The organism is Clostridium sp. 2218st1_F5_2218SCRN_220325, assembly GCF_039062665.1.
In the GTDB taxonomy this organism is placed as follows: Bacteria; Bacillota; Clostridia; order Peptostreptococcales; family Peptostreptococcaceae; genus Intestinibacter.
This window is the reverse complement of sequence record NZ_JBCLNH010000008.1, coordinates 1-57671: the sequence shown is the minus strand read 5'-3', so window position 1 is coordinate 57671 and position 57671 is coordinate 1. Positions and strand designations below refer to the sequence as shown.

General features: G+C 27.3%; 57 protein-coding genes (1 of these 57 running past the window's edge). 54 read left to right on the top strand and 3 right to left on the bottom strand.

The window, feature by feature from the left end; all coding sequences use genetic code 11:
• Together ABCM86_RS06540 and ABCM86_RS06535 are read left to right on the top strand one after the other, a co-directional pair.
• On the top strand, window positions 1–638 hold the end of the coding sequence (locus ABCM86_RS06540; protein WP_343003714.1) for an ABC transporter ATP-binding protein. 787 nt of this gene lie to the left of the window's left edge; only the last 638 of its 1425 coding nucleotides appear in the window; its start codon lies off the left edge, out of view; its stop codon occupies window positions 636–638.
• A 4-nt stretch (window positions 639–642) separates the two neighbouring features.
• A complete protein-coding gene (locus tag ABCM86_RS06535) occupies window positions 643–1431 on the top strand; it encodes an ABC transporter permease (protein ID WP_295733070.1) in 789 nt (262 codons plus the stop codon).
• 59 nt (window positions 1432–1490) lie between these two features.
• Here ABCM86_RS06535 and ylbJ read toward each other — a convergent pair whose 3' ends face one another.
• Window positions 1491–2654: a sporulation integral membrane protein YlbJ gene (gene ylbJ, locus ABCM86_RS06530; RefSeq protein WP_195930959.1), complete on the bottom strand. Its 1164-nt coding sequence runs from the start codon at window positions 2652–2654 to the stop codon at window positions 1491–1493.
• Between the two features lie 159 nt (window positions 2655–2813).
• Here ylbJ and ABCM86_RS06525 point away from each other — a divergent pair, with 159 nt between their 5' ends.
• The 7 genes from ABCM86_RS06525 to ABCM86_RS06495 all read left to right on the top strand — a co-directional run bounded on the left by ABCM86_RS06525 (window position 2814) and on the right by ABCM86_RS06495 (window position 11450).
• Window positions 2814–3521: a FadR/GntR family transcriptional regulator gene (locus ABCM86_RS06525; protein ID WP_295733068.1), complete on the top strand. Its 708-nt coding sequence runs from the start codon at window positions 2814–2816 to the stop codon at window positions 3519–3521.
• Between the two features lie 216 nt (window positions 3522–3737).
• Window positions 3738–5270, top strand: coding sequence for an L-lactate permease (locus ABCM86_RS06520; protein ID WP_195930957.1), 1533 nt, complete (start codon window positions 3738–3740; stop codon window positions 5268–5270).
• 93 nt (window positions 5271–5363) lie between these two features.
• The gene (gene larA / locus ABCM86_RS06515) at window positions 5364–6638 is read left to right on the top strand and encodes a nickel-dependent lactate racemase (RefSeq protein WP_195930956.1); all 1275 of its coding nucleotides are present in this window, start codon (window positions 5364–5366) and stop codon (window positions 6636–6638) included.
• Window positions 6639–6653: 15 nt separating this feature from the next.
• Window positions 6654–7442, top strand: coding sequence for an electron transfer flavoprotein subunit beta/FixA family protein (locus ABCM86_RS06510; RefSeq protein ID WP_295572477.1), 789 nt, complete (start codon window positions 6654–6656; stop codon window positions 7440–7442).
• Window positions 7443–7459: 17 nt separating this feature from the next.
• Window positions 7460–8680, top strand: coding sequence for an FAD-binding protein (locus tag ABCM86_RS06505; RefSeq protein ID WP_343003713.1), 1221 nt, complete (start codon window positions 7460–7462; stop codon window positions 8678–8680).
• Between the two features lie 12 nt (window positions 8681–8692).
• The gene (locus ABCM86_RS06500) at window positions 8693–10090 is read left to right on the top strand and encodes an FAD-linked oxidase C-terminal domain-containing protein (protein WP_295675330.1); all 1398 of its coding nucleotides are present in this window, start codon (window positions 8693–8695) and stop codon (window positions 10088–10090) included.
• A 460-nt stretch (window positions 10091–10550) separates the two neighbouring features.
• Window positions 10551–11450 carry a CAP domain-containing protein gene (locus tag ABCM86_RS06495; protein ID WP_343003712.1) on the top strand — a complete coding sequence of 300 codons (900 nt, stop codon included), beginning with the start codon at window positions 10551–10553 and terminating at the stop codon, window positions 11448–11450.
• Between the two features lie 385 nt (window positions 11451–11835).
• Here ABCM86_RS06495 and ABCM86_RS06490 read toward each other — a convergent pair whose 3' ends face one another.
• Window positions 11836–13089: a nucleotidyltransferase gene (locus ABCM86_RS06490; RefSeq protein WP_295572491.1), complete on the bottom strand. Its 1254-nt coding sequence runs from the start codon at window positions 13087–13089 to the stop codon at window positions 11836–11838.
• A gap of 440 nt (window positions 13090–13529) precedes the next feature.
• On the opposite strand from ABCM86_RS06490, the gene ABCM86_RS06485 reads away from it, so the two are divergent.
• From ABCM86_RS06485 to ABCM86_RS06280, 42 genes are all read left to right on the top strand, one after another.
• Complete coding sequence (locus ABCM86_RS06485; RefSeq protein WP_295733062.1) at window positions 13530–14726, top strand: acetate kinase; 1197 nt, start codon at window positions 13530–13532, stop codon at window positions 14724–14726.
• Between the two features lie 194 nt (window positions 14727–14920).
• Window positions 14921–15451, top strand: coding sequence for a DUF177 domain-containing protein (locus ABCM86_RS06480; protein WP_343003711.1), 531 nt, complete (start codon window positions 14921–14923; stop codon window positions 15449–15451).
• Window positions 15452–15464: 13 nt separating this feature from the next.
• Window positions 15465–15641, top strand: a complete 177-nt coding sequence (rpmF, locus tag ABCM86_RS06475) for a 50S ribosomal protein L32 (RefSeq protein WP_007287361.1) — start codon at window positions 15465–15467, stop codon at window positions 15639–15641.
• Between the two features lie 223 nt (window positions 15642–15864).
• Window positions 15865–16890 (top strand): phosphate acyltransferase PlsX, encoded by a 1026-nt coding sequence (gene plsX, locus ABCM86_RS06470; protein ID WP_295733060.1) that lies wholly within the window; start codon window positions 15865–15867, stop codon window positions 16888–16890.
• A 130-nt stretch (window positions 16891–17020) separates the two neighbouring features.
• Entirely contained in the window at window positions 17021–17986 is a 966-nt protein-coding gene (gene spoIIIAA / locus ABCM86_RS06465; RefSeq protein WP_343003710.1) for a stage III sporulation protein AA, read from the top strand.
• Complete coding sequence (locus ABCM86_RS06460) at window positions 17976–18497, top strand: stage III sporulation protein AB (RefSeq protein ID WP_243269585.1); 522 nt, start codon at window positions 17976–17978, stop codon at window positions 18495–18497. Before spoIIIAA ends, ABCM86_RS06460 begins: the two co-directional genes overlap by 11 nt.
• Window positions 18498–18508: 11 nt before the next feature.
• Window positions 18509–18706, top strand: a complete 198-nt coding sequence (gene spoIIIAC, locus ABCM86_RS06455) for a stage III sporulation protein AC (protein WP_195930813.1) — start codon at window positions 18509–18511, stop codon at window positions 18704–18706.
• Window positions 18707–18747: 41 nt separating this feature from the next.
• Window positions 18748–19134, top strand: a complete 387-nt coding sequence (gene spoIIIAD, locus ABCM86_RS06450; RefSeq protein ID WP_195930814.1) for a stage III sporulation protein AD — start codon at window positions 18748–18750, stop codon at window positions 19132–19134.
• Between the two features lie 10 nt (window positions 19135–19144).
• Window positions 19145–20341, top strand: coding sequence for a stage III sporulation protein AE (spoIIIAE, locus tag ABCM86_RS06445; RefSeq protein WP_343003709.1), 1197 nt, complete (start codon window positions 19145–19147; stop codon window positions 20339–20341).
• Between the two features lie 47 nt (window positions 20342–20388).
• The gene (locus tag ABCM86_RS06440) at window positions 20389–20958 is read left to right on the top strand and encodes a stage III sporulation protein AF (protein WP_295572511.1); all 570 of its coding nucleotides are present in this window, start codon (window positions 20389–20391) and stop codon (window positions 20956–20958) included.
• Between the two features lie 14 nt (window positions 20959–20972).
• Window positions 20973–21545 (top strand): hypothetical protein, encoded by a 573-nt coding sequence (locus ABCM86_RS06435; RefSeq protein ID WP_343003708.1) that lies wholly within the window; start codon window positions 20973–20975, stop codon window positions 21543–21545.
• Window positions 21546–21576: 31 nt separating this feature from the next.
• Window positions 21577–22278, top strand: coding sequence for a SpoIIIAH-like family protein (locus ABCM86_RS06430; RefSeq protein WP_195930818.1), 702 nt, complete (start codon window positions 21577–21579; stop codon window positions 22276–22278).
• A gap of 127 nt (window positions 22279–22405) precedes the next feature.
• Window positions 22406–22891, top strand: a complete 486-nt coding sequence (locus ABCM86_RS06425; RefSeq protein WP_195930819.1) for an Asp23/Gls24 family envelope stress response protein — start codon at window positions 22406–22408, stop codon at window positions 22889–22891.
• A 78-nt stretch (window positions 22892–22969) separates the two neighbouring features.
• On the top strand, window positions 22970–23479 hold the full coding sequence (gene nusB / locus ABCM86_RS06420; RefSeq protein WP_195930820.1) for a transcription antitermination factor NusB: 510 nt from the start codon (window positions 22970–22972) through the stop codon (window positions 23477–23479).
• Window positions 23460–24440 carry a hypothetical protein gene (locus ABCM86_RS06415; protein WP_343003707.1) on the top strand — a complete coding sequence of 327 codons (981 nt, stop codon included), beginning with the start codon at window positions 23460–23462 and terminating at the stop codon, window positions 24438–24440. Before nusB ends, ABCM86_RS06415 begins: the two co-directional genes overlap by 20 nt.
• Window positions 24441–24442: 2 nt before the next feature.
• The gene (xseA, locus tag ABCM86_RS06410) at window positions 24443–25648 is read left to right on the top strand and encodes an exodeoxyribonuclease VII large subunit (protein WP_343003706.1); all 1206 of its coding nucleotides are present in this window, start codon (window positions 24443–24445) and stop codon (window positions 25646–25648) included.
• 2 nt (window positions 25649–25650) lie between these two features.
• On the top strand, window positions 25651–25866 hold the full coding sequence (gene xseB, locus ABCM86_RS06405) for an exodeoxyribonuclease VII small subunit (protein ID WP_195930823.1): 216 nt from the start codon (window positions 25651–25653) through the stop codon (window positions 25864–25866).
• 2 nt (window positions 25867–25868) lie between these two features.
• A complete protein-coding gene (locus tag ABCM86_RS06400) occupies window positions 25869–26756 on the top strand; it encodes a polyprenyl synthetase family protein (protein WP_195930824.1) in 888 nt (295 codons plus the stop codon).
• A gap of 24 nt (window positions 26757–26780) precedes the next feature.
• Window positions 26781–27209 (top strand): divergent PAP2 family protein, encoded by a 429-nt coding sequence (locus ABCM86_RS06395; protein ID WP_195930825.1) that lies wholly within the window; start codon window positions 26781–26783, stop codon window positions 27207–27209.
• A 186-nt stretch (window positions 27210–27395) separates the two neighbouring features.
• Window positions 27396–28208 carry a TlyA family RNA methyltransferase gene (locus ABCM86_RS06390; protein ID WP_295572529.1) on the top strand — a complete coding sequence of 271 codons (813 nt, stop codon included), beginning with the start codon at window positions 27396–27398 and terminating at the stop codon, window positions 28206–28208.
• Window positions 28209–28240: 32 nt separating this feature from the next.
• Complete coding sequence (gene recN, locus ABCM86_RS06385) at window positions 28241–29917, top strand: DNA repair protein RecN (RefSeq protein WP_343003705.1); 1677 nt, start codon at window positions 28241–28243, stop codon at window positions 29915–29917.
• 143 nt (window positions 29918–30060) lie between these two features.
• Window positions 30061–31011 (top strand): SpoIVB peptidase S55 domain-containing protein, encoded by a 951-nt coding sequence (locus ABCM86_RS06380; protein WP_343003704.1) that lies wholly within the window; start codon window positions 30061–30063, stop codon window positions 31009–31011.
• 208 nt (window positions 31012–31219) lie between these two features.
• Window positions 31220–32041, top strand: a complete 822-nt coding sequence (gene spo0A, locus ABCM86_RS06375; RefSeq protein WP_343003703.1) for a sporulation transcription factor Spo0A — start codon at window positions 31220–31222, stop codon at window positions 32039–32041.
• A gap of 418 nt (window positions 32042–32459) precedes the next feature.
• Window positions 32460–33575, top strand: a complete 1116-nt coding sequence (steA, locus tag ABCM86_RS06370) for a putative cytokinetic ring protein SteA (RefSeq protein ID WP_195930383.1) — start codon at window positions 32460–32462, stop codon at window positions 33573–33575.
• 16 nt (window positions 33576–33591) lie between these two features.
• Window positions 33592–34467, top strand: coding sequence for a copper transporter (locus ABCM86_RS06365; protein WP_343003702.1), 876 nt, complete (start codon window positions 33592–33594; stop codon window positions 34465–34467).
• A gap of 33 nt (window positions 34468–34500) precedes the next feature.
• Entirely contained in the window at window positions 34501–35190 is a 690-nt protein-coding gene (locus ABCM86_RS06360; protein ID WP_195930387.1) for a glycosyltransferase family 2 protein, read from the top strand.
• 4 nt (window positions 35191–35194) lie between these two features.
• Window positions 35195–36061, top strand: a complete 867-nt coding sequence (locus ABCM86_RS06355; RefSeq protein WP_343003701.1) for a hypothetical protein — start codon at window positions 35195–35197, stop codon at window positions 36059–36061.
• Between the two features lie 4 nt (window positions 36062–36065).
• Complete coding sequence (locus ABCM86_RS06350) at window positions 36066–37142, top strand: DUF3866 family protein (RefSeq protein ID WP_343003700.1); 1077 nt, start codon at window positions 36066–36068, stop codon at window positions 37140–37142.
• On the top strand, window positions 37135–37665 hold the full coding sequence (locus tag ABCM86_RS06345; protein WP_295733255.1) for an NUDIX hydrolase: 531 nt from the start codon (window positions 37135–37137) through the stop codon (window positions 37663–37665). The genes ABCM86_RS06350 and ABCM86_RS06345 overlap by 8 nt, the downstream gene beginning before the upstream one ends.
• A 67-nt stretch (window positions 37666–37732) precedes the next feature.
• The gene (locus ABCM86_RS06340; RefSeq protein ID WP_343003699.1) at window positions 37733–38326 is read left to right on the top strand and encodes a hypothetical protein; all 594 of its coding nucleotides are present in this window, start codon (window positions 37733–37735) and stop codon (window positions 38324–38326) included.
• An 11-nt stretch (window positions 38327–38337) separates the two neighbouring features.
• Entirely contained in the window at window positions 38338–39231 is an 894-nt protein-coding gene (locus ABCM86_RS06335) for a tyrosine-type recombinase/integrase (protein ID WP_295778350.1), read from the top strand.
• A 304-nt stretch (window positions 39232–39535) separates the two neighbouring features.
• Complete coding sequence (gene mltG, locus ABCM86_RS06330) at window positions 39536–40606, top strand: endolytic transglycosylase MltG (protein ID WP_195930408.1); 1071 nt, start codon at window positions 39536–39538, stop codon at window positions 40604–40606.
• An 81-nt stretch (window positions 40607–40687) separates the two neighbouring features.
• Window positions 40688–41359, top strand: a complete 672-nt coding sequence (locus tag ABCM86_RS06325; RefSeq protein WP_195930410.1) for an O-methyltransferase — start codon at window positions 40688–40690, stop codon at window positions 41357–41359.
• The gene (locus ABCM86_RS06320) at window positions 41352–42278 is read left to right on the top strand and encodes a peptidase U32 family protein (protein ID WP_195930412.1); all 927 of its coding nucleotides are present in this window, start codon (window positions 41352–41354) and stop codon (window positions 42276–42278) included. Before ABCM86_RS06325 ends, ABCM86_RS06320 begins: the two co-directional genes overlap by 8 nt.
• A gap of 110 nt (window positions 42279–42388) precedes the next feature.
• Window positions 42389–44047 carry a penicillin-binding protein 2 gene (locus ABCM86_RS06315; protein ID WP_343003698.1) on the top strand — a complete coding sequence of 553 codons (1659 nt, stop codon included), beginning with the start codon at window positions 42389–42391 and terminating at the stop codon, window positions 44045–44047.
• Between the two features lie 144 nt (window positions 44048–44191).
• Window positions 44192–44842: an RNA polymerase sporulation sigma factor SigK gene (gene sigK / locus ABCM86_RS06310; protein ID WP_195930416.1), complete on the top strand. Its 651-nt coding sequence runs from the start codon at window positions 44192–44194 to the stop codon at window positions 44840–44842.
• A 201-nt stretch (window positions 44843–45043) separates the two neighbouring features.
• Complete coding sequence (locus ABCM86_RS06305; protein WP_343003697.1) at window positions 45044–47380, top strand: sensor histidine kinase; 2337 nt, start codon at window positions 45044–45046, stop codon at window positions 47378–47380.
• Window positions 47381–47428: 48 nt separating this feature from the next.
• Window positions 47429–49675: a hypothetical protein gene (locus tag ABCM86_RS06300; protein WP_295572557.1), complete on the top strand. Its 2247-nt coding sequence runs from the start codon at window positions 47429–47431 to the stop codon at window positions 49673–49675.
• Window positions 49676–49776: 101 nt separating this feature from the next.
• On the top strand, window positions 49777–50124 hold the full coding sequence (locus tag ABCM86_RS06295) for a hypothetical protein (RefSeq protein WP_343003696.1): 348 nt from the start codon (window positions 49777–49779) through the stop codon (window positions 50122–50124).
• Window positions 50108–50848, top strand: a complete 741-nt coding sequence (locus ABCM86_RS06290; RefSeq protein ID WP_195930848.1) for a hypothetical protein — start codon at window positions 50108–50110, stop codon at window positions 50846–50848. Before ABCM86_RS06295 ends, ABCM86_RS06290 begins: the two co-directional genes overlap by 17 nt.
• Before the next feature lie 19 nt (window positions 50849–50867).
• Window positions 50868–51287, top strand: a complete 420-nt coding sequence (locus tag ABCM86_RS06285; protein ID WP_195930847.1) for a hypothetical protein — start codon at window positions 50868–50870, stop codon at window positions 51285–51287.
• The gene (locus ABCM86_RS06280; RefSeq protein WP_195930846.1) at window positions 51284–51847 is read left to right on the top strand and encodes a hypothetical protein; all 564 of its coding nucleotides are present in this window, start codon (window positions 51284–51286) and stop codon (window positions 51845–51847) included. The genes ABCM86_RS06285 and ABCM86_RS06280 overlap by 4 nt, the downstream gene beginning before the upstream one ends.
• A gap of 506 nt (window positions 51848–52353) precedes the next feature.
• Here ABCM86_RS06280 and ABCM86_RS06275 read toward each other — a convergent pair.
• Window positions 52354–53241 carry a LysR family transcriptional regulator gene (locus tag ABCM86_RS06275; RefSeq protein WP_195930845.1) on the bottom strand — a complete coding sequence of 296 codons (888 nt, stop codon included), beginning with the start codon at window positions 53239–53241 and terminating at the stop codon, window positions 52354–52356.
• A 308-nt stretch (window positions 53242–53549) separates the two neighbouring features.
• Between ABCM86_RS06275 and ABCM86_RS06270 the strand changes: the two genes are divergently transcribed.
• The 3 genes from ABCM86_RS06270 (at window position 53550) to aroE (ending at window position 57469) form a co-directional block, all read left to right on the top strand.
• Window positions 53550–54389, top strand: a complete 840-nt coding sequence (locus ABCM86_RS06270) for a sugar phosphate isomerase/epimerase family protein (protein ID WP_295572562.1) — start codon at window positions 53550–53552, stop codon at window positions 54387–54389.
• Between the two features lie 140 nt (window positions 54390–54529).
• Window positions 54530–56455: an FAD-dependent oxidoreductase gene (locus tag ABCM86_RS06265; RefSeq protein WP_343003695.1), complete on the top strand. Its 1926-nt coding sequence runs from the start codon at window positions 54530–54532 to the stop codon at window positions 56453–56455.
• 138 nt (window positions 56456–56593) lie between these two features.
• Window positions 56594–57469, top strand: coding sequence for a shikimate dehydrogenase (aroE, locus tag ABCM86_RS06260; RefSeq protein WP_343003730.1), 876 nt, complete (start codon window positions 56594–56596; stop codon window positions 57467–57469).
• Window positions 57470–57671 lie beyond the last annotated feature (202 nt).

Genomic DNA, 57671 nt, shown 5'->3' with positions numbered 1-57671 from the left:
CAGGAAAGAGTACATTGTTTGATGCTATATTAAAAAGATTAAAACTAGATTCTGGAGAGATAATTATAGACGGAAATGAGTTGGGACATGTTCCCCAATTTTCTGTCTTAAGAAAAGGCAATACTGTGCAAGAAGTTATGGAGTTTTACGCTAGTAAAAAATTAAAGGGATATACAAAACAGCAGAAAATGCAGAAGATAGATAGTTTATTAGAAAAATTAAATTTATCTTTATTTAAACAATCACTGGTTGGAAGGTTGAGTGGTGGCCAATCTAGAAGATTAGATATAGCAGTACAGCTTTTAAATGAACCAAAAGTAATTTTAATGGACGAACCTGATTCTGGATTAGATGTAAAAAGTTGTAGAGAGCTTTATGAAATATTATCTAGATTAGTATCTGAAAAAAACAGCACCATTTTAGTTATAACTCATAATACACATATGGCATGTAAGTATCCTTATATAGACGATCTTTTATTTATGGCATCTCAAGGTAGAATATGTTTTTATGGAGAAAAAGATAAGGCATTGGAATATTTTAATATAAGTGATTTAGACGATATATATAATGCTGTTGAAAACAATCAGGATTACTTTGTACAAAAATACAACAATTTATTAAATAGGAGAGTTTAGGGGTATGGGAGTTATAATAAAAAACTATATAAAGAACCTAAAAAATGAAAAATCACATTATATATTTATTGGATTTCCTCTTATTATATCTATCTGCGTAGGTCTTACATTAAGAGGTAAGATGTTTGAGGATTATAGAGACACAAGGTCGAGATTATTTGCTATAGTATGTGTTGCAATATGGATTGGGCTTTTTAACTCAGTACTTGAAATATGTAAAGAAAGAGAAAGTATAAAAATGGATTTAGATAGTGGATTTAAATCTATAGAATTATTTTTTGCTAGATTTTTAGTACAAGCAGTAGTATGTTTATTTCAATCTATAATAATATTTGTAATATGTGCATTATTTGCAGAATTTCCATCAGAAGGTGCTGTAATAGGCTCTTCTTATATAGAATATATATTATCTATTTTTTTAATAACATTTAGTGCAGATGTGATGGGATTGTTGATTTCGTCATTATGTCCAAGTAACGATATAGCAAATAGAAGTTTACCATTTATACTTATGGTACAATTTATATTTTCAGGACAATTATTTGAACTCGGGGACACTTTAGATAAAATATCTAAATTTACTATAAGTAAATGGGGCATGGATTTATTAGGCTCAATAGGCAATATAACTGATTTAACAATAACAATACCAGTAGAAGATAGTATTTACGATACTTTTAAATTTAGTGCAGAACATGTAATTAACTTATGGGCAATATTAATTTTATTTATACTTATCTTTTCTATATTATCAATATTATTTATATATAGAATAAAATTTGAAAAAAAATAAAATATTATAATAAAAGTAAAAGAAACTATGAAATGATGATTTTTCATAGTTTCTTTTATTTAAGACGATAAATCTTTAAGACGGGCAAATAAATATATCAATAATATAGCTATGAGAAATGGTGTAAAATTATCAATATAAAGATCATAATATGTATAACTATTATTGTTTGTAAAGAAAGTAGGAACTAATGAGGATTTGTTTAAAATTAAAAATACATATGTAAAAATACCAGCAAAAAGTCCATGTAAGAACTTAGCGAATATGTACAAATTGACTTTTATATCAGTTTTGGCTATGAAGCTAGAGCATTGAGCCAAAATAGATAAACCACTAAAAGCAACTAAAAAGCTGCAAAGTGGAACTAAAAGAGTAAAAGATATATTACTTATTTGACTTAAATTATTACATCCTATAGTCATTTCAAATAACCCGCTTAGAAAAGCTGAAACTATATCAGGAGTAATATTAAATGGTGATAATATAATACAGACAAAGTATGCTATAAAATCTATTACTTTAAAAAATTTTAGGACTTCGAAAAACACAGAAAACATAATTACAAATCCACCTATAGCAAGCAATGTATTCACACCATCGACAACAGCTTTGCCAAATAATACAAAAAATCCATCGGATTTTGTATCATCATATATTATATTATTTATATCTTTTAAAATAGTATTTTTTGTTTTATCTCTTTTTTCTTTACCGTAATTTCTAAATATTATTCCTACAGCCAAAGAAGCTAGATAGTGGCATAAAAGCATTATATAACCTAAATGAGGATTTTTTAACATACCTGTTCCGACACTACCAATAATAAATAGAGGACCAGATGTAGAGCAAAATGATACTAATCTCTGTCCTTCATATTTAGAAATTTTATTTTGTTGCCTAAGTTCACTTGCAAATTTTGAACCCACAGGATATCCAGATACCATCGAAATTGCAAAAATTAACCCAGAGCGACCGCTTACATTAAATATTTTTTGAGTTAGGGGATTAATTAAGATTCCAAGTATATCGACGATTTTCAAGGATACAATTAAGTTAGCACCAATTATAAATGGCAATAACGAAGGCATTAATATATTTAACCAAATAGAAATACCCCCTGTAGCTGCTTTTATAGCTGATTTAGGAGCTAATACTATACCTAAAATAATAAGACAAATTACCAGTTTTGGTGCAAAAAAAGTTATTAGTTTTTTTAATTTCATATCTTCACCTTACTTTTGGGATTTTCTTATTAATAATGATATTTTTTAAATTTTAAAAATATGAATATCCACATCATTTTATTTATGCACAACAAATAATTTGCCATATTTATGTAAAAAAATTATAATTATACTATATGAATAGAGAGGGTATGAACAATGTTTAGTAATATTTCGAATAAGAAGGTTTATGAGCAAGTAATAGAACAAATCCAAGATAATATAATGGATGGAACTTTTAAAAAAGGGGATAAACTTCCTTCAGAGAGAGATCTTTCTGAAACTATGGGGGTGAGTAGAACATCTATAAGAGAGGCTCTTAGAGTTCTAGAAACTATGGGTGTAGTTGAAAGTAGACAAGGAGAAGGCAATTTTATATGTTCTAATATAGAAAAATCATTATTGCAACCTCTTTCAATGATGTTTAAATTAAATGAAGGTAGCTGGAGTGATATTTTCGAACTGAGAAATGTTTTGGAAATAGAATGTGCTAGATTATCGGCATTAAGAGCTACAGAGTTAGATTGTAGAGAACTTTTAGATATAGTTCAAAAGATGGAGGCAGAAACTTTAAATAAAAATAAAACAGAGGTTTTAGTTGAACTAGACAAAAACTTTCACAACTTATTATCGAGCATAAGTAAAAATTATTTAATTGAAAGTCTATTTATAACAACATCAAATTTATTTGAAAAATTTATAGAGGATGCTAGATATAAAATAATTTCATATGATGTAAGTAAGGGTAGTGCAAATTTATTAAATCAGCATAAACGAATTTGTGAAGCTATTATCAAAAAAGACGAACACATGGCATCGGAGGCTATGAGGGAACATATGGAATATGTAATAAAAAACACATTGTAATAGTATAAAAGCCTTATTTATAAATAAAAGTAATAAATCTTATGAATTGGTAGTATAATTTATTTTTTATTTTCAAAAAAATTTTTATATTTTAAATGGTGTTAATAAATAAACAATTATTGATTTATAAAAAAGATTATACTACCATTTAAGTGTAAGTGGTAATACCACATACCACCACTGGCATGACCAGTTAAAATAAGGGGGAAAAATTTAATGAATAATGATTACATGTTGTTTGCAATCGCAATGATTCCGGTTTTATGGCTTATTATATCTTTAGGAGTATTAAAGATGCCAGCTCACAAAACTTGTTCTTTCACAGTAATATTGACATTAATAATTGCAATGATATGCTGGAGGATGAAGTTTATTGATGGAATCACAGCTACAGTAGAAGGGATGGCAATAGCACTTTGGCCAATACTTTTAGTAATAGTAGCAGCATTATTTACTTACAATTTGGCAGTTGAAACAAAAACAATGGACGTAATAAAGACAATGCTTTCGAGTATAACAACTGATAAAAGAATCCAAGTTTTAATATTAGCATGGGGATTTGGAGGATTTTTGGAAGCTGTTGCAGGATACGGAACAGCAGTTGCTATACCAGCAAGTATATTAGCATCATTAGGATTTAACCCAATTTTTGCAGCGGTGATATGTTTATTGGCCAATACAGTTCCAACAGCATTTGGAGCACTTGGAATACCAGTAACTACACTAGCAACAGTGACAGGACTTGAAGTAGTTCATCTAAGTTATGTTACATCAATTCAATTAGCAGGATTTATAATATTAATTCCGTTTTTGCTTGTAATACTTACAGAAAAGAGTATTAAAGCATTAAAGGGAGTAGTCGGAATAACATTAATCTCAGGGATAACGTTTGCTGTACCGCAGATAATAATAGCAAAATATTTAGGTGCAGATTTACCAGCATTAGTAGCAAGTATATGTTCAATGGCATGTACAATTATATGTGCAAAATTAATGAATAAAGAAAAAGTACAAACAAAACAAGAAGATAAAATAGAATTAAAACAAGGTATATTAGCATGGTTACCATATATACTTCTTTGTGTGTTAATACTTTTAGCAAGTCCTTTAGTTCCAAGTATAAATGCATTTTTAGCAAAAGCAAGTAGTAATATACATATTTATACTGGAGATTCAACTTCAACAACAGCATTTTCATGGATAAATACTCCAGGTATGATGATATTAATAGCCACATTTATAGCAGGCTTAATTCAAAAATTAAAATTTACATATATGTTAGACGTATTAAAAAGAACTATTATACAGCTTAAAACTTCATTTATAACAATAATGTCAATAGTTGCAATATCAAAGATAATGTCACATAGTGGGATGACAAGTTCAATATCTTTTGGTCTATGTGCAATAACAGGTAGTTTCTATCCATTAATATCACCACTATTAGGGGCAATAGGAACATTTGTTACAGGCAGTGATACATCAGCTAATATATTATTTGGTGCATTGCAAACAGAAGCGGCTAAATCATTATCAATTGATCCTTATTGGATAGCAGCTGCTAATACGGCTGGAGCTACTGCAGGAAAGATGATTTCGCCACAAAGTATCGCAATAGCTACTTCAGCTACTGGCCTTATAGGCAGTGAAGGGAAGATACTTTCAACAACAGTTAAATATTGTTTAGGATATGTCGTAATACTAGGACTTATTGTTTACTTCGGTGGAGGGATATTGACATTATTTTAGTAAAGATCTTAAAAATAGTATAAAACTCACTTGAAAATAAATTTAATTTGTTTTAAATAAATATAAAAATATATAAATTTAGGGGGAAGGAAAATGGCAAAGATACATGTACCTTATTCAAAAGACGGCATGGATTTAAATATAGAAGATAAAAATCTTTTAAAAGTTTTGACATCAAAGGCACACGACTTTAAGCCAGAAAAAAGTGAATCTCAATTAGTAGAAGATTCTATGGATAATCCAATTGGCTCTAAAAAATTAGAAGAATTAGCAATTGGAAAAAAGAACATTGTAATAATTACAAGTGACCATACTAGACCTGTTCCAAGTAAAGTTACAATGCCTATAATTCTTAGAAGAATAAGAAGTGTAAATAAAGAAGCTAAAATAAAAATATTAATAGCTAATGGATTTCACAGACCTACAACAAAAGAAGAGTTGATATTTAAAATGGGTGAAGAAATAGTTGAAAATGAAGAAATAGTGATGCATATATCAACTGATGATTCACAAATGGTAAAAGCAGGTGTATTGCCATCTGGGGGAGATTTTTATCTAAATAAAGTAGCATTTGAGGCTGATTTATTAATAGCAGAGGGATTTATAGAACCACATTTCTTTGCAGGATTTTCTGGAGGAAGAAAGAGCATACTTCCTGGAATAGCATCAGCAAAGACTATAATGTATAACCACTGTAGTGAGTTTATAGACAGCAAAAATGCTAGAACAGGAATACTTACAGATAATCCAATACATAAAGATATGGTATATGCAGCAAAAAAAGCAAATCTAGCATTTATAGTAAATGTTGTTATAGATCAAGATAAAAAAGTAATAGCATCTTTTGCAGGTGATGTTGAAGAAGCTCATAAAGTAGGGTGCGATTTTGTAACAGAATTATCAAAAATAGATGCAACTCCTGCTGATATAGCAATAAGTACAAATGGTGGATATCCACTGGATCAAAATATATATCAAGCTGTCAAGGGGATGACAGCAGCAGAAGCTACATGTAAAGAAGGTGGAGTAATTATAATGATTGCCGCTTGTAATGATGGTCATGGAGGTCAATCTTTTTATGATAATATTGCAAATGCATCTTCGCCAACTGAAATACTTAATAGAGTAAGAAGCGTAGATAAGGGTGAGACAGTACCTGACCAGTGGGAATTTCAAATACTAGCGAGAATTCTAGAAAAATATACAGTAATCATGGTTACAGATATGTGTGACCCACAAATGATAAAAAATATGCATATGAAACACGCGTATAACTTCGATGAAGCATTAAAAATGGCATATGAAATAAAAGGCAATGATGCAAAAGTAGTCGTAATACCAGATGGTGTTTCTGTAATAGTTAAATAAATGGAGGGGTAGAATATGGAAATAGTAGTATGTGTTAAACAAGTTCCTGGAACATCAGAAGTTGAAGTAGATCCAGTTACAGGAGTATTAAAAAGAGATGGTGTAGATTCAAAAATGAATCCATATGATTTATTTGCTCTTGAAACAGCACTAAGAATAAAAAAAGAAAACAATGCAACTCTTAAAACAATAACAATGGGACCACCACAAGCAAAAAAAGTAATAAGTGAAAGTTTTTCAATGGGTGTTGATGATGGAGCTATAGTAAGTGATAGAAAATTTGGTGGTGCTGACGTTTTAGCAACAGCTTATACTTTGGCACAAGGTATACACAAAATAGGAAATCCAGACTTAATAATATGTGGTAAACAAACAACTGACGGTGATACTGCTCAAGTTGGACCAGAAATAGCTGAATTTTTAAATATACCACATGTTACAAATGTAACTAAAATAATTGAGATAGGGGAAAAATCAATAGTAGTTGAAACTGATCTTCCAACAACTTTAGAAGTATGTGAAATAAGTTATCCATGTTTAATAACAGTTGAAAAAGATATATTCCAACCAAGACTTCCATCTTTTAAATTAAAAATGGCAACTAAAGATAAGGAAATACCGATGATAACATTAAAAGATATGGATGATACTGATGAAAAACACTATGGACTTAATGGTTCAGCAACACAAGTAATAAGAATCTTCCCACCAGAACCAAATACTGATAAAGATATAGTTCGTGGGGATTGTGAAGAACTTACTGAAACATTATTTAATAAAATAGTAGATTTAAAAATACTTTAGTTTGAGGGGGATATAAAATGGCAAAGATAGTAATCAATCAAGATAAAATAGATAATATAGAAGAAGTCTTACAAATATGTCCATTTGATGCAATGGAAGAAGTAGACGGAAAAATAGAAATAAATGCGGCATGTAAAATGTGTAAAATGTGTGTCAAAAAAGGACCAAAAGGGGCATTTATATTTGAAGAAGATGAAGTAGTTTTAATAAATAAAGATGAGTGGAGAGGTATAACAGTTTATGTTGATCATAATGATGGAGAAATACATCCAGTCACTTATGAATTAATAGGAAAAGCGCGCGAACTTACAGCAAAAATAAACCATCCAGTAAACTGCGTATTTGTAGGAAATAATATAAAAGATAAATGCGGACAATTACTTGATTATGGAGTAGATGAAGTATTTGTATACGATTCTAAAGAATACGATAAATTTAGAATAGAACCTTACAGTGCAGCATTAGAAGATTATATAAATAACAACAAACCTTCTATAATGTTAGTTGGAGGTACTACATTAGGTAGATCACTTGCACCAAGACTTGCAGCTCGTTTTAGAACAGGACTTACAGCAGACTGCACAATACTTGATATACAAGAAAATACAGATTTAGACCAAATAAGACCAGCATTTGGCGGTAATATAATGGCTCATATAAACACTCCAAACAGTAGACCACAATTTGCAACAGTTAGATATAAAATATTTAATATACCAGAAAAAGTAGAAGAACCTACAGGAAAAATTACTTTATGTTCAGTAGAAAAAGAAAAATTAACTTCTAATATAAAAGTGCTTGAAACTAAAATAAAAAATAAAGTAGTTGGAATAGAAGAAGCAGAAGTAATAGTTGTAGCATCAAGAGCATTTAAAAAAGAAGAAGATTTAAAGATGCTAAATGAATTAGCAGATGTACTTGGAGCACAAATCGCAGGAACTAGACCGACTATAGAATGTGGATGGGTAGACCCTAAGAAACAAATAGGTCTTAGTGGTAGAACAGTAAAACCAAAATTAATAATAACTTGTGGTGTATCAGGAGCAGTACAATTTGTAGCAGGTATGAAAGGCTCTGATTATATAATAGCTATAAACCAAGATGAAAAAGCACCTATATTTGACGTTGCACACTTAGGTATTATAGGGGATATATATGAAATAATACCTAAGCTTACTGAAAAAATAAAAGCAATGAAAAATGAAAATAAACAAAAAGTAGCACAAATGGCAGAATAGGGGGGAATTAAAATGTACAAAAAAATAGATCAAAATGATATAGATTTTTTACTAACTATTTTAGATAAAGAAGACGTAGTAGTAGGAAGTGATATAAACGAAGACTATGCTCATGATGAATTAGCAGGTGAAATAAAATATCCTGAAGTATTAGTATTTGTTCATACTACAGAACAAGTTTCAAAGATAATGAAATATGCTTATGAAAATAATATACCAGTAACACCTAGAGGACAAGGTACTGGGCTTTCTGGAGCGTCTGTTGCCCTTTATGGAGGTATAATGCTATGTCTTACTAAAATGGATAAAATATTAGAATTAGACGAAGAAAACTTAACATTGACAGTTGAACCAGGTGTATTATTGATGACAATAGCACAATATGTAGAAGATCATGATTTATTTTACCCACCAGACCCAGGTGAAAAAAGTGCTGCTATAGGTGGTAATATAAATACTAATGCAGGTGGTATGAGAGCTGTAAAATACGGTGTTACAAGAGATTATGTAAGAGGTCTTGAATGTGTACTTCCAAATGGAGAAGTAATAAATGTTGGTGGAAAAGTTGTTAAAAACTCTTCTGGATATTCAATAAAAGACTTAGTAGTAGGTTCAGAAGGACAACTTGCTATAGTAACTAAAGCTATATTAAAATTACTTCCACTACCTAAAAAAGCAATAAGTTTATTAATACCTTTCCCTGATTTAGCTCTTGCTATAGATACTGTGCCTAAAATAATAAAATCAAAATCTATACCAACTGCTATAGAATTTATGGAAAGAGAAGCTATAATAGGTGCTGAAGAGTTTTTAGGTAAAAAATTCCCAGATAACTCATCAAATGCTTACTTATTATTAAAATTTGATGGTAATTCAACAGAAGAAATTGAAAGAGAATACGAAAACGTAGCTAAACTTTGCTTGGAATGTGGAGCATATGATGTATTAATAGCAGATACAGACGAAAGAAATGAATCAATATGGTCTGCAAGGGGAGCATTCTTAGAAGCATTTAAAGCTAGCAGTGAAATAGATGAATGTGATGTAGTTGTGCCAAGAGATAAGGTTGCAGAATTCGTTAGATTTACTCATGACATACAATCAGATGTAGGACTTAGAATAAAAAGTTTTGGTCATGCAGGAGATGGTAACTTGCATGTTTACCCACACAAAGACGATTTAGATGATAAAACATGGCATGAAAGACTTGGTAAAGCATTTGATTTAATGTTTGCAAAAGCTAGGGAATTAGATGGTGAAGTTTCTGGAGAACATGGAATAGGTTATGCAAAGAGTTTATATTTTGTAGAATCTAAAAATGAAACTTATATAAATTTATTAAAAGGAATAAAAACTGCTTTTGACCCTAAACACATATTAAATCCAGGAAAATTATATAAAGTAAACTAAAAATAATAATAAATTTACAAATAAAACTTATGAAAGTAAGAGAGTCTGCGCGATGTAGGCTCTCTTATTAATTTATAATAATTATATATATTTAGTTATTTGGGTTAAAATATCAATTTATAACAAGTTAAGGTAGATTAAGAAATTGTAAGGCATTAAGGAACATAGAGGAATTAATTTGACTTTATCTATAAAAATTTAAATGATAAAAAATGAAATAATTTTAATTTAGATTAGCTATTTTCAAGGGATTAAAGTAAATCGATAAAAAATAAAATTAAAAAAATCAAAATTTATATAGGCCATAAAAATTTTATAAAATTTATACTTACATAAATTGACATGAATAAATTATAAATTTCTATGGTACTATGAATAGGCACAAGGGGCTATCATAAATATAAGGTTACAAAATGGTAACAAAATTAGAAAATAAAATAAATAGAATGAGGTGTTTTATATGAATAAAAAATTAAAAAGAATGGCAATCGTAGGAGCAACAGTTTTAATGACTGCATCTAGTGTAGGATTTTCAAACGCAATGTCAGTTAAAAATATAAATCCTATACAATCAACAGGAAAAGTTTATATATGTGTAAATGGTAAAAAATTAAACTTTAACTTTACAGGTATGTCTATATTAGATAGTTTAAAATGGTTTGATCATAATAATTGTCCCAATAAATTTCCTAGTATAGATGACAATGAATCTTCAGATAAAGATGATAATACAACAAATGGAAACCAAAATAATAACAACCAACAAAATAACGGAAATAATCAAAATGGAAATATAGAAAACAATAAACCAGGTAATAACAACCAAAATCAAGGACAAACTGAAAATAAGCCAGGAAGTGGAAATGACCAAAACCAAGGCAACAATAACAACAATCAAGAAAATAACAATAACCAAGGTGGAAATATAGAAAATAATAATCAAAATAATAATAACTCTACAAATACAAGTGATTTTTCAAAAGAACAAGTAGAAGTATTAAATTTAGTTAATAAAGAAAGAGCAGCACAAGGATTAAAACCTCTTACTTTAAACAAAGAGTTATCAAGAGTAGCAACATTAAAATCTAAAGATATGAATGACAAAAATTATTTTGATCATACTTCACCAACTTATGGTTCTCCATTTGACATGATGAAAACTTTTAATATAAGTTATAAAGCTGCAGGAGAAAATATAGCTATGGGTCAAAGAACTCCTAGTGAAGTTATGACAGATTGGATGAATTCTTCAGGACATAGAGCAAATATATTAAACTCTAACTTTACTGAACTAGGTGTAGGTATATACAAAGGTGCTAATGGTACAATTTACTGGACACAAATGTTTATAGGTAAATAATATATTTAAAAAAATAATAGTTAATTATATCAAATCAAATATATTAAATTATAAAACTAAAATGAAAATAACTCCCTTTAAATTAGATATAAGTAAAAAATTCTAATTAAAGGGAGTTATTTTTTTATTTTAAGGAAATTATACATTATATGATTTGTGTATAATTTATAATTTCCAACTTATTAACTTAAGCAACGGAATCTTTGATTCGTTGGCGCCATGAACGAAGTGAATTTTAAGCAACGGAATCTCCGATTCGTTGGCGCCATGAGCGAAGCAAATTTTAAGCAACGGAATCTCCGATTCGTTGGCGCCATGAGCGAAGCAAATTTTAAGCAACGGAATCTCCGATTCGTTGGAGCCATGAGCGAAGCGAATTTTTATATTATTTTATATATTTTGGTGAAGTTATATAATCCATAGGCCCTTTTAATAAGGACTTGTTATATATTAAACTATACATATTAGTAGCTTTAATATCGTAGTTTATTAAAGTGTTAAATATGTCTGAATCTATATGTTTTATTTTTGAAAACTTTGTAATAACTTCTATTTCAGAGTTTTTCTTTATCTCTTTTAGAATTTCACAGCCTTTATCATTAAATGCTAAAACTCTGACATAAGGCATTTCTTTTAAATCTTTAGTTTTTAGAATATCATCTCTTTTTATGCCTAACATTATATTGTTTAATGTTCTAGAAATTTTTGTCATAGTATATCTTTTTGATTTTATTTCGTTTTGCAATTCTTCAATATTTTGGCATTTAAAGATAGAGTTATAAATTTTATTTTCTATACCTTCATTAACTTCAAAATAATCTGTTAGATTATCTTTATCTCTTAAAATTATCGATGAAAGAATTTGATAAAAATCATCGTTATATACAAGGTTTACACCGGAATTAACAGTATCGTTTATTAAATCATAAGTTGGTTTTGGCATAGTGTAGTTTATAGTTTCTAAACTATCTGTTTTTAAGGCATTTCTAATAGCTGAAGCCGAACAAATTGAGTTATTTATATTTAAACTATTGTATCCAGAATTAACTCTATTTATAGTGTATGGTTTAATATTGCTATTTAATTTTAATATGCTTTTTATGTACTCGATTCCCAAAATATTATTAGGTGAATTTAATATTTCTAGCAAAGTTTCTTTTGAAGTATCGTATAATTTATTTTCGCTTATATAATCAAATAAAGCAGATGCTCTAGCTTTTGGGAATGGAAGTCCATCTCCTAAATAACTTTTTAGTTTATTTTTAAATGTAGGTGGTTCATCTATTAAGATTTTGGCAATTATATATAATATATCTATATTTCCGATTTCACTACCAAAACAAACAGAATTTACACAATTTAGTGAATTTAGTAAAGTTATTCCACCGTGAGAAAAAATTTCCGCGCTTTGACATGAATATAAAGTTGGTAATTCCACAACTAAATCAACTCCATTTTTGACTGCCATTTCCGCTCTAGTAAATTTATCCAAAAGTGCAGGAGTACCTCTTTGCATAAAATTTCCGCTCATTACGGCTATCGTGTGTGTAGCATTTGTTAATTTTTTTGATTCATTTAAATGATATAGATGGCCATTATGAAATGGGTTATATTCAACTATTAGACCAAGTAAATTCATAAAACTTTCTCCTTTTTTGTAAATAATATGTTTATTATTTTAATTAATTGAAATAATAATTCAAGAGATATTATCAAAATATGTATTAAAAGTCTATTTAAAAATAAAAATAATAAAAAACTTATAAAATAAAAAATAATAAAAAAATTTATAATACTATAATGAAAATATTGACAAAATGTATTTTTTTTAACCAATAATTCAATAAATATATTATAATAATATAAGAGATAATAAGTACCTTATGTCATTTTGCGTAAAAATAGTATGTACTTTTTTTTGAAAAAGTGATATATTAAGTGGGGTATTTTATTATCCAAAATTGTTACAAAGTAAAAATCTCTATAATTTACCATAACTGAGAGGTTTTTACTTTGTAATAAAAAGTCATGAGGACTTAATACATATTATTATTCATAAAATATTAAGGAGGTTTACTAATGAAAATATTAGTTTTAAACTGTGGTAGTTCTTCATTAAAATATCAATTAATAGATATGGAAAATGAAGCAGTATTATGTATAGGATTAGTTGAAAGAATAGGTATAGAAGGTTCTATACTTACTCAAAAAAAAGACGGTGTAGAAGGTAAATACATCAAAGAACAACAAATGAAAGATCATCAAGATGCTATAAAATTAGTTCTTGAAGGTGTTTTAGATCCAACTTACGGTGGAGTTAAAGACATGAAAGAAATAGACGCTGTAGGACACAGAGTTGTTCACGGTGGAGAAAAATTCGCATCTTCAGTTATAATAACAGAAGAAGTTGAAGAAGCTATGAGAAAATGTAGTGAATTAGCTCCTCTTCACAACCCAGCTAACTTAATGGGAATAGATGCAATAAAAGCTGTACTTCCAGGAGTACCAAATGTAGGTGTATTTGATACTGCATTCCATCAAACAATGCCAGCATCTTCATACTTATATGGTCTTCCATACAGACTATATACTGAATACGGTGTAAGAAGATACGGATTCCACGGAACTTCTCACAAATACGTATCTCAAAGAGCAGCTGAAATGTTAGGAAAAGACATAGCTGACTTAAAAATAATAACTTGTCACTTAGGAAACGGAGCTTCTATAGCTGCTGTTGACGGAGGAAAAGTAGTAGATACTTCTATGGGACTTACTCCACTTGAAGGTTTAATAATGGGAACTAGATGTGGTGATATAGACCCAGCTATAATACCATTCATAATGAAAAAAGAAAACTTAGACGCTGATGGTGTAGATAAATTAATGAATAAAGAATCTGGTGTATACGGAATGACTGGTATATCTTCAGACTTCAGAGATATATGCGATGCTGCTGCTGAAGGAAACCAACAAGCAATAGATGCATTAGATGCTTACCATAAGAGAGTTAAAAAATATATAGGTGCTTACGCTGCTGAAATGAACGGTGTAGACGCTATAGTATTCACTGCTGGTTTAGGTGAAAATGGTATAGACGATAGATTAGCTATAGCTTCTAACTTAGAAGTATTAGGTGTTAAAATGGACGCTGAAGCTAACAACGTAAGAGGAAAAGAAAGAGTTATATCTGCTGCTGACTCTAAAGTTAAAGTATTATTAATACCAACTAACGAAGAATTAATGATAGCTAGAGATACATTAGAATTAGTTAAATAATTATAGTTATATAATTTATCAAAATTGATTATAATATAAATGTTTAAGGTAGGCTAAAACCTACCTTAAATTATGTGTATAGGATTTTTTTTCATAATTAGCATAAAATAGTATTATAACTATCAAGTAAAAATACTTGACAAACATTAATCCTATTTGTATAATAAATTTGGTAATATGTTGAGGTGAAAAATATGATAATTAGTCTTAATGAGTTAAATAAAAGAGAAACTGGTAAAATAGACTTGAATTTTTCGCAAAAAATTGATAATATTAGTTATTGTGATAACACATATACATTGGCTTCACCAATTAATCTAGTTGGTAGAATTTCTAAAAATGCAAAAAATGAAGTTCATCTTCTTGCAGATGTAGATTTCACTATAATAGATAATTGTTCTAGATGTCTAGAACCAGTAGAAGTTCCAATGAGTTATACCATTGATGGTTTCTTAGTTAGCGAAGATTTTGATGAAGATAATTTTGAAGACTATGATGCTTTTATTATTGACACTGATGAAGTGGACTTAGTAAAAATAATAGAACAAACATTAGATTTCAATTTACCACACAAAGTTCTTTGTAACGAAGATTGTGAAGGTCTTTGTCCAGAATGCGGAGCTAATTTAAATAAAGAAACTTGCTCATGTAGCGAAACTGCAAGTGACGAGGATTTTATAGATCCACGTTTTGCTAAATTAAAAGATTTGTTCAAAAATGATTAAGGAGGTGGCTTAAATGGCAGTACCTAAGCGTAAAACAGCTAAATCAAAAACTAAAATGAGAAGAGCGGCTAATTCAAAAATGACAGTTAAAGGATTCGTAGAATGCCCACAATGTCATGATGTTAAATTACCACATAGAGTTTGTCCTTCTTGCGGACACTACAACGGTAAAGAAATCGTAGCTGAATAGTTATATAAAAAAACATGTAGTTTAGACTACATGTTTTTTTTTGCAAAAATATACGTTATAATAATATAGTACAAAATTGTTTAAAAAGATTTATAAAAATAAGAAAATAAATTTATATAAATTATTTAAATACAGTACATTATTTATTGTTAAAATAATTATTATATTATTAAACTATGGAAATAATATATTTTTAATAAAAGATTTATAAAGGGAGGAACATATGAAAATAGTTATAGATGCAATGGGTGGAGATAATGCTCCCCAAGCCACTGTAGAAGGTGCAGTACAAGCTATAAATGAATATGGTATAGATGTAATCCTAACAGGTGACAGAGCCCAAATAGAAAAGGAATTAGAATCAAAGACTTATGATAAAAATAAGCTAGAAATAATACATACTACTGAGATAATTGAAAATGAAGATAAACCAGTAATGGCAGTAAGACGTAAAAAAGATTCTTCTATGGTTGTAGCATTAAACTTAGTAAAAGATAAAAAAGCTGATGCAATAGTATCAGCAGGTAGTACAGGAGCTTTATTAGCAGGTGGTACATTAATCGTAGGTAGAATAAAAGGAATTGATAGACCATGTTTATGCCCAGGCCTTCCTAATATAAAAGGTGGAATAACTCTTCTTGCTGATGGTGGAGCTAATGCAGATTGTAAGCCTAAAAACTTAACACAGTTTGCTTTTATGAGTGATATATATTTAAGAAAAGTTATAGGTTTAGAAAATCCTAGAATAGGTCTTGCAAATATAGGTACAGAAGAAGGTAAAGGTAATGAGCTAGTAAAAGAAGCTTATTATGAATTAAAAGATTTAGATTTAAACTTTGTCGGAAATGTTGAAGCAAGAGATGTAATAAACTCTGTATGTGATGCTTTAATATGTGATGGATTTACAGGAAATACACTTTTAAAATCTTGTGAAGGTGTAGCTATGAGTTTAATGAAATTAATGAAAGATAAATTTATGGAGTCTTTCAAAGGCAAAGTAGGTGCTTTAATGCTTAAAGATAGCTTTAAAGAAATAAAATCTATGATGGACTATACTGAGTACGGTGGAGCGCCACTTTTAGGAGTTAAAGGTGGAGTAATAAAAGCACATGGTAGTTCTAATGCATTTGCTATAAAAAATGCAATCAACCAAGCTATAAAATTCGCAAATGGAAATGTTGTTGAAGATATAGAACAAGTTTTAAAAGAACTATCAGAAAAAGAAAAAGCTCAAGATAAAGAAAACTAAAAATATACTAATTAAAAATCTCTTCTAATTTAATAGAAGGGATTTTTTTTGTATAAAATTACATACACAATAAGAGTAATAATTTTTAATCAAAATAAATATATATTTATAAACAAGAAGGAGGGATATCATGAAACTTTCAGATGAAATTATTAACTCACTATCGATTAATTTGAGAAAAAAGATAAAAAGCATAATAAATGATGAAGTAAATATTGAAGAAATAAGACTTAGAGTAAATAAGCCATTGATAATAAATGGAGACTCCAAGGATTATTTTTATAATGACAAGACAAGTAATTTGGATTTAGAAATGAAAAATCCATATATAGTCACAAAAGAAGATATAGAAGAGACATTTCAAATTATATGTAAATATTCGGTGCATTCTTTTATAGATGATATTAAAAAGGGATTTATAACGCTGAGGGGGGGCCACAGAATAGGAATAGTAGGTAAGGTAATAATAGAAAATGGACAAGTAAAAAATATAAAGCATATTTCATCACTTAATATAAGAATATCTAGAGAAATTAAAGGATGCTCAAAAAAAGTTTTAAAACACGTAATAAAAAATAAAAATCAAATAAACAATACAATAATAATTTCACCACCACAATGTGGTAAAACTACTATTTTAAGAGATATAGTCAGAAATATAAGCAATGGAAATAGAGCATATGGATTTAAGGGAGTAAAAGTAGCATTAATAGACGAAAGAAATGAAATAGGAGGCTCATGTATGGGGATTCCCCAACTAGATGTAGGCATTAGAACTGATATTATGGAAACTTGTCCAAAAGACTTAGGAATCATGATGGTTTTAAGATCTATGTCGCCAGATGTAATTGTAACTGATGAAATAGGCAACGAAAGCGAAATAAAAGCATTATATACGGCTTTAAATGGCGGTGTAAGCTTAATTACAACAGTACATGGGGATTCTATCGAAGATATACAAAATAGAGAGGAATTAAGGCGTCTATTAGATGGAAACTTATTTAAAAAAGCAATCATATTATCTTCGAGAAACGGACCTGGTACAGTAGAAAAAATTTATGATTTGCAGGAAAAGAGATGGTATTTTGGAAATTAAAATAATATTAGTAGGAATGTTAATCGGATGTAGTTATTTAGTAGGAGAAGATATATCTAAAAGATATATAAAAAGACATAAACAACTAAATGATTTAATTAGGGTATTAGAGATAATGAGAATGGATTTAGCTTTTGGAATGTATACATTAGAAGAAATTTTTAGAAATATAGCAGTCAAAGATGAATATGATTTTAGTGAGTTCTTTTTAAAATTTGCAGATGAACTTTCAAAAGAAGATGGAAAAACAATAGAACAGATTTTACAAGATACAATAAATATTTTATATAAAAATACATATTTAAAAGAAAACGAAATTGAAGAATTTAAAAAGTTAATTTTATCTCTTGGTAAAAGTGAAGTAGAATCCCAAGAGAGATTAATAGATTTAACAGTAGAAAATCTAAAGAAGCTAACAATAGAAAGTAAAGAAGATATAAAAAACAAAGGGAATCTCTATAAAAAGCTAATAACATTTAGTGGAATATGTATAGGGATAATTTTAATTTAGGAGATGATAGTATGGATATAACTTTAATATTCAAAGTAGCTGGTGTAGGAATTTTAATATCAGTTTTAAATATGATTTTGACAAAAGTAGATAGAAGTGACTGGGCAACACTTACAACCCTTGCAGGAGTCGTAATTGTTTTGGGGCTTGTGATAGGGGAAATAAGCGATTTATTCAATACTGTTAGAACAATGTTTAAATTATATTAAAAATTTAAGTTACAACAGAAAAATAAAATGGAGGTGGTATTTTGGAAATAATCCAAATCATAGGAATTGCCATAATATCAACCATACTTTGTTTATTCATAAAAAAGGATAGACCGGAATTTGCAAATTTTATAGCTATTACTGCTGGAGTAATTATACTTCTATCTGTAATCTTAAAACTAAATTTTATAGTAGAAGAAATAAATAAACTGGCTGACAGAGCAAATATTCCATCAATGTACATATCTTTAATAATAAAATTAATAGGAATAGCATATATTATGGAGTTTGCAGTGTCACTTTGTAAAGATTGCGGGGAAAACAATATAGCTGCTAAACTCGAGTTCGGTGGAAAAATTATAATTATGAGTATGTCTTTTCCGATACTGCTATCAATAATAGATGCGATAATCGGAATTATACCGTAGGAGAAAGATTATGAAAAATAAATTTAAAATAATATTAATAGCTTTATTTTTTATAATATCTATGAATAATATAAGTTTTGCAAATGAAAATAAAGACAATACAGAGTCAAGTACACAACAATACAAAGTATCAGATGAAACATCACAAAATTATATAAATAGGCAATTAGAAAAAATTAATATAAGTAAGTTGGAAGAAGAACTTAAAGATAATGAAATCTTTAAAAATATAGATTTAAAGCAATTTGCAAAGGATTTAATCAAAGGAGATGCTAAACTTACAGATTTAATAAATACCGAAAATATAAAAAAATTAGTAATAGATCAACTAATAGCAAGTCTAAAAGTAATTACTATGATAATCGTCTTAGCATTATTATCATCAATTCTCAAAAGTCTAGAAGGCTCTTTTTCATCAGGTGAAGTAAGCAAAATTGTAAATTACATAATTTTTATAACTATGGTTACGTTAGTATTAGTCAATTTTAAAGATGTATTATCAATTGCATATATAACAGTAAACAGCATAATAAGCATAGTCAATGTAATTGTACCGATATTATTGACCTTATTAGCAGTAGGGGGTCTTACAACGACATCAGCAACATTATCACCAGTGTTTGTGAGCGGTGTGTCTATAATAAATATGGTATTTAAAAATGTTATTTTTACACTTATAACATTGGCATTTTGCGTACTAGTTATAAATAACCTATCTAAAAACATAAAATTAAAGAGATTTTCAGAATTACTTAAAAAAGCAAATGTAGTAATTGTAGGAGCAGCTTTTACAGTTTACTTAGGTCTTGTATCTATACAAGGGATATATGTTACATCATTTGATAAGTTTGCTGTAAAAAGCGCTAAATTTGCAGTAGGAAGTTTTATACCTGTTATAGGGAGTTTCGTATCAGATTCAGTAGATTTATTGTTATCTTCTTCGATTTTATTAAAAAATATTTTTGGAGCAGTTGGACTTATTTTATTAGTTGGAATTTGCTTTATACCTCTCATAAAGATTTTTTCAATAATTCTAGTATATAAAATAGGTGCTGCAATAGTTGAACCTATAGGAGAGGAAAATATATCTTCCTTTATGGATGAAACATCTAAACTTATGACAGTTATTTTAATTTCTGTATTAGCAGTACTAATAATGTTTTTTGTGACGATAAGTATTTTGACATCACTTAGTATTACTTCATAGATAAAAATTATAAAAAGTTTAATAAAAATATAAATTAATCTAAGGGGGTGGATGAGATTAAAAGTTGGATAATCTGTATCTTAATAGGAGCTTTTATTATAAATATAGTAGATATGGTACTTCCAGAAAGTAAATTAAAACCTTATATTAATTTAGTTTGCAATTTTATATTTATATTTATTGTAATTTCACCAATTGTAGGTTTTTTCTCAAGTGACGAGTCATTTGAAGATAAGATACTAAAATCTATGACTGATTATAACGAAAGATATGTAGAGAGTAATAAAGATTTAGTTGATAATAACAGCAATTTTAACTTGGATAGTGAATACCAGAGCAATTTAAAAGATGTACTAAAAATGAAATTAGATGAATATGGATATGAACTTGAAGATATAGATTTTAATGGAACTGATATAGAAAGTCTTAAAATAAAAGAAAAAAATAATGAAGGAGATTCTAAATTAGAAGAAAATAGTAAAGATAAAGATAGTTCGAGCAAAGACAGCGAAGTTTTTAAAAATAATACGACAAACAAAAGTGAGAATAAAGATAAATTAAAAAACGACTTGATAAAAATCTTGGAAGTATCGATTGATAAAATTGAAATTGATTAATAGGAGCGAGTTTTATGTTTAAAAAAATAAATTTTAATGAAAAGGAAAAGAAAAAATTGATAAGCTTATTAGTTGTAGGTGCGCTATGTGTTGTAAGTCTAGTAGCGCTAAATATAATACAAGGAAAAGAAAAGATAGCTGATGCACAAAAAGAGGAAAATACAACAAAGCAAAGTGAAGAAGCTCAACAAGCTTCTAGTAGTGAAAAAGAAAAAGATGATTTAGAAAAACAGCTTACAGCAATATTAAAAGAGATAAATGGTTCGGGTGATGTATCTGTTATGATTACTTATGATAATAGCGAAGAAATAGAGCCAGCGTATAATTCAAGTGCTACAAAAGAAACTACATCAGAAACAGATTCTTCAGGTGGAGAAAGAACAGTTGAAACATCAAGTGAAAATAAAACACTAGTCACTTCAAATTCTTCTGATCCTATAGTTATAAAGACTAAAGAAGCAAAGATAAAAGGTGTTTTAGTAGTTGCAAGTGGAGCAAAAGATGCTCAAGTAAAACAGACATTATATGAAGCTGTTCAAACAGCACTTCAAATATCAGGACATCAAGTTGAAGTTTATGCTAAATAAATACTTTGCATAAAAAAATAGGGGGGATTTTATGAAATTTAATTATAAAAACAGGGGATTTGTAGTTTTATCATTGAGTTTGATGTTGATTGCAGTAGGTGTAGTTAATTATCAACTTAGCAAAGATTCAACACTTAGTGTTTCAGATGAATTTAAGGCTTATGAACAAGCTCAAATAGATAAAAATTCTCCTGATGATACTACATTAGTAGATAGTATAGATGGCAAAGTAACTACTGATGATAAAGATAAATCTACAGAAACTTCTAATTCTAAAGATAATACTAAAGATACAGCTAAAGAAAATTCAGACGTAGAAAACTTGGCTAAAGAGACAAGCAAAGAAATAGAAGATACGCTAAATTCTAAGGAAAATATAGATAGCGATACATATATAGTAGATATGAAAATGACTAGAGAAAAACAAAGAAATCAACTTACAGAACAACTAAATGAAATAATAAACAATCCATCTACAGCTGATGAAGCAAAAGTAGAAGCATCAAATATGAAGGTTTCAATAGTAAAAAACAGCGATACAGAACTACAAATAGAGAATTTACTTTTAGCGAAAGGATATGATGAAGCAATAGTATTTATAGACGGGGATAAAGCAAATGTTGTCGTAAATATGGAAGAAATTAAACAAAATGATGCGACTAAAATATTTGATATAGTTTCAAATCAATCTGGAATCAGTCGCGAAAATATAAAACTTACAAATAATAGATAATTGATAAATTTTAGAATAAATTGATAAGAATGGGTTTATAATAAAATTAAGCCTTATTTCTTGCAAATTATAAAAGGATTTGATATTATATAATAAATAATAACCTAAGAATAGGGGGTAGTGTGTCATGGAAAATAATAATTTAGGACAAGTTAAAATATCAAACGAAGTGATAGTTACTATAGCTGGATTAGCAGCTTTAGAAGTTGAAAATGTAGAAACAATAACTACAATAACAGATAAACTACTTAAGAATAATGGTGTAAAAATTCAAATAGATGAAGAACAAATAATATTAGATATTTATGTTAATATCGAATTTGGAGAATCTATACCAGATACAGCTTTCAAAATACAAGAAAATGTTAAGAATACTGTAGAGACAATGACTGGACTAGAAGTATCTACTGTAAATGTACATGTACAAGGAATTACTTTCTATAAAGAAAAAGCAGAAAAAGAAGAAGCAAAAGCTCATAAAAGAGAAGAGGCTAAATTAGCTAAAGCTGCAAAAAAAGAAGAAGCTAGATTAGCAAAAGAAGCTAAAAAAGCATCAAAATCTGAAGAAAATGATGAAAATGACGAAGACGATGAAATAACAATAGCAGAGTAAGCAATAAAAACCCTCTGAAAAATCAGAGGGTTTTTTTATTGCAATATAGTGTATAATAAGTCTGAAGGAGGATTAAATATGAAAAACATAAGAGCAAAAAGAGAGACAAGTAGAGAATATTTAATGAAATTAATGTATCAAACATATATATCAAACGGAGATATAACTGATTTAGAAAATGAAATGGAAGAATTCTTACAAAACAACAAAGAATACATAGTAAGTAGATATAAAGAATTAGTTTTAACTTATTCAGACAAAGATGTAGACTTTGAAGGACTTTCATTAGAAAAATGTGTTGATAGAGTTTACTTAAATGAAATGTGTGATATTTTAAGATTCAAAATTGATTATATAAATGAACTTATAGAAAACAACGCGAAAAACTGGTCTATAAATAGATTTTCAAAAATAGACTTAGCAATATTACAAATAGCAATAGCTGAAATATTATCTGATTTAAATATACCAGATAGAGTTTCTATAAACGAAGCTATAGATTTAGCAAAAATGTATTGTGAAGCAAAAACACCTAAATTTATAAACGGAATTTTAGGAAGTGTTGTAAATGAGATCAAGGAGAGATAACATTGTAATAGGAATAGATACTAGCTGCTATACAACTTCTATAGCAGCTATCTCTTTAAATAAGGATATAATTTTAAGTGAAAAAATAATGCTTAAAGTTGACAAAGATTCAAAAGGGCTTAGACAAAGTGAAGGTGTTTTTCAACATATATCTAATATAGGAATATTAAGTGAGAATATAAGTGAAAAGTTAAAAAACTACAATATAGTTGGAGTGTGTGCCTCTGAAAAACCAAGACCAATAGATGGCTCTTATATGCCAGTTTTTACAGTAGGGCTAAATGCAGGAAAATTAATTAGTGCAACACATAATTGTCCTTTTTTCGAGACAACACATCAAGAAAATCATATAAAATCTAGTTTATTAGGGAAAAATCTATTAAACGAAAATAGATTTTTGGCAGTTCATATGTCTGGAGGAACTACAGAAATAGTATTAGTAAATAAAAATGAATACAACGATTATGAATTTGAAATTATCGGTGGAACAAAAGATATAAGTTTTGGACAACTAATAGATAGACTAGGTGTAAAATTTTCTTATAATTTCCCATGTGGTAAGTATATAGACGAAAATGCATTAAAATCCGATATAAAAATAGAAAATGGATTGAAAACTAGTGTAAAAGACGGATATATGAACTTATCTGGATTAGAAAATCAATTAAATAAAATAATGGAAAATGATGATAATATAGATAAATATTACTTATCAAAACTACTTATGGATACTATAGTGAGATGTATGCTAAAATCACTTAAATATCTATGTGAAAAATATGAAGCTTACGAAGTAGTATTTGCAGGCGGTGTATCTGCAAGTAAATATATATCTAAAAATTTAACTCAGAAATTGAAAAAGTATAATGTAAAAGCTTATTTTACAGAGTCTCACTTAGCTACAGATAATGCTGTAGGTTGTGCTTTGATAGGAATTGAAAATTTAAATTTAGGAGAATAAATATGAAAATAAGGGCTTTAGACGTAAGTGAAGCAAATTCGTATATAAAAAGAATTTTGATAAATGACCCGATACTGTGCAACTTAAAAATTAAAGGAGAAATTTCAAATTTTAAAGTTCATAGTAGCGGCAATGTGTATTTATCGCTAAAGGATCAAAATTCAAAAATTAATTGTGTTATTTTTAGAAATGACTACGATAGAAATTTAAATTTAGAAAATGGAACAAAAGTAATAGCAAGTGGATATATTTCAGTTTATGAAAGAGATGGTTCTTATCAACTATACATAGAACATATAGAAATAGCAGGGATAGGAAACCTATATATTGAATTTAATAAATTAAAAGAAAAATTGCAAAAAGAAGGTTTGTTTGATTATAAATATAAAAAGCCAATACCTAAAATACCAAAATCTATAGGTGTAGTAACTTCGCCAACAGGAGCAGTAATTAGAGATATAATAAACGTGACAAAAAGGAGATATCCAAAAGTTCATATAAAATTATATCCAGTAAAAGTCCAAGGTGAGGGTGCAAAAGATGAGATATGCGAAGGTATAAGATTTTTCAATGAGATTCACAAAGTCGATACGATAATTATCGGTAGAGGCGGTGGTTCTATAGAAGATTTATGGGCATTTAATGAAGAAGAAGTGGCCAGATGTGTATTTGAATCAAAAATACCTATTATATCTGCTGTAGGACACGAGATAGATTTTACAATATGTGATTTTGTATCAGATATGAGAGCGCCTACACCATCAGCTGCTGCAGAAATTGCAACACCAAATGTAGATGATTTATATTTCAAATTAGAAAATATAAAAAGCAGGATGAATAAATCGTTGACTAATATAGTTAATTATGACGAACAAAAACTTAAATATACATTTAATAGAATTAATACTATTTTAAATGATTATATTATAAGTGATAAAATTTATGATTTAGATAAGATTATAGAAAAGTTAAACAATAATATAGAAACTAAAATAAATAAAGAAGAAATGAACTTAAAAAATTTAGGTTCTTTACTTCATAATTTAAGCCCATTAAGAACATTAGATAGAGGATATAGTATAATAAATAAAGAAGATGTAGTTGTGAATAGTGTTTTAAAAGTATCAGAAAACGATGAAATAGAAGTAGTTTTATCTGATGGAAGTTTAGATTGCACTGTAAATAAAATTAATAAAAAAGAGGTATAAAAATGGAACTTACATATGAACAAGCTTACTCAAAGTTAGAAGAAATTTTAAATAAACTTGAAACAAACAATGCGTCACTAGATGAATCATTAAAACTTTATGAAGAGGGTATAAAACTCTATGCTACATGTAATAAATTACTTGATAAAGCGAAATTTAAGATAAGCAAATTTAATGAAGATCAAGAGCTAGAAGATTTCGACTTAGAGGAGGAATAAAAATGGCATTTAAAGAAAATTTAAATACAAAATCTGCATATATAGAGGATTTGTTAAAAGAGTATATGCCAAAAGAAGAGGGATACCAAAAAACGATTTTTGAAGCTATGAATTACAGTTTAAGTGCTGGAGGAAAAAGATTAAGACCGATACTTACTCTAGAAGCTACAAAAATTGTAGGAGGAGATGAAAAAGAAGCTGTACCATTTGCTATGGCGATAGAGATGATACATACATATTCATTAATCCATGATGACCTGCCAGCTATGGATAACGATGATTTTAGAAGGGGAAAACCTACTAATCACAAAGTATTTGGAGATGCAATGGCGACTTTAGCTGGTGACGCTCTTTTAAATTATGCTTTCGAGATAATGCTTAAAGAATCAATAGGAAAATCAAATCCAGATAGAAGGCTAAAAGCTATCTATGAAATTGCAAGAGGCGCTGGAATATATGGTATGATAGGCGGACAAGTTGTAGATATAGAAAGCGAAGATAAATCAATAGAAAAAGAGAAACTAGATTTTATACATATGAATAAAACAGCTGCTATGATTGTAGGATGTATGAGAGCGGGCGCAATTATAGGAGATGCAACAGAAGAAGATTTACAAAATATAACTAGATATGCCAAAAATATAGGTTTGGCTTTTCAAATAGTAGATGATATCTTAGATATAGTTGGAGACGAAAAAATATTAGGAAAACCTGTAGGAAGTGATTTAGAAAACCATAAATCTACATATCCTACTTTAATAGGTCTTGAAAAATCAAGAAAAGTAGCAAAAGATTTAATAGAAGAGGCAAAAGATAGTATAAGAAAAATATCAGGGGATTTCAGCTTTTTAGAAGGTTTAGCTGACTATATAATTTCTAGAGACCACTAATCTAAAGTATATTTAGGAGGAAATATGACAGACATTTTTCAAAATAGAATTTTACTTATTAGTATATTTTCTTGTTTTTTAGCACAATTTATAAAAATATTTACGGGAAAAGAAAAAAGAATTGACTTTAAAAGAATTATAATTTCAGGAGGCATGCCTAGTTCGCATAGTTCATTTGTAACATCATTAGCTATGCTTGTGGGATTTGATAAAGGATTTGCATCTACTGAATTTGCAATAACAGCAGTATTTGCAATTATTGTAATGTATGATGCTTCTGGAGTTAGAAGAGCTGTCGGAAAACAAGCTGAGATTTTAAATCAAATAGTAGACGACTTTTTCCACGGGAAATTTGACCAACATAAAAAGCTAAAAGAATTAGTTGGACACACGCCAAAAGAAGTTTTATTTGGAGCTTTATTAGGAATAATAATAGGGATAGTGATGTCTTAGTAAAACAAAATTTAAGAGATTTCTTAAATTGAAAAAAAAATAATAATATGATATAATTCTAATGTTTAAAATATTGATAGAAAGAATATACTTTATTTAAAAGAGTATATTCTTTTTTTAGCAATAAAATATGATTTAAGACAAAATAAAAAGAAATTTATTATAAAATAAATGAAAGGTAATTTTATGAAGAAAAGAATAGATGTTTTATTAGTTGAACAAGGATTTTTTGAGAGTAGAGAAAAAGCAAAAAGATCTATAATGGCTGGATTAGTATTTGTAAATAATCAAAAATGCGACAAAGCAGGTACAGAAGTAAATACTGATGCCAAAATAGAAGTAAAAGGAAATCCAATACCTTATGTAAGTAGAGGTGGATTAAAATTAGAAAAAGCAATGAAAAACTTTGATATAACTTTACAAGATAAAGTTTGTATGGATATAGGTGCATCGACTGGTGGATTTACTGACTGTATGCTTCAAAATGGAGCTAGAAAAGTATTTTCAATAGATGTAGGATATGGGCAATTAGCTTGGAAATTAAGACAAGACGAGAGAGTTGTCTGCATGGAAAGAACTAATATAAGATATGTAACAATAGAAGACACTAAAGAATTTGCAGATTTTGCATCTATAGATGTATCATTTATATCTTTAAAATTAGTACTTCCAGTTGCACATAACTTAATTAGCCCAGGTGGAGAAATCGTAGCACTTATAAAACCTCAATTCGAAGCAGGTAAAGATAAAGTAGGTAAAAAAGGTGTAGTTAGAGAAAAATCAACACATATAGAAGTAATCGAAATGGTTTCAAAATTTGCTGTAGAAACTGGATTCTCTATATTAAACCTAGATTATTCACCTATTAAAGGACCAGAAGGTAATATAGAATACCTTATTCACTTAAAAAACAGCAATGAAGGTTATACATTTAATGAAGAAGACTATAAAGAAAAAGTAATTAAAGTTGTGGAAGATTCACACAAATTAAATCATTAATCAAAAATTAGTCGAGAAAGAGGGGGTTTACTATGATCCTTGAAATGTATATGAAAAATTGCGCTTTAATTGAGGAGTCTAGACTAACTATAAATAACGGTTTAAATATATTAACAGGGGAAACAGGAGCAGGAAAATCTATAATTATTGAAGCACTTGGTTTATGTCTTGGAGAAAAATACGACAGGTCCTTTTTAAGAAAGGGCACTGATAAAGGTATTTGTGAAATAGTAGTTTCATCACAAAGCTCCAATTTAAAAGAAGTCTTAGATAAATATGATATTGATTATGAAGACAATCAAATTATAATTACTAGAGTTATGTATGCAGACGGAAAGAGTGTAGCAAGAATAAATGGACGAACTGTCAAGATTTCAATACTTAAAGAAGTTGCATGTACAATAGTTGATTTACATAGCCAACATCAAAATCAGCTTCTATTTAATAAAGATACACATATTAAATTTTTAGATTTATTTGGAGAAAAAGACATTGAACCTTTAAAATCTAATTATAAAGAATCATACAACAAATTTAATAAAATAAAAAAAGAGTTAAATGATTTAAATGAAAATAAAGATGAGATGGAAATTCAAAGAGAAATTGATTTAATAAAATTTCAAATTAATGAAATCGATGAAGCTAATTTAAATGAAGAAGAATACGACGCTCTAAAAGCTCAACGAGAACTATGTAGAAATAGTGAAAAGATATATAATAATTTAAGCCTTTCATATCAAAAATTATATGAAGGGGATGTAAACGCCGTTGACTTAATAGGAATGGCAGCAAAAGAGCTAGCTGATATTGCTTCTTATGACAAGAATATAAGCGAATATAGTGAAAATATAGAGAGAATTATGTACGAACTTCAAGATATTTCTAGGGAAATCAGAGACTATAAAGAAAATATAAGTTTTAATCCTTATGAGATGGAAGAAATCGAACAGAGAATAGACCAAATTAACAACTTAAGAAGAAAATATGGAAGTTCTGTAACAGAAATATTTGAATATAGACAAAAAATACAAGATAGATTAGATGAAATTTTAAATAGAGATGAAAAAGTTGCATCCTTAAAATTAGAACTAGAAAAGTTAGAATCTGTTCTTTACGATAAAGCTAAGCAAATAAGTAAAGCAAGACAAGATGTAGCTATACAACTACAAGATGTTTTAATAAAAGAGCTTTACAGCTTAAATATGAAAAATGTATCATTCCAAGTTGATTTTAAAGAAATAGCATTTAATCAAAATGGATGTGATGATGTAGAATTTATGGCATCATTCAACTTAGGAGAAGATATAAAGCCAATATATAAAGTAGCATCTGGTGGAGAAATGTCTAGATTTATGCTCGCATTTAAAACAATACTAGCAGATATAGATGAAATAGATACATTAGTATTTGACGAAATAGATACAGGTATAAGTGGTATAGCAGCTCAAATTGTAGGAGAAAAATTATCTAAAATAGGTAAGAAAAAACAAGTTATATGTATAACACATCTTCCTCAAATAGCGGCTAATGGACATACTCATTATAGAATCGAAAAAAATACATCTAACGATAGAACATATACAAATATAAAAGAATTGACATTTGATGAGAGAATAGATGAAATTGCTAGATTAATAGCAGGGAATAATATAACTGAAAAGACTATTGAGCATGCTCATGAAATAATTGAACTAGCTCAATTGAATTAATATATAAGGTCTCTATTAATTTAAAATAGGGATCTTTTTTAAAATTAATGAATAAATAATAAAAAAATACAAAAGATAATATATGCTATTGTGAATTAGAGGTGATTTATATAAAAAGGATATATTTAATTGTATTTATATTATTGTTCAGTATTATAATACTACATAACAAAAAAACTGAAGTAGTAGCAAATTTTTTTGAAAGTAAAAAATATGTATATGTATTGGGAGATATTGTCGGCATTAACGCAAAAACAGATGGAGTTTTAGTTTTAGCAAATGAAGAAGAAAATATAGAATACATAGATAAATTAAGAGAAGGCGACAATATTTTATATATAGAAGATACAAAAATAAACTCCAGCCAAGATGTATACGATATTTTAAATAAATTAAAAAAAAATAAAGTAAACATAAAATTAGAGCGTAATGGTAAAATAATTACGAAATCCATAAAAACTAAACATGAAAATGGAATATATAAATTGGGCTTTTGGGTTAGAGATAATGTGTCAGGTATTGGTACAATGACATGTTATGACCCACAAAAAAATCTATTTTATGCTATTGGTCATCCTATTTATGACATAGATACTAAAAAACAATTAAAAATAAAAGAAGGAAATATCTCGAGTATATCAAATTTAGAAATTATAAAAAGTAATTCGGGCAAAGTAGGGTATATAAAAGGAGATTTTGACAATAAAGAGATAATTGGAAGTTTTTTAGAAAACTCTAACTACGGTATAGAGGGAAAAATAAATCAAAATTTATCTTATAAATATCAAAAAAAGAAGATGGAAGTAGCCAAATTTAAAGATATAAAATTAGGAAAAGCTGAAGTATTATTTCAATCAGATGATAATAAAGTAGAATCTTACGATATTTTAATCAACAATATAGATAAACAAAGTAAAACTTTGGAGATTGAGATAATAGATAAGGATTTAATAGACTATACTGGTGGTATAATACAAGGCATGAGTGGCGCTCCAATCGTACAAAACAACAAATTAATTGGAAGTATTACATATGTTTTGAAAAATAACCCAAAAAAAGGATTTGGAATTTTTATAGGAGCAATGATAAAATAGGGAAAATAAAACAAATTTAAATTTAAATGAAGGAAAACAATTTTATAATGTCGAATAGCTTAGTATACTCGATTACGAGAAAATTATTTTCAAAGTATTATACTAAAAAAAATTTTAGGTAGTATATTTACTTTTTCTCAAAGATGAAAAATTTAAATATAATTAAGGAAATTTATATTATAATAATATATTAATGGGGGGAATTACAATGAAAGATAAAATAAAAATAGTTTTAGCTGATGATAATAAAGATTTTTGCCAAGTATTGAAAGAATATCTGTCTAATGAAGATGATATAGAAATTTTGGGAATAGCAAAAGATGGAGTAGAAGCTTTAGAATTAGTTAAGGCAAAACAGCCAGATTTATTAGTATTAGACGTAATAATGCCACATTTAGACGGATTAGGTGTTATAGAAAAACTAAATGCTATGAATTTAGATAAAATGCCAAAAATAATAGTACTATCAGCAGTAGGACAAGACAAAATAACACAAACAGCTATTAACTTAGGTGCTGATTATTACATAGTAAAACCATTTGACTTTGTGGTATTTATAAACAGAATAAGAGAATTAGTTTTAAATAAACCTGTAGTATCTCAAGCTAAAGCATCTAAAGCTGTTACTGAACTGCAAATGAGCAGAACAAATGAATATCAACAACCGGGTGCAGGAAATATAGAAGCAGAAATAACTAACATAATACACGAAATAGGAGTACCAGCTCATATCAAAGGATATTTATATTTAAGAGAAGCTATAAAAATGGTTATAGACAATGTTGAATTATTAGGAGCTGTTACAAAAGAGTTATATCCAAGTATAGCTAAAGAATTTAACACAACTCCAAGTAGAGTTGAAAGAGCTATAAGACATGCTATAGAGGTTGCATGGAGTAGAGGAAAGGTTGATACTATAAATCAATTATTTGGATATACTGTACATACAACTAAAGGAAAACCTACAAATTCAGAATTTATAGCTATGATTGCAGATAAATTAAGATTAGAGCATAGTATAGTTAAGTAAGAAAAAAGCCTTCTAGATATATAGAAGGCTTTTTTAAGGCTTAATTTAATAAAAATAAATTAGATATTTTTATAAACTTTTAAAAACATAACGATTAGTTTTTTATACATTGTAAATAAATATTGAATATTTGACAATATTTGATAAAATTAATAGGGGAAAATACACATATAAAACTTACATATTCTTAAAATAATAGATATGTATATTTCAAAATGTAGTAATATGTTAAAATTTATATTAGAATAAGTGAAGTACAAAGTGTTGATAGACTATAACATATTTAATTTTGCAAGTATTAAATACAAATTTACTTGTTTTATTAGGTAGTTAACGGGCTCTTTCGCCAAAATATTTATTTTGAGTGAAAATAATGGTATAATATTTTAAGATTTAAAAATTTACGGAGGTTAATGAAATGAGAGTCGAAGCCCCAATTAAGGTAGACAGAAAGACAAAAAAGCTTGCAAAAAGACTTTCTGCTGGAGAAATTGCTGTTATAAATCATATAGACATAGATGAAGTCGCAGCAAACTCTTTAGTTGAACGTAAAATAAAACTTGTTATTAATGCAGCTCCTTCAATAAGTGGTAGATATCCTAATAAGGGACCAAAAATACTTATAGATAATAATATTCTGATTATAGATAATGTAGGAGAAAATGTATTTGAAGAATTAAAAGAAGGACAAGTTATAGAAGTAAACAACGGACAAATCTATAGAGATGGTCAATTTATAGGCTCAGGCGAAGTTATGGACAAATCTGTTGTTGAAAAAAGAACACAAATTGCATATGAAAATATGTCGGTAGAATTAGATAGATTTATAGATAATACTATAGAATATGCAAAGCGTGAAAAAGGATTTATATTAGGAGAAACTGAAATTCCTAAAATGACTACAAACTACAAAGATAGACATGTTTTAGTAGTTGTAAGAGGACAAGACTATAAAGAAGATTTAGCTACAATTAAATCGTATATAGAAGAAATGAAGCCTATACTTGTAGGGGTTGATGGTGGTGCAGATGCACTTCTTGAATGCGGATACAACCCAGATGTAATCGTAGGTGATATGGATAGTGTTACGGATGAAGCTCTAAAAAAAGCTAAAGAAATAGTAGTTCATGCATATGTAGACGGTAGAGCACCAGGACTAAAAAGAGTACAAGACTTAGGTTTAGATGCTGTAGTGTTCCCAGCGCCGGGAACAAGTGAGGATATTGCTATGCTTACTGCATATGAATATGGTGCAGAATTAATCGTAGCATTAGGATCACATTCTAATATGATAGACTTCTTAGAAAAAGGAAGAAAAGGAATGGCTTCTACATTCTTAGTTAGATTAAAAATAGGAGCAAAACTTATAGATGCAAAAGGAGTCAATTTACTTTATAAGAGTAAACTAAAAATGAAATATATATGGGCCTTAGTAATAACAGCTATATTCCCTGTTATAATAATTGCTTATTTATCTCCAACTGTACAACAACTTATTAAATTACTACAATTAAAAATGAAACTAAACATGTAAAATAGGAGGACTAAATATGAATATAAATATGAAATACTACATCGTAACTATAGGCTCTATATTTTTAGCATTAGGTATAGGAATTATAGTAGGTTTCAATTTAAATTACGACCAAGAATTAAGTAAACAACAAAGTGAGGTTTTATCAGAATTTGAAGATAGATTTGACTCTTTAAATCAAGAAAAAGCAGATTTAAATACTCAAATTGAAGATTTAACTAAAGAACAAGAAAAATTAACATCTTATATATCGCAAAATTATAATCTTTTAATTACAAATGCATTAACAGATAGAAATACTGGAATAATAATTACTAATGAGAAAAATGATTATAGTGAAGATATAGAAAACTTAATAAAAGATGCAGATGGTCATTTAGCATTTAATATAGTAGTAAGAGATACTATAGAAGATGAAAAAAAATTAAAAACTTTATCAAATGATATAGATAAAGAAATAAAAACATCTCAAGATTGTATAAACTATATAATGGACTGTTTAAATGGTGATAATGCACAAAAAGATTTAGAAAAATTACAAGAATTAGAGTTAATAGAAATCAAATCTTTAAGCGATGATTATGCTTCATACGATTCTGCAATTTTAGTAGGAGAAAATGAAGACGAAAACATGCAAAAAACATTTGAAGTAAAAGAAAAAAATATTATATCTAAATTAAAATCAGAGAAAAAATATTTAGTAGCTGTTCAAAGAGAAGCTAGCAACTCAAAATTTTTAAAATTATGCTCAGATTCAAAAATATCAACTATAGATAATATCGATTCTGAAATCGGAAAAATATCTTTAAGTATGTTAATAAAAGATGAAAGCATCGTAGGAAACTATGGAACAGGAGAAAATGTTACTGATTTAATGCCATTTTCAAAATAATAAAACTTACAAAAGTTATTAAGGAGATGTAAGATGAGCTATATAAGTATAATAATACCAGCTTATAACGAAGAAAATAAAATAAAAGATACTCTAGAAAGTATAAAAGATATTAAAGAAATAGACGAAATTATAGTAGTAGATGATGGCTCTAGTGATAAGACATCAGAAGTTGCAAAAAGTGTAGAAAGTCAAAAGATAAATGTAATAACACAAAGCAAAAATAGAGGTAAAGGATATGCTTTAAATAATGGTCTAAGAGAAGCCATGAAAAGAGCAGATATAATAGGATTTTTAGATGGAGACTTAGGAAATACTGCAAGTGAAGTTGAAAAGCTAATAATACCTATTATAAATAATGAGTGCGATGTTACTATAGCTAAATTCCCTCCAGCTAAGAAAAAGGGAGGTCTAGGATTTGTAAAAAATCTAGCGAAAAACTCCGTCTATGAAATGACAGGAGTGGAGCTTACTTCAACTTTATCAGGTCAAAGAATATTCAAAAAAGAAGTTCTTGAAATATTTGATGAAATACCATTTGGATATGGTGTAGAAGTAGGTATGACAATAGACATATTAAAACACAATTTCAAAATAAAAGAGATATTAGTAAATATGACTCACTCAGAGACAGGAAGAGACTTAAAAGGATTTATCCACAGAGGTAAACAATTCTATCACATTAAAAAAGTTGTAAGACAAAAGAAAAAAGAGTGGAGGTAGTTTTATGACACAATATATTTTTCATACAATACTATTTGTGTTAGGTTTTTTAGGAACATATTTTATGATACCTCTTTTTAAAAGTATGTTAGTTAACTCAAATGTAATTAGACCTAATTATAAAAATGAAATGATCCCTGTTGGAATGGGTATAGTATTTTTACCTATGATGATAATAAACAGTATAATATTAGGATATATAACTATGAATACAATATGGGCTGTAGGTAGTACAAGTTATTTAAATATGAATACAGTATGGCTTTTATGTTTAGCATTATATATATTCTCTATGGTATGTATGTTCTTTGCAGGTGCATTAGACGACTTAATTGGAAACAGAAGTGTAAGTGGATTAAAAGGTCACTTTAAAAGTTTATTAAAAGGTGAACTTACTACTGGTGGATTTAAAGCTTTATTTGGAGGATTTGTAGGATTAGTTGTTTCTGTATGTATTTCAAATGATATAGTAGATATAATTGTAAATACATTAATCATAGCACTTTCTACAAACTTAATGAATTTATTTGATTTAAGACCGGGAAGAGCTATAAAAGCATATTTAGTAATAATGATACCTATATATATAACATTAACAGGATATATAAAAGCATTACCACTTCTTATACTTCCAAACGTATTAGCATACTTTAATACTGATTTAAAAGCTAGAGGTATGATGGGAGATACAGGTTCAAATGTTTTAGGAATATCAATAGGTGTTTTAATGGCATTTGGATATGGAATAAAAGTTAGAGTTGCATGGTTAGTATTTTTAGTGCTTATGCATTTAATTACTGAAAAATTCTCTCTTACAAAAATTATAGAAAAAAATAAAGTATTAAAATTCATAGATGACTTGGGAAGGTAATGATATGATTAGTAAAAAAGTGGGGATTGTTGAATCTATAAAAAGTAGTGACGATGATTTACAAGATATAAGAGTAAGTATTGATGGACAAATTCAAAGAGCATACAATTATCCTAAAATGACTGGAAAAGTAAATGAAGGCGATAAAGTTATTTTAAATACGACAGCTGTAGAGCTTAGCTTAGGTACAGGTGGATATCACTTTGTAATAAGCAATTTAAATAATATGGAGTCAGATTTAGACGCAAATGGACATATTATGAAACTTAGATATACACCTTATCAAATAGTTGTAGATAGTGTAGAAGACCACGAAAGTAAGTATCACGATCTTATAAATGATTTTGAAAGCTTAGACGACTTACCTGTCGTTGTAGGAACATTACATAGTATGCTTACACCTTTTGTAGCTTCATACAAAAGAAATAATCCAGACAAGAAAATCGCATATATAATGACTGATGGTGCTGCCTTACCACTTTATTTAAGTATGAATATAAAAAATTTAAAACAAAAAGGCTTAATAAATTCTACTATAACAATTGGAAATGCGTTTGGTGGAGATTATGAGTGTATAAATATATATACTGCTCTTATAACAGCAAAAGAAATCGCAAAAGCTGATGTAGTATTTGTAAGTATGGGTCCTGGTATTGCAGGAACAGGTACTAAATACGGATTTACAGGAATAGAGCAAGGACAGATACTAGATGCTGTAAAAAAACTAGGTGGAAGACCTATAGCTATTCCTAGAATAAGTTTTGCAGATAAAAGAGATAGACATCAAGGGATATCACACCATAGTATAACTGTATTTGATAAAATTGTTAATGTAGATGTAAATATACCTATAACAATTTATGAAGATGAAAAGTTAAATAAAATTAAGGCACAGATAAAAGAAAATAAATTAGACGAAAAACACAACATAGTATTCGTAGAAAATAACAAATGCAAAGAAGATTTAGAGCACTTTGGATTAAAAGTTAAGAGTATGGGAAGAAATTATGATGAAGATAGTGAGTTTTTCGATTCTGCAAGTAGTGCTGCATATTATTTAATGGAGGTATGCCATGATTGAGAAAGAAAATACTGTAAGTAGTGATTTGATATATACAGGCAAAACTGTTAGTTTGAGAGTAGATACAGTTGAAGTGCCTAATAAAGGATATCAAAAAAGAGAAATAGTTGAGCATAACGGTGTTGTAGCAGTAATAGCTATAACAGAAGATAACAAAATTATTTTAGTAAAACAGTATAGAAAATCAATTGAAGATGTAGTTTTAGAAATTCCAGGTGGCAAGTTGGAGTTAAATGAAAATCCGAGAGAATGTGCCATAAGAGAATTTAGAAAAAAGACAGGATATGATGCAGAGAGTTTTAAATTAATACACAAGTTTTATCCTTCAGTAGGTTTTTCAAATCAAATGATATTTATATATCTAGCTAAAAAACTTGAAAAACTTGAAGATAAGCAAGAAGAGCAACAAATAGAAATAAAAGAAATAGACTTTGATGAAGTATATAAAATGGTTTTAAATAATGAAATAGTAGATGGAAAGACATCTTTAGGTATACTGCTATCAAAAGATTTAATTAAATAAATATAAAAGGAATAACCTCCTCTAAGTTAACATAATATTTTATGTAAAGATAGAGGAGGTTTTTAAATTGAGGAAAAAAGATTTTTACAAGAGAAACAAAAGCTTAATAATTATAAGTATAATTTTTATTATATTTGTAATAGTTGGATCATGTCTAAACAAAATGGATAGTAGTAACTTAGATAATATATCAAACCAGATAGGAAAAATAAGTTCTTACTATGATGGAAATATAAACAAAAAAGATTTTATTTTTACAAACATAAAAGAATATATAAGATATTTAGGGTTGATAGGTTTAGGGACTTTATTTTTCTTTACATATCCAGTTGCTATTATTGTGTTTATAGTAAAAGCTATGTCTATAGGCTATACTATAAATACAAGTATTATACTTTTGGGATTTAGCAGTTTTAAGATGTGTATTATTGTATTTTTTAAAAATATTGTTATAGTACCTATGTCGATAATTTTAATCGAATTATCGATAGGATACATAAAAAGTGTTTATAAACAGTTGAAAAAGAATAGACAAGATAGTATAGTATCTTTAGGAAAAGAGTTTGTATTAAATTTAATAATTATTATGTGTGCTTCTATTATATTACAATCAATACTAAATATAATAAGTATTAGCATAATACAATTCCTAGCAAGATAAAGGAGTTAAAAATGAAGGTTTTAAAAGAGTATTTAGATTATATAGAAAAAACTAAAAAATTATCAAAAAATACAGTAGCATCTTATAATAGAGATTTAAAAAAATATATAGAGTATTTAAACAGCAAAGAGATAAATATTTTAGATGTAGTTGAAAATGATATAATAAGTTATTTGATTGAACTTGAAAAAGAAAATATATCAGTTTCATCGATTTCTAGAATGATATCTTCAATAAAATCATATCACGATTATTTATTTTTTGATGGACTGGCTAAAAATGACCCAGCAAAAAATATAAAAAAACCTAAAGTAAAAAGAGAAGAAGTAGAAATTCTTACAGAAGAAGAAGTAGATAAGCTTTTAAAATTTGAAGATTTATCAACACCAAAAAAAATAAGAGATAAGGCTATATTTGAAGTTTTATATGGAACAGGGATTAAAGTTTCAGAACTTATTGATATGAATTTAGAAGATATAGATTTGGATATAGACTATATATACTGTGGAAGCTCCAAAAATCAAAGAGTTATACCTCTGTGTGAAGCTACTAAATTTTATTTATTAAAATATATAAATGAGTCTAGAGATTTATTGACATATCCAGAAGAAAAAGCATTGTTTGTAAATGCACAAGGACAGCGATTTACAAGACAAGGACTTTGGAAATTAATTAAAAAATATGCAAAAGAAGCAGACATAAATAAAAATATAAATCCTACGACGCTTAGACACTCTTTTGCAATACATTTATTAAATGGTGGTGCAAATGTAGCTGTTGTAAGCAAAATATTAGGAAATTCTAATTTATCGAGCTTACAGCTGTATTTAAAATATATAGATAAAAATCTAAGAAAAGAAATCAAGGAAAAACATCCACGCGAAAACGACATAAATTTTAAATAGTAAAAACCTCTATAATCTCATAGAGGTTTTTTTATTCTAAGGAAATTATACATTATATGGTTTGTGGATAATGTATAATTTCTAACCTATTAACTAAAGCAACGGAATCTTTGATTCGTTGGCGATATGAGCGAAGCGAATTTTTTATTTATTAAAATTAAAATCTATGTTTATAATATGTTAAATTTGGAAATACTATAGAAAAATATTTGTCTAAGTATTTTGTAATAAGTATTTTATTGTTGAAATATTGCTAACTAAGTTTTATAATAAAGAAGATACAAATATATCAAGGAGAAAAAATATGAAATTAAGTAAAAAGAGGGTTATCATATTGGTATCTTCCGTTATTTTATTAGTACTTATAGGAGCACTATTTGTAGCTTATGAAGGCGGACCTTATGATAAAAATAACGGGAAAGACATAGTAGTTGATATTCCTATGGGTTCAACTGTTAGTAGTGTGGCTGATATTCTTAAAGAAAACAACCTGATAAAAAACGAAGTTCTATTTAAATTAAACTTTAAAATGAAAAATAACGCTTCACATATGAAATCAGGAAAATACTTATTAAGTCAAAAATTATCTAATTCTGATATTATAGAAAAATTAGTTTCAGGTGAAATATATCGAGATGGTATTAAAGTTACTATACCAGAAGGATCTACATCAAATGAGATAATAGCATTATTAGTAAAAAATGAATTAGGCAAAAAAGAAGACTTTGAAAAATTAGTATCAAATCCAAGTGAATTTTATAGTGATTTTGAGTTTTTAGATCAAAAAGATATAAAAAGTTTAGAAGGATTTTTATATCCAAGTACGTATTATTTTGATAAAGATGCAAAACCTAAAGATATAATAAAAGAAATGCTTAGTCTATTTGATAAAAGCTATACTGATAAATTAAAGAAAAAACAAAAAGAAAGAAATATGACTCTTCAAGAAGTTGTAAATTTAGCATCTATAGTCGAAAAAGAAGCAGTAATAGATGAAGATAGACCTATTATAGCTAGTGTATTTTATAACAGACTAGAAATAGGAATGCCTCTTCAATCAGATGCGACACTTCAGTATATCTTTGAGACAAGAAAGAAGAGTATAACATATAATGATTTAAAAATAGATTCTCCATATAATACTTATATTAAAAAAGGATTACCACCGACACCTATTGCAAATCCAAGTATAAAATCAATAGAAGCAGTACTTGAGCCATCAAATACTGATTATTTATACTTTGTAGCTAGCATAGATGGAGGCAATGTTTATAGTAAAACATATGAAGAACACAAAACAAATGTAAACAAATACAGAAAAGACAGAGATGAAAGAAATAAAGCATTAGAAGAAGCATCTAAAGAAAATAATTAATAATAAAAGTTTTGTATGGATTATATCTTAAATTGGGTATAATCCATATTAATGTTTAATAGAAATCGAGGAGTGAAAATTTTGAGTAATATAGTAAATAATGTCGTTGAAGATTATATAAGAGAGACTTTAAAAGACACAGAAGGACTTTTAAAAGAATTAGAAATATATGCAGAGGAAAATAGTGTACCAATAGTACACAAAGAAGTGGCAGATTTATTAAAAGTACTTTTAAAAATGCAAAAACCAAAGAGAATTTTAGAAGTTGGATGTGCAATAGGGTATTCTTCTATATTATTTGCAACAACATGCGGAGAAGATTCTGACATAACAACATGTGAAAGAAATCCAGTTATGATTGAAAAAGCTAAAGAAAACATAAAAAGAGCTGGATTTGAAAATAATATAACAATACTTGAAGGTGATGCAGTTGAGCAGCTTCAAAATGTAGAAGGTGAATTTGATATGATCTTCTTAGATGCTGCTAAAGGCCAATATAAATTATTCTACGATTTAGTAATAGATAAACTAAAAGTAGGTGGAGTATTAATATCAGATAATATCTTATATAAAGGTATGATTGCTAGCGACGATTTAGTAGTTAGAAGAAAGAAAACTATAGTAAAAAGAATGAGAGATTATCTAGATTATATCTGTAATTGTGATTATCTAACGACTTCACTTTTACCAATGGGAGACGGAGTTGCTATAAGTTATAAAGACAGTAAAAGAGGAGAGAATAAAGATGCATAAAATGGAGCTTACTTGCTATGCAGGAAGTTTAGAATGTTTAAAAGCAGCACTTGAAAGTGGTGCAGATAGCGTATATGTAGGAGGAGAATCTTTCGGAAGAGATACTTTATCAGATGACTTTTCAAGAGAAGATTTAATAGAAGGTATTAAGTTTGCTCATGAAAACAACAAAAAAGTATATGTAACAATTAATTTACTTCCACATAATAAAGATTTTAAAGAGTTCGAAGCGTATTTAAAAACTTTAGACGAATTAAATGTAGATGCTGTTATAGTTTCAGAAGCTGGTACTTTAATAACAGTAAAACAAATTTTACCGGAAATGAAAATACATTTAAGCAATGTTTCAAATGTATACAATTACGAAACAGCTAATTTCTGGCACGAACAAGGTGTTGATAGAGTTGTAATCTCAAGAGAGTTATCTATAAAAGAAATGGAAACAATGAGATTAAATACACCTGAAAGTCTAGAATTAGAAGCATATGTTCATGGACCAGTAATAATGTCTTATTCAGGAAGAAAGCTAATAACAAGTTATTTAGAAAGCAAAGGAAAAGACAACTATTCTTCTAAGAAAAAATATAATTTAACAGAAGAAAAGAGACAAGGTCAATATTCTCCTGTTTATGAAGATGAAGCAGGAACAATATTCTTTGCAAGTAGAGATTTATGTATGATTGAATATCTAGATAAATTTATAAGAGCAGGAGTGAGTACTTTAACTATTGAAGCAAGACTTAATGATGAAAAGTATGTAAGAGAAGTTGTGCCAGTTTATAGAAAGGCAATAGATGACTTCTACAATAATAACTTCGAGTACAACTGTACTGAAGATATGTTAGAGACATTAAAAAATGCTACTCCTAGAAAGCATACAACAGGATTCTATTTAGATGAAACAATAGATTACGATTAATAAAAATATAGTAGGTTTTAATTAAAATTTACAAATTATAGAAATATAAAAATAAAAGTATGGACCCCTTAATTATTGTCAAAAATGACAAATAATTAAGGGGTGATTTTATGTCTAGAAAAATAAATAATATTAATAGAATTCTAGCAAAACGAATTAAAAATGGTTTTTATATATTTTTAATAATATTTTTAGCATTAATTATTAGACTATCATATTTAAGCATTTATAAATACGAATCTTATAGCAGTAAGATAGAAACTCAAAGTACACAAAAGGTAAATTTAAATTCTGGAAGAGGGATTATTTACGACAGAAACAATAATCCTCTGACAGATACAAATAAGACACAAGTGATAATAATGCCTAAAAGTGTTATTACAGATAATTATAAAAATATAAACACAATCAAAACAGTTACAGGTTTAGATGAAAATGATATCTTCAAAGCAGTACAAGATCAAATTGACAGTGAATTAATAGAAATAGAAGTAGGAAAATTAAGTACAAGTCAAATAAATAAATTAGAAAAAATAAATATAATTGTAGAACAAAAAACTAATAGATATAAAGACGACAACCTACTATCTCATACAATAGGATACATAAATAAAACCGATAGAAATGGAGTAAGCGGTATAGAAAAGAATATGAACTCAGAGCTTAAAAATTCCAACGAAAAATACATATCAGTTTTTAAGGCAGGAGATTTAGGCAAAAAAAGCGGGCTTAAAATAATTGAAGGTAGTATATCTAAAGTTACAAATAACAATAAAAATTTAAAACTTACAATAGACTCTAATATACAATCTAAGGTAGAAAAAATAGTAGATAAAGAAGAAAATCCTACAGCAGTAGTAATTTCAGACGTTAAAACAGGAGAAATACTTGCAATGTCATCGAGACCAAACTTTAATCAAAATAAAATAGAAGATTCAATAGACAAAACAGATGGCCAATTGCAAAACAGAGTAATATCAGCAACTTATCCACCAGGTTCTGTATTTAAAATGGTTGTATTGTTTGCTGCATTAGAAAATAAAGTAATAACAAACAGCACATATTACTACAACTGTACGGGAAGTGAGCAAATAAACAGCAAAGAAAAATTAAATTGCAATAATTTATCTGGACATGGAATACAAACCCTAGCAGAAGTATTTGCAAACTCATGTAATACTGCATTTTATGATATAGCAAAAAAAGTAGGAAAAGATGAAATTTATAAAGCGATTGAAAAACTTCATTTAAATGAAAAAATAGATATTGGATTAGATGAAGAAGTCGAGCCTAATATACCAGATAATATCTCATTGAGTAATTTGTCTATAGGTCAAGGCTCACTAGGTTTTACTCCACTACAAATAAATCAAATGACACAAATTATAGCTAATAATGGTCTTTATAAGCCATTATATATATACGATAGTATAGTTGATGACTCCATGAACGAAATAAAAAAATTATCTACATCTAAGAAGGAAGAATTAATATCACCTTATACATCAACACAAATTAAACAATTTATGATAGGCGTTTCACAAACAGGAACAGCTAAATCACTAAGTGATTTAAAAGATGGATGTGGTGTTAAAACAGGGACAGCACAAAGCAGCGTAAACCATACAAAGGTATCGCATGGATGGATAACAGGCTTTTATCCAAAGGATAATCCTAAATATGCAATAACAGTCTTAGTTGAAGGTACAGAAAAAAACAGCGAGTCTGCAATACCTATTTTTAAAGACATATGCAATAGTATAAAATAATAAAAATATATATAGTGATTTAATATGTAAGTCAATGTTATAAAAATTTTACTTTATAAAATAAAATTTTTACATCGAAAACGGAAACTTCTGAATCAATAAATCATATAATTTAAAATGACAGTTGATTAAGGGGGTGGCGCCTTGACTACTATTAAATCATTTGAAAAACCATTAACCCCTGAAGAAGAAGTATATTATTTAAATTTATTAAAAAATGAGAATAATAAAGAAGCTAAGGAAGTTTTAGTTGAAAGAAATATGAGATTAGTAGCTCATATTTCTAAAAAATATAATAATTCTAGTGAAGAGTTAGATGATTTGATATCCATAGGGACTATAGGTCTTATTAAAGCAATAGATACATTTAATGTAGACAAAGGAATAAGGCTTGCTACTTATGCTTCAAAATGTATAGAGAATGAAATTTTAATGAATATAAGAAGTAATAAAAAAAACAAGATGCAGGTATCATTACAAGATCCAATAGGAGTAGACAAAGAAGGAAATGCAATAAGTTTAATAGATATATTAGGAACTGACGTAGATTATATAGTAGATAAAGTAGAACTAAAAATGAAAATAAGTAAACTTTATGAAAAGATAGAACAAATTTTAACTGAAAGAGAAAATGAAATAATCAAACTAAGATACGGACTTACACCGCATGGCTATAAGACACAAAGAGAAATAGCTCAAAAATTAAATATATCTAGATCTTATGTATCTAGAATTGAAAAAAAAGCATTGAAAAAATTGAAAAAAGAATTAAAAATAGAAAAAAGCCTTATTTAAGGCTTTTTTTGTCGCACATTATTTATACTTACAGTTCATAAAATGACAAATTATTTATATTTAATATGCTAATATTAAGTATACAAACAAAGTACAACAGTAAACGCTGAAGTATATTGGAAAAAATTATTTTTTAATTAAGATTTACGTAAATATGTTTAAGTTTATGTAATATATTAAATGATAAATGGGGGATAGATTATGAACACATCAGATAAAATTTTATTATTAAATAATATTAATTTTGTAATAACTACTACTATAATTATAATGTCTGTATTTATTTATTATTTAAAAAGAGAATTACATTACATATGCTTTGCAATGGTATATTTTATCGAGTCAATATTATTTATAAATCTAGCTGTAAATGGTCTATTTAATAATTATGGTATTAGTTTAGGATATTTATTTGTAATAAAAATACTATGTCTCGTAATTAATAGAAATTCTTTAGAGTCAAATAGCTTTAAGAAGATTTTATTGATAGTAATAAACTCGACTGGATTATTTTTGATAAGCTATAGTACTATGATTAGTTTAGTTTTAGATATAGCAGTAAATTTAATAACTTTGTATATATATGGATACAAGATTTTTGCAAAGGTAAATAACGAATTCTCATATATTAAAGTAAAAGCAAAGATGAATGAAGGATATATACAGAGCTTAATTAAAGAGATCCAAAGCGAAGTTGATAATAATGATAAATTAGATAAAAAAGAAGAACAATTAAATAATATATTTGACATTTCTTTATCAAAATGCAAATTTCCAATATTAATTTTAGAAAATAATATCGTAAAGTACACAAATAATAAATTTAATAAACTATTCAAAGAAAGAGATTTTGATAAATTACATGTAGAAAGTTTTTTTAGAAAAAGCTTTTATAACCCAAAAGAAATTATTGATACTATAAACTCACAAGAAAGAGTTTTAGATATGAATATAAACTCAATCAAAGGACAAGCCTACTTATTAAATGCAGTAGAACTAATAAACCAAAACAAAAAATTCAAGGTTGTTCAGTTTTGTAATTTAAAAAGCACTTATAAAGAAAAAGAAAAAATAACATTTAATGAAAATAGCTATAAAAAACTAATTGAAGTTATGGATGATGGCATTCTTATTATTAATAAAGATAAGATTGACTATATAAGCAGTAAAGTAAAAGACATATTAAGCATAAAAGATAAGATATATTCAATAGAAGATTTACTACCGTATATATCGAGTGTGGAAAGAGATAAATTTATAAAAAATATCTCATCAAATAAACTCAATAAAGAAAATAGTATATGGTATACAAAAACTTATAAAAATAAAAGTTTAAAAGTATCACAGAGCTTATTAAATATTGATAATAAAGAATTAAAATTAATAATATTTTCTGATATAACACAAAGTCAACAACTCATGGAGGATATAGAAGAAAGAGAGACAATATACAGAGTATTATTAGAAACACTTCCAGATGGTATTGTCATAATGGACAAAACTACTCAAAAATATATTTATAAAAATAAATATATGATAGAGCAATTTAAAAAAATAGGGATAGATAAATTTAATAATATTGTAGATGAATATCTGCATTCAGTTGATTTTGATAATGAAAAAATAATTAATTTAAATAAAAAAGAAAATGCATCCATAGTTATAACAGATATAAAAAGTGAAAATGTATATATTATTGTTTTTAAAATTTTAGAAAATAATCAAAAGATACAAGATATAAGAGAAAGATTGAAAAAAACACAGCAAACCGAAGAATTTAAAACACAATTTTGCATAGATGTAGTCGATAAAATAGAAAATCCAGTCGATAATATGTTATATGAAAACACAATTATGAAAAAGAATGTGAACTCTCAAATAATAAAAAACCATGTTGATTTAGTAAGAAAAAATTTATATAGATTAAAAAAAGTTTTGGATAATATAAATGACATAATGGATATAGAAAATCTTTCATACGATTTGAATTATGTTGTATTTGATGTTGTCAAATTGCTAAAAGATATATCGATACTATCTAAATACTATATAGACAGAAAATATCTAAATTTAGAATTAGAATTTAGTGATGATGAAATATTAGTTTATCTAGATAGTGTAAAATTACAAAAGATTATATTAAATATCTTATCTAATGCGATAAAATTTACTGATAAAAGTGGAAAAATAAAAATATCAGTAGAGAAAAAAATAGATTTTATAGTAATTAGCATAAAAGATAGTGGAATTGGTATACCAAAAGACCAAATGAATTTTATATTTGAAAATTTTGAACAAATAGATAGAGGTCTATCTAGATTGGCAGAAGGTATGGGTATGGGGCTTTATTTAGTAAAGCAGCTAGCTGAAATACAAGATCTCTATTTAAATGTAGATAGTGAGTTAAATAAAGGCAGTGAATTTAAAATATTAATAAGAAATACAGAAAATTCTTTCTTAAAAAATAAATATAAAAAAGATATCTGTATAAAAAAAGAATTTGTAGATATACAATTTGCAGATATATACCCAGCATAAATATATGTAACTATATATTGTTCATAGCTGAAATAGGGAGGGAGAAATATGGTGATTCATTGTATAAAAATATTTACTATTGCTATATGCATATGTTGTTTGATTATAAATAGATTTACTTTAGTTAAAAAAAATAAAAAAGTAATAAAGTTTAGGATGATACTTCTTACTACATTTCTTATATTACAGATAACTAGCATTTTATTCGAATATTTTAAAATCAACAAAGATATAGTCGATATATACAGCAGCATAGTTGTATTTTTTATAATAATAAATTATTTTAAGAAACAACAATTTATCAAAAAACAAATAATAGGAGTTTATATATTTTTTATTTTAGTTGATTTGATTTTGAGAGTACAACAAAGAAGCTTATATATGAATAACTTATTAGATATGGTAATTTTAGTTTTAGTATTTAGTAAAAGTGCAAAACTATATTATAAAAATGTATATAGCAGATATAAAAATATAAAAGCAAAATCATATAGATTAAATATAAATACAAAAATATATAATTCTAAACTATATATTTTGAGACAAGAAAATATAAAAAGAGAAAATATACTAAATAAAAATATTGATAGCTTTAAAGAGCTACTACTAAACTCAAATACTAAGCTATATTTTATAGACCAAACACTAACATATGTATATGAATATGTGTTTGGAGAGATGAGTTTATATAAAATTAAGAGATTTAAAACTTTCTTTGATAAAAATAATACCGATAATTTAATCATATTAGAAAATATATATAATACACTTTATAGTTGTGAGGATTTAGAGTTTGAACTAAAGCAAAGTGAAAATGAATATAGTAAATATAATCTATATCCAAACATCTTACTTGAAGGAACTATGGGGATATTATTAGTAAAAACTAATATTTCATTACAAAGTAATTTACAAGACTATACCACAACTTATACAGGATTTAAGAATATAGTTGAAAACATACCATATGATATAATTTTAGAAAAAGATAATAAAATAATATACCAAAATAAAGACTCTATATATGATAAAAATATGATGAATATTATCTTGGATAAAAATATAAAAGGTAATATAGAATACTCTATAGACAAATATAATAAAAATTTTTATATAGATAGAATTGAACTTGAAAATAAAAAACACAACTTAATTGTTTTGAAAAATATGACAGAACAAAAATCTCTAGTGGATAAGATGAATTTAACAAAGAAAAAATATGAATTATTTGTCGATATAATATCAGAAGCTGTATTTGTACTAGACCACAATACTAACAAAATAAAATATACTAATAAGAGTTTTGATAAAATATTACAACAACATAAATTGAAAATATCAGATATGTACGACTTAATAAATTCATCTGACTTAACTTATTGTGATATGTCTTTTAATATGACATTTAAAAATAAGAAAATAAAAAATTGTTTAGATGAGGATGTATATTTAAAATTTGCAAATATGGTATTGAATATAAATCAAAAAAATATAACTATAGGTGTTTTTAGAGATGTAACACAAAATGTTAAAGACAAAATTATTAAGAAAAAGATGGAGGAAGATACATACAGTAAAAAATTAAAAAATGAATTTTTAATAAATTTATCGCATGAATTAAAAACACCAGTCAACCTAATATACTTAAAAAATCAACTCACAAGATCTCTTTGTGAAAAAAACAATATTGTAGAAATTGAACAAGTAAACTTATTAAATAAAGAATTAAAGAATATACAAATACTGATGACGTTGATTGATAATTTGATTTCGCTTGAAAAACTAAACTTAGAGTCTTATAAAGATAATAGAAATTATTACAATATAGTTGAAATACTAGAAGATATAGTAATAAGATTAAATACATATAAAGGTGTAGATATAATATTCGATACAAATGAAGAAGAAATATTTACTTTTATAGATTCACACAATATAAGTAAAGTAATAACTAGATTATTATCAATTATGTATAAGTGTTCAGATAAGAAAGAAGTGATAAATTTTGATATAAATAAGAATAGACAAAAAATCAATATACATATATATCACGACAGTAAAGATAATATAAAAAATATCAATCCTCAGGAAAAAGAAATAATAGATACGAGCATTTTACTTTGTAAATTAGTCTTAAATTTATATAATGGTGATTTACAAATAAAAAATAAATTTAACGATATAAGTATTCAATTAGAAAGTATAGACGATAAAAAATATTATCACAATAAATCGAATATATTTATCGGTGATAATTTTATAGAGGAAGAATTTAAAAAAATTTATAATTTATAAATTAATATTTTTTGATAAGAGAATGATTGAAAAATTATTCTCTTATTTTTGTATATAAAACAAATATATGGAAATAATTCATATAAAAAGGAATGAATAGATTGAAACGAAGTGGTTTTACAACATTAGAATGTATTATTAGTCTGGTTATTTTATCAATAATTACATATATGATAAGTTTTTCTATGAACAACAGCTTTAATTTATTAAATCAAAATGAAGAACACTTAGAAATGTTAAATTTAGCACAAAATTATTTAAATGAGATAAAATACGATATTAAGTACAATGAGAAAATTAATATAGGAAGTCAAACATTAAATGTAGATAATTTTAAAATTAATAAACTTATCAAAAAAAACAGTCACTATAATTGTTATGAAATTGTAGTAGAAGTAAAATCAATAGACAGGAGTGTAAATATTAAATCATATGTCACGAAAAAATAAAGGCTCAATTCTAGTAGTAACAGTATTTGTATTTTTACTTGTTAATATAATTGCAATAAACTGCACATCTATTGTCATGAGCAATATTAAATATACAAAGTATAATGATGAAGAAATATACTTAAAGGAACAGTGTTTAAGTAAAATAGAAATAATTTATTCAAATATTTTAAAGGAAGTAAAAATAGCACTGGACGAAAGTGGTGATTATGAAAGTTTTAACTCACATTTTATATCTGATAATTCATCAGAATTTATAAATAAAATAAATGATTTATCAGATACATCACTAGATAATAAAAAATGCAATATAACAAGGATAAATACAAATTCCGAAAATTATATTTATTATAAAATTGAAAGTAGCGTATCTTATAACAAATTTATTAAAACTATTGTTGCGTATATAAAGATAAAAAATCCATTTCCAAAAGATACAATAGTAGAAAATAACGAAAGTTCACAAGAAATACAAAACTCACAAGAATTATATACAATAAATCAAGATGATCCAAGTTTAGAAGATAAAAATATAGAAGATAATAATGATAGTGCTAAAAATTATCTTCAAGAAAATAGTGAAAATAATATAGAAATAGAAACAGATAAAAAAGATATAGTAAGCGAAGAAAACGAAAATTTAGGAAATACAGATGAGATAAAACAAGTAGAAGAGATACAACCAAGCGATTTAGTAATAATATATGAAAGTAAGGAGGTATAGATATGAAAAAAGAAGGAATGTGACTTTTATAGAAGTTATAATAGGAATTACGTTATTAGCTTTAATAGGCACAGTATCATTTGTTAAGTTAGATTTATCAAATTACAAAATAAACTCGTTTATAAAGCAGATGACGACAGATATTAGATATATAAGGCAGATTAATAAAATAGGAAATGAGAAAGTGTATATGCTTTTTATTGAAGAAAATAATTGTGAAGGATATATATTAATGGAAGAAGGTAGACAATCTAAAAAAGTATTTTTACCTAAGGGAATTGAACTTGCGTGCCCTACAAGTAAAATACTTTTTAATACAAAAGGTGGATTTTATAAAGGAGGAACAACTATAACTATAATAAAAAAAGACAATTATACAGATATAACAATAGTACCTACGAGCGGACGTATACTAATAAAAGAAGGTATATACAAATGAGAAAAAGAAGTGGATACGTCTTATTAGAAATAATCATATCTGTATTTATAATGTCTATAATAATAACATGTCTATTAAGTATTATGGCTGTTATAAATAGAGCTAATAAAAATATTGAAGATAGAATTGAGTTAAGCCAACAGACAGAAGAGATAACTTCTCAAATCACTCCTTTAATCGAAGAAAGTATGAATATAATAAGTATAACGACAATAGATAGAAAGACAATACAAAATTTAGAGCTAGGAAAAGAATACGATGTTTTATCAATAAAGTTAAATTTCAAAAATAGTGAAAATGAAAACAATATAGCTTTAAAAAATAGAGAAATAAGTTATAAAAAATCATCAAAGAAATTATTTATAAATACTTTGCGATCAAATAATGCTAGTGAAACTGGTGGATATGAGATAGGAGACTATGTAAAAAGTATACGTATAAAAAAGGAAAGTTCAAACATAATATGCCTCATCTTAAATCTAGAAAAAAATAATATGGAAGTAGAAAAGTCTATAAAACTATATGTAAGGTATGATAAATTACTAGAAGCTAAATATTAAAAAAGAATTAAAAAAAAGTACAAATCTAGGGTAGATTTGTACTAAGCTTATTGGGGAATATTTTTAAATACAATAATTTGATTTAAAAATATTTCGTTTTGTATGGGATTTATATTTCCTTAATATTTACCATTTATTTTTATGATTTAATTCTACATTATAATTATCTATAAAACAAATTATTAATAAAGGGTGTTTTTATAGATAATTTCTATAGATATATATATAATATAGAAAAGTATTTAATTTAAATAAACTTACAAATTTAATGAGCTTAAACTCGCAATGATAGAAAATATTTTTAAAAATATCCAAATATATAGATAAATACTATAGATAGTTAATATATCTATAAAACTACATTATTTGTATTGATAAATTATATAAACTTATTTATACTATATAAATAGGTATATTTATTTGTGTACTAACTTTAGAATTTCTAAAGAAATGATTATTATTTTTTATAATTTAAAGGATGACTACTCGATTAGTCATCCTTTTTTTTAATCTAATGTATAATTTTCAATTACGAATGATTTGAAATTCTCTGCAATCGGGGTAAGCGTTTTATCTTTTAATACAGCTAGATAAAAGTTTCTTTCCCATGTCGGTGATTTTATTTCAATAGTCTTTAAATCCATAAATTTTAAAATAGGCATATAAGGTACTATTGCAATACCAAAGTTGTTAGAAACTAATCCTGCAATTACCTGATCTTCTTCTATTTCATATGTAATTTGAGGTTTTTTACCTATTGAATCAAATAAATTATCTATAATCTGTCTAAGTCCACTCTTTGAACTAAATACAATTTGAGGATATTCAACTGTTTGCTCTAAAGTGATTGAGTCATATTTAGCTAATTCATGATTTGACGGAACTATAAGAACTAATTTTTGAGCAGAAACAGGTATAAATTCTATATTTTTTTCTTTTTCTGATTTTGAACAAAATATCATATCGTATTTTTGCTCTTTTAATGATTTTATTAGATCAGCAGTAGTTGTTTCAGTATGAAAATTGAAATTAATTTTTTTATCTGGATTATTCTCAATATAGCTTTTACTTAGCCTAGGTACAAAGTTTGTACCTAAAGTACGTAAAAATCCTAAATCTATATAGCCTTCCCCGTTGCTTATAGATTTAAGTTCAAGAACACTATCATCAAGAATTTTTAATGATTCTTTCACTTTTTCTAAAAAAATTTTCCCGCATTTTGTAAGGACAATATTACGTCCTTCTTTTTGAAATAATGTGACACCAAGTTCTTTTTCAAGTAGTGAAATGGCATGACTTAAACTTGGTTGAGTAATACAGAGCTCTTCTGCAGCTTTAGTATAATGTTCTAGCTTTGCTAAAGTAACAAAGTATCTTAAATGATATAAATTCAAGCTTATTCCCCCTTTTTAATCTATATTTAAAATTTAAAGAGTGTTTTTTATTTAACACTTTAATAAAGATAAATAAAAGATTTCAAACAATTATTTATCATAAGTATAGATTTTATAAAACTAATATACTAAAAATTATATATAAAATCAATAAATTGATAGATTATTATCAATTAGTCATATAAAAAATACTGTGATAACATTTAAACATAAGATAAATCAAAGAAAAAATGCAAAATAAAACGACAAACAATTAACAAAGAATAAAAAATAATTTTAAACAAATGTACAATAAGGGGGAATAGAATATGTCAAAACAACATCCATTAACAGTAAGTTCTTATACTTTAGGAACAAAGGTAACTTTTGAAGAAAGAGTAATCGCAGCTAAAAATGCTGGATATGAAGGAATAGGTTTAAGAGCTGAAAATTATATAGCAGCATTACAAGAAGGATTACACGATGAAGATATATTAAATATATTAAAAAAACACGATATGAAAGTAACAGAAGTAGAGTATATAACTTTATGGGCTGATGATGAGAGAACATTAGAACAACAAATGAAAGAACAAATTTGCTTCAAAATGTGTGAATTATTTGGTGTAAAACAAATAAACTGTGGTCTAATGGAAAACTACTCAATAGAACATACAGCACAAAAATTAAAAGAATTATGCTTAAGAGCAAAAGACATAATAATAGGGGTTGAACCAATGCCATACAGTGGTATACCAGACTTAGAAAAAGGATGGAAAGTAGTAGAAGCATCTGGTTGTGATAATGCAAAAATAATATTAGATACATGGCACTGGGTAAGAGCAAACCAACCATTTGAAAAAGTAATAGATATGATACCAGCAGATAAAATAGTATCAGTTCAAATAAATGATGTTCAAGCTAGACCATATGCAAAAGAAGTTTTAAGAGATGAGTCAATGCATGATAGAGTTGCTCCAGGGTGTGGATATGGAGATACTGCAGGATTTTGTAAAATGTTACAACAAAAAGGTGTTAAACCAAATGCAGTAGGTGTTGAAGTTATATGTGATGAATATGTAGAAAAAGGTGTAGATTTTGCAGCTAAATATACATATGACAATGCAGTAAAAGTTTTAAAAGAAGCTTGGCCAGAAGTTTTAGCTTAATAATATAAAGTTTAAATGTAGATATTAAAAAATAATAATCATTTATTAAATATATATTGAGAATTTTTAAATAGATATAAAATACTAAAAATTGAAATCTTACAAATTAAAATTAACTTAAATAGGGAAGAGGTAATATTATGAATTTTGAAAATATGTTTAAGCCTATACAAATAGGTCCTATGAATGTACCAAATAGATTTGTTGTCCCTCCAATGGGCAACAACTTTGCAAATACAGATGGAACTTTAAGCGAAAAATCTAAAAATTATTATGCTGCAAGAGCAAAAGGTGGATTTGGTCTTATAACTATTGAATCTAGCGTTGTTTATTATAAATCAAAAGGTGGTCCTAGAAAACCTTGTCTATTTGATGATAGCGTAATAGATAGCTTTAAAAATGTAATAGATGCATGTCATGCTGAAGGGGCAAAGGTTTCTGTACAACTTCAACATGCAGGTCCTGATGTAAATCAAGCTATAGCAGGATATCCAATAGTGGCAGCATCACCAATACCATCAAAAGATGGTCATCCAACGCCACAAATACTAAATACTGAAGAAATATACGATATAATTGAAGCTTATGGAGATGCAGCTTTACGTGCTATGAAAGCAGGAATAGATGCAGTTGAACTTCACTGTGCACATGGATATTTAGTAAGTACATTTATATCACCTAGAACTAACAAAAGAGTAGATGAATTTGGCGGATGTTTTGAAAATAGAATGAGATTACCTCGTTTAATAATAGAAAATATAAGAAAGAAAACAGAAGGCAAAATAGCTATATTAGCCAGAATAAATGCACAAGATGATGTTTTAGGCGGACTTAGTGTACAAGATAGTACAGCAGTAGCAGTTTATTTAGAAGAAGTATGTAAAATAGATGCTCTACATGTATCTCGTGCAACTCACTTAAATGATGAATATATGTGGGCACCAACTACTATACATGGAGGATTTTCTTCAGATTTAGTATCAAGTATAAAAGAAGTAGTAAATATTCCTGTAATAACTGTAGGTCGTTTTACTGAGCCACAATATGCTGACATAATGGTTAAACAAGGAAGAACTGATTTAGTGGCATTTGGACGTCAAAGTTTAGCTGATCCAGAAACACCAAACAAAGCTAGAGATGGCAAATTAGAGCTTATGACACCATGTATAGCATGTCTACAAGGATGTGTTCCAAATATGTTCCAAGGTAAACCAATAACTTGTTTAGCAAATCCATTATTAGGACGTGAAGGCGAATTAACTATGACTAAAGAACCTAAAAATGTATTAGTTATAGGTGGTGGAGTCGGCGGAATGCAGGCTGCTTGGGTAAGTGCTTTAAGAGGACACAACGTAACATTAGTTGAAAAATCATATACATTAGGTGGTCAAATGAGACTTGCTGCATACCCACCAGGAAAAGGCGATATAACTAATTTAGTTCGCAACTTTATAGCAAGATGTAATGAATATGGAGTAAAAGTATTATTAAATACAGAAGCAACTGAAGAATTTATAAAAGAAATGAATCCAGACGTTTGTATAGTTGCTACAGGTGCAACTCCATTAGTACTACCAATACCAGGTATAAATGATGTTGGCGTAATAAATGCTATAGATTTATTAGATGGGCAAAAAGCCTGTGGTACAAAAGTTTTAGTAGTAGGCGGAGGAATGGTAGGTGCAGAAACTGCAGAATTCCTAGCTGAACAAGAACACGAAGTATCAATAATAGAATTTAAAGATAAAATAGCTGGTGATGTAGCTAAAGAACATAGAAAATACATCATGGAAGCATTCGATAAACACAAGGTAGAAAGTATAACAGGTGCAAAAGTTGCAGAATTCTATACTGACGGTGTTAAATACGAATTAGCAGATGGTTCTGTACATGAAGTAAGAGGATTTGATTCAGTTGTACTTGCAATGGGATCTAGAAATTATGATCCAATAAGTGAATCATTAAAAGATATAGTAAAAGAAACTTATGTTATAGGGGATGCAGTTAGAGCGAGAAGAGCTTTAAATGCAACAGAAGAAGCATTAAATGTAGCTTTAAGCATATAATAAATAATTAAATTTCTGATATAGTTTAATAATTGCAAACTTGGTTGGTGTTTAGAGTGGGGGCTCTAAACACCAATGCCAAAGTCGTTTTAGGGATAAGATGGCATAGCAATATGGGGGATATCAAGAATCGGAGGAATTGAAATGGAAATATCAGGTAAAACAGGTTTATTAGGATTAATAGGGTCACCAGTAGGACATTCAGGCTCACCTGCAATGTACAATTATAGTTTTGAAATATTAGATTTAGATTATAGATATTTAGCATTTGACATACCTGTAGAAAAAACAGAAGATGCTGTAAATGCTTTTAGAACTTTCAATATGAAAGGCGGAAATGTTACAATGCCATGTAAAGGTGAAGTTGCTAAATATATGGACGAATTATCTCCAGCTTCTCGTATAATCGGTGCTTGTAATACAATAATAAACAAAGACGGAAAATTAATAGGTGATATAACAGACGGTAAAGGTTATGTAAGAAACTTAAAAGAAAATGGTGTCGATATAAAAGGCAAAAAAATGACTATAATGGGTGCAGGAGGGGCTGCAACTGCTATACAAGTACAAGCTGCTTTAGACGGAGCTAGAGAAATATCTATATTCAATAAAAAAGATGGATTCTTTGAAAAAGCACAAAATACTGTCGAAGCTATAAAAAGAGAAGTTCCAGAATGTGTAGTAAATTTATTTGATATAGATGATACTGAAAAATTATATGAAGAAATAAAAACAAGTGATATACTTACAAATGCAACTTTAATAGGTATGAAACCTTATGATAATGAAACAAATATAAAAGATACTAGCGTATTTAGAAAAGACTTAGTAGTTACAGATGTAGTATACAATCCAATTAAAACTAAGATGATATTAGACGCTGAAAAAGCTGGTTGCAAAGTTGTAGGCGGAAAAGGTATGTTATTATATCAAGGTGTTGAAGCATTTAAATTATTTATGGGACAAGAGATGCCAGTAGAAGAAGTAAAAGCTAAATACTATTCTGATTTATAAAATTTAAATAAAAGATAAGATAAAGTGTTGATAGTATGATTTTTCTATCGACACTAAATCTTTATAAATAATTAAGTTAATGAATTAACAAAGTTGAAATGATAAATAATATGTTTTTTTTATATGATGAATTATCATATTAAGTGCAACACTTAAAAATGGATAAAAAAATAGCTCATAAGTTTATGTTCATGTTACAGTA

Bases quoted from the DNA above. Each gene is read 5' to 3' on its own strand.
- ABCM86_RS06425 (WP_195930819.1), top strand. From the start codon at position 22,406: ATGGAAAATAATAATTTAGGACAAGTTAAAATATCAAACGAAGTGATA.
- mltG (WP_195930408.1), top strand. From the start codon at position 39,536: ATGAAATTAAGTAAAAAGAGGGTTATCATATTGGTATCTTCCGTTATT.
- ABCM86_RS06510 (WP_295572477.1), top strand. From the start codon at position 6,654: ATGGAAATAGTAGTATGTGTTAAACAAGTTCCTGGAACATCAGAAGTT.
- ABCM86_RS06490 (WP_295572491.1), bottom strand. From the start codon at position 13,089: ATGAATTTACTTGGTCTAATAGTTGAATATAACCCATTTCATAATGGC.
- nusB (WP_195930820.1), top strand. From the start codon at position 22,970: ATGAAAAACATAAGAGCAAAAAGAGAGACAAGTAGAGAATATTTAATG.
- ABCM86_RS06355 (WP_343003701.1), top strand. From the start codon at position 35,195: ATGACACAATATATTTTTCATACAATACTATTTGTGTTAGGTTTTTTA.
- plsX (WP_295733060.1), top strand. From the start codon at position 15,865: ATGAAAATAGTTATAGATGCAATGGGTGGAGATAATGCTCCCCAAGCC.
- ABCM86_RS06335 (WP_295778350.1), top strand. From the start codon at position 38,338: ATGAAGGTTTTAAAAGAGTATTTAGATTATATAGAAAAAACTAAAAAA.
- ABCM86_RS06535 (WP_295733070.1), top strand. From the start codon at position 643: ATGGGAGTTATAATAAAAAACTATATAAAGAACCTAAAAAATGAAAAA.
- ABCM86_RS06480 (WP_343003711.1), top strand. From the start codon at position 14,921: ATGATAATTAGTCTTAATGAGTTAAATAAAAGAGAAACTGGTAAAATA.
- ABCM86_RS06290 (WP_195930848.1), top strand. From the start codon at position 50,108: ATGTCACGAAAAAATAAAGGCTCAATTCTAGTAGTAACAGTATTTGTA.
- ABCM86_RS06315 (WP_343003698.1), top strand. From the start codon at position 42,389: ATGTCTAGAAAAATAAATAATATTAATAGAATTCTAGCAAAACGAATT.
- spoIIIAE (WP_343003709.1), top strand. From the start codon at position 19,145: ATGAAAAATAAATTTAAAATAATATTAATAGCTTTATTTTTTATAATA.
- ABCM86_RS06280 (WP_195930846.1), top strand. From the start codon at position 51,284: ATGAGAAAAAGAAGTGGATACGTCTTATTAGAAATAATCATATCTGTA.
- ABCM86_RS06525 (WP_295733068.1), top strand. From the start codon at position 2,814: ATGTTTAGTAATATTTCGAATAAGAAGGTTTATGAGCAAGTAATAGAA.
- ABCM86_RS06300 (WP_295572557.1), top strand. From the start codon at position 47,429: ATGGTGATTCATTGTATAAAAATATTTACTATTGCTATATGCATATGT.
- ABCM86_RS06395 (WP_195930825.1), top strand. From the start codon at position 26,781: ATGACAGACATTTTTCAAAATAGAATTTTACTTATTAGTATATTTTCT.
- ABCM86_RS06390 (WP_295572529.1), top strand. From the start codon at position 27,396: ATGAAGAAAAGAATAGATGTTTTATTAGTTGAACAAGGATTTTTTGAG.
- ABCM86_RS06430 (WP_195930818.1), top strand. From the start codon at position 21,577: ATGAAATTTAATTATAAAAACAGGGGATTTGTAGTTTTATCATTGAGT.
- ABCM86_RS06415 (WP_343003707.1), top strand. From the start codon at position 23,460: ATGAGATCAAGGAGAGATAACATTGTAATAGGAATAGATACTAGCTGC.
- ABCM86_RS06435 (WP_343003708.1), top strand. From the start codon at position 20,973: ATGTTTAAAAAAATAAATTTTAATGAAAAGGAAAAGAAAAAATTGATA.
- ABCM86_RS06350 (WP_343003700.1), top strand. From the start codon at position 36,066: ATGATTAGTAAAAAAGTGGGGATTGTTGAATCTATAAAAAGTAGTGAC.
- ABCM86_RS06270 (WP_295572562.1), top strand. From the start codon at position 53,550: ATGTCAAAACAACATCCATTAACAGTAAGTTCTTATACTTTAGGAACA.
- ABCM86_RS06485 (WP_295733062.1), top strand. From the start codon at position 13,530: ATGAAAATATTAGTTTTAAACTGTGGTAGTTCTTCATTAAAATATCAA.
- spo0A (WP_343003703.1), top strand. From the start codon at position 31,220: ATGAAAGATAAAATAAAAATAGTTTTAGCTGATGATAATAAAGATTTT.
- ylbJ (WP_195930959.1), bottom strand. From the start codon at position 2,654: ATGAAATTAAAAAAACTAATAACTTTTTTTGCACCAAAACTGGTAATT.
- ABCM86_RS06345 (WP_295733255.1), top strand. From the start codon at position 37,135: ATGATTGAGAAAGAAAATACTGTAAGTAGTGATTTGATATATACAGGC.
- steA (WP_195930383.1), top strand. From the start codon at position 32,460: ATGAGAGTCGAAGCCCCAATTAAGGTAGACAGAAAGACAAAAAAGCTT.
- spoIIIAC (WP_195930813.1), top strand. From the start codon at position 18,509: ATGGATATAACTTTAATATTCAAAGTAGCTGGTGTAGGAATTTTAATA.
- rpmF (WP_007287361.1), top strand. From the start codon at position 15,465: ATGGCAGTACCTAAGCGTAAAACAGCTAAATCAAAAACTAAAATGAGA.
- ABCM86_RS06360 (WP_195930387.1), top strand. From the start codon at position 34,501: ATGAGCTATATAAGTATAATAATACCAGCTTATAACGAAGAAAATAAA.
- ABCM86_RS06365 (WP_343003702.1), top strand. From the start codon at position 33,592: ATGAATATAAATATGAAATACTACATCGTAACTATAGGCTCTATATTT.
- larA (WP_195930956.1), top strand. From the start codon at position 5,364: ATGGCAAAGATACATGTACCTTATTCAAAAGACGGCATGGATTTAAAT.
- ABCM86_RS06265 (WP_343003695.1), top strand. From the start codon at position 54,530: ATGAATTTTGAAAATATGTTTAAGCCTATACAAATAGGTCCTATGAAT.
- ABCM86_RS06400 (WP_195930824.1), top strand. From the start codon at position 25,869: ATGGCATTTAAAGAAAATTTAAATACAAAATCTGCATATATAGAGGAT.
- ABCM86_RS06320 (WP_195930412.1), top strand. From the start codon at position 41,352: ATGCATAAAATGGAGCTTACTTGCTATGCAGGAAGTTTAGAATGTTTA.
- xseA (WP_343003706.1), top strand. From the start codon at position 24,443: ATGAAAATAAGGGCTTTAGACGTAAGTGAAGCAAATTCGTATATAAAA.
- xseB (WP_195930823.1), top strand. From the start codon at position 25,651: ATGGAACTTACATATGAACAAGCTTACTCAAAGTTAGAAGAAATTTTA.
- recN (WP_343003705.1), top strand. From the start codon at position 28,241: ATGATCCTTGAAATGTATATGAAAAATTGCGCTTTAATTGAGGAGTCT.
- ABCM86_RS06520 (WP_195930957.1), top strand. From the start codon at position 3,738: ATGAATAATGATTACATGTTGTTTGCAATCGCAATGATTCCGGTTTTA.
- spoIIIAA (WP_343003710.1), top strand. From the start codon at position 17,021: ATGAAACTTTCAGATGAAATTATTAACTCACTATCGATTAATTTGAGA.
- ABCM86_RS06495 (WP_343003712.1), top strand. From the start codon at position 10,551: ATGAATAAAAAATTAAAAAGAATGGCAATCGTAGGAGCAACAGTTTTA.
- ABCM86_RS06305 (WP_343003697.1), top strand. From the start codon at position 45,044: ATGAACACATCAGATAAAATTTTATTATTAAATAATATTAATTTTGTA.
- ABCM86_RS06505 (WP_343003713.1), top strand. From the start codon at position 7,460: ATGGCAAAGATAGTAATCAATCAAGATAAAATAGATAATATAGAAGAA.
- ABCM86_RS06500 (WP_295675330.1), top strand. From the start codon at position 8,693: ATGTACAAAAAAATAGATCAAAATGATATAGATTTTTTACTAACTATT.